We start from the raw sequence: 50,475 nt of genomic DNA, 5'->3' as shown, positions 1-50,475 counted from the left end.
GACTACATCCACTATTACAATCACCAACGCATCAAACTGAAGCTAAACGGACTGAGCCCTGTTGAATACAGGGCTCGATCTGTTCAGGTATAGATTTACGATCGTCCAACATTTCGGGGTCAGTCCAAAAGTCTGTGGACACTGTTGAACCTGTGGGAGCGGGCTTGCCCGCGATGGGGCCATCAGAGTCAGTACAAAACTGGCGGATCAGCGAAAGAAAGGCACATCCCCCAGCACCGTCGCCCGCTGCATCACCCGGCGCGCTGGGCGGTAATCATCCACCGCGTAATGCTGAGTCACGCGGTTGTCCCAGAACGCGATGTCGTCTTTCTGCCAGCGCCAGCGAATGGTGAATTCCGGGCGGGTGGTATGAGCGAACAGGAACTTCAAAATCGCCTCGCTTTCGGTTTCCGACAACTCGTTGATCTTCGAGGTGAAGCCCTCGTTGACGAACAATGAACGGCGCCCGCTCACCGGATGCGTGCGGATCACCGGGTGAGACAGTGGCGGATTCTTGCGCCGAGTCTCTTCCCACTGGGCCAGCGCTTCAGGCGTGTTGCCATAGCGCTCCAGCGGAAACGAACGGGTGAAGTCGTGGGTGGCGGTCAGCCCTTCGAGCAGGTTTTTCATGGGCGCCGACAAGGCTTCATACGCCGCGATGCCGCTGGCCCACAGGGTATCGCCGCCAAACTCCGGCAGCAGTTTGGCGCTGAGGACGGCGCCCATGGCCGGGGTCGGAAGGAAGGTCACGTCGGTGTGCCAGATCGCGTTGTCACGCACGTCGGTGACGGCGGTGTCGAGGATCAGCACCTCCGGTTGTTCCGGCACATTCGGGTAGATCGGATGGATGTGCAGGTCACCGAAATTGGCGGCGAATCGTGCCTGCTGCTGCGGGGTGATCGGTTGGTCACGGAAGAACAGCACCTGGTGCTTGAGCAGCGCGTGCTCAATGGCGTCGCGTTGTTCCAGGTTCAGCGGCTGGCTGACGTCGACGCCGCTGATCTGTGCGCCGAGGGCCGAGCTTAGAGGGACGATGGTCAAGTTGCTCATGGTGGTTCTCTTCAATCCGGGGTATCGAACAAAAACTGGAGGCATTAGTGAGCCTGGCCGTGCCATGGCACCAGCTTGCGTTGCAGGGCACGCAGGCCCATCTCCATCGCGAAGGCAATCAGCGCGATCACCAGGATCCCCAGCACCACCACATCGGTGACCAGGAACTGCGCAGCGGACTGCACCATGAAACCCAGGCCGCTGGTGGCGGCAATCAGTTCGGCGGCCACCAGCGTCGACCAACCCACGCCCAAGCCAATGCGCACCCCAGTCAAAATGTCCGGCAAGGCGCTCGGCAGGATCACATGGCGGATCAATTGTGCGCGGGTCGCGCCCAGTGACTGCGCGGCGCGCAATTTGGCCGGGTCGACGGTGCGTACGCCAGTGGCGGTAGCGATGGCAATCGGGGCGAAAATGGCCAGGTAGATCAGCAGCACTTTCGACAATTCGCCGATACCGCACCAGATCACGATCAGCGGCAGGTAAGCCAGCGGTGGAATAGGGCGGTAAAACTCGATCACCGGATCGAGAATCCCGCGTGCAATGCGGTTATGTCCGATAGCGATACCGACTGGCACGGCCGTCAGCACCGCAAAGCCAAGGCCCAGGCCGATGCGGCTCAGGCTCGCGCCCAAATGCTGCCACAACGTCGAATCCATGTAGCCGCTGGTGACCAGCAGCCAGCCTTTTTGCAGCACGGCGGACGGTGGCGGCAGGAACAGCGGCTCGATCATTCCTGTGGCGGTGACAGCCCACCAAATGAATATCAGCGCGATCAATGTCAACACACTGATCCAGCGAGTACTCAAGCTACGGCGCAGCGCAATGGCCGTAGTACCCGGTTTAACCGACGCGGCGGGAATTTCGTAACTGCTCATGCGCGCTCCTGCCGCTGGGCGGCGCTGCGTTGGGAGAACACTTTGGCAAGCACGTGTTCGCGGGTCTCGATAAAGCGCGGATCGGACTTGATCGACCGTGCCGATTCTCCCGCGGCGTAACGTTGACCGAAATCCAGATGCAGACGCTCGACGATCTGCCCAGGATTGGGTGCCAGCAGAATCAGATCCGTGGCGAGAAACACGGCTTCTTCGATGTCGTGGGTAATCAGGAAGACCGGTTTGGCGGTGCGCCGCCAGACTTGCAGCAGCAGCTCTTGCATCTGTTCGCGGGTGAAGGCGTCCAAGGCCCCGAAGGGTTCGTCCATCAGCAATACTCGCGGATCGGCAGCGAGCGCGCGGGCCAGGCCGACACGCTGTTTCTGGCCGCCGGAGAGTTGCCAGATCCGGCGGTTTTCAAAACCGGCAAGGTCCACCAGCGCCAGCATTTCCCTTGCGCGGATTTCGCGTTTACCCCGAGCAATGCCAGCCAGTTCCAGGCCGAAGCCTACATTGGCCAGCACGTCCTGCCAGGGCAGCAGGGCGTCATCCTGGAATACCACACCGCGCTCGGCACTCGGGCCTTTGACCGGTACGCCGTCGAGGGTAATGCGCCCGGCACTGGGCTCGACGAAACCGGCAATCAGGTTCAACAGCGAGGTCTTGCCACTGCCGGAGGGGCCGAGGGCAACCAGCAACTGCTGGGGCCCCAGCGTCAGGGAAATATCCGCCAGCACAGGTGTGGGGCTGCCGGGGTACTGTGCGCTGATGCGCTCCAGCTGTAGCAAAGCCATCGCCATTAACTCCCTATCAATCCGTGATGAACTTGGCGCTGACGTACGGCGCGTAGTCCGGCAATACAGCATCAACCTTGCCTTGTTCCTTGAGGAACACAGCGGTGTCGGTGATCGCCTTGGTGGTCGGTGCGCCGAGGGTGACCACTTGATCAGCCGCCAGCGGGTAGACGTTGCCTTGCAGCAGCAGTGGAATGTCGCTGGCCTTCGCCCCAGACAGTTTTACCAGCTTGTCGACGTTGCCTTGATTGGCGAGCCAGGCTTGTGGGTCTTTGCGGTAATCGGCGTAGGCATCCAGGGTCACTTTGGCAAACGCGGTGACGATTTGCGGGTGCTTCTCGGCGAAGTCCTTGCGCACGATCCAGGCGTCAAAGGTGGGCGCCCCGAACTTGGCCAGTTCGCCGGAGGTGATCAGGACTTTGCCGTTTTCCTTGGCCACACCCAGGGCCGGGTCCCACACATAGGTGGCGTCGATATCACCGCGTTTCCAGGCGGCAATGATCGCTGGTGGGGCCAGGTTCAGGACAGTGACTTTCGATGGATCGATGTTCCAGTGCTTCAGCGCAGCCAGCAGGCTGTAGTGGCCTGTGGAGACGAAGGGTACGGCGATCTTCTTGCCGATGAGGTCTTGGGGGGTCTTGATCCCTGAACCGTCGCGGGCCACCAGCGCTTCGGCGGCGCCGATCTGGGTAGCGATCAGGAAGGTTTCAACCGGTACTTTGCGGGTGATCGCTGCTGTCAGCGGGCTGGAACCGAGGTAGCCGATCTGCACGTCGCCGGAAGCAATGGCGGCGATGATGTCGGCACCATTATCAAATTTGCGCCAGTTGATGTCGGCCTTGGTGGCTTTTTCGTACGCGCCGTCGGCCTGTGCGACTTTTGCCGGGTCTACGGTGGTTTGGTAGGCGACAGTCACGTCGGCTGCCTGGGCCAGAAAGCTCGCCGCCGCCAGAGAGGCGGCCGCCAGGAGGCGAAGGGGAAAATTCAGTTTCATCGGGAAGCTCCATTCAGGCGACCGAGAGTCGGCGTGAAAGGAGACTAAATGATATAAGAATTCGAAAATAAATAACTTTTTCGAATTAGCTTATGAGCGGAAAATTCTAAGCCGGAGCGTAGCTGGTCGTTCCCACGCGCAGCGAAAGATCGCCTCCACGGACGCTCCGCGTTCGGCTTTGGGACGCAGAGCGTCCCGGGCTGCATTCCCACGCAGAGCGTGGGAACGATCAGTGCGCTAGTTGCTGATTGCCAGAATGCTCGCCTGGTACGCACCAACGAACACATCGAAATCACCCACTTCGTTCTGCTCAAGCTCGGCTTGCTGGGCCAGCGATGAACGCGCCAGCTCTTCAAACCTGGCCTGTTGCTCTGCCGGCAACGGCTCGCTGCGGAAAAACTCGGCGTGTGCCCGGCTCTGACGGAGGGAGAATTGAGCAAAGCTTTCCTTGTGCTCGGCCATTGCCGCCAGCACCTGGGCCGATGGCGTCAGGGAAGGGTTCTGGACCTTGGCCATTTGCGCGTCCAGCGCTTTGCTATGGGCGTCGCCGCCATGGCTCTGGTCAAGCAGTGCGGCCAGTGGGGCAATCTGCTCCAGCAATTGGCCAGCCCACTCTTTCAGATCGACCGGTTGCCCGTCGCGCTGCAATTGCAGGCCTGGGCGACGACCTTCCTTGACCACACTGAGGAAGTTGGAGGTCGCATTCGAGCAACTGGTGTTGGTCAACAACGGGCTGTCGTTCAGCGCGCAGTACAGCAGGAAGGCGTCGAGGAAGCGCGATTCGATGAGATCGATGCCCATTGGCAGGAACGGGTTGATGTCCAGGCAGCGCACTTCGACGTACTGGATGCCGCGGGCCACCAGCGCCTGGATCGGCCGCTCGCCGGTATAGGTCACGCGTTTCGGGCGGATGTTGGAGTAGTACTCGTTTTCGATCTGCAGGATGTTGGTATTGAGCTGGACCCACTCACCGTCCTGGTGGGTACCGACTTCGACATACGGCGCATAGGGTGTCGCCACCGCTTTGCGCAGGCTATCGGTATAGCTGTTCAGATCGTTGTAGCACGGTGTCAGGCCCGCTTGGGCGTTGCTCTGGTAACCCAGGTCGCTCATGCGCAGGCTGGTCGCGTACGGCAAATAGAGGGTGTCCGGGTCCAGCTGTTCCAGCTGGTGCGAACGACCACGCAAGAAGCCAGCGTCCAGTGCTGGCGAAGCACCGAACAGGTACATCAGCAGCCAGCTGTAGCGCCGGAAGTTGCGGATCAGTGCGATATAGGACGACGACTGGAAATCGCGGTCGGTGCCGACAAAGCCTTCGGCCTGCTTGAGCAGCGGCCAGAGTTTTTCCGGCAGGGAAAAGTTGTAGTGAATGCCGGCAATGCACTGCATGGTCTTGCCGTAGCGCAGGGCGAGGCCTTTGCGGTAGACGTACTTGAGCTGCCCGATATTGGACGTGCCGTAGTAGGCAATCGGGATGTCTTCCTCGGCCGGCAACGGACACGGCATCGAGGGGCTCCACAGGTACTCGTTGCCGAGCTTGCTGTAGGCAAAACGGTGAATGCTGTCCAGGCTCGCCAGCGTATCCGCCGGGTCGGGCAGGGCTGGGGTGATGAACTCCAGCAGCGACTCGGAATAGTCGGTGGTGATCTGTTCGTTGGTCAGCGCGGAACCCAATTCTTCCGGGTGCGGCGTTTGCGCCAGGCGACCTTCATCGGTCACGCGCAGGCATTCACGTTCGATGCCGTGAAGGCACTGTTCGAGCAGAGAGAGGTTAGCGCGCTCGCCGAGCAGGGCCAGGCGGCGGTTGAGAAGTTCGCTCAAGTTGGATTCCTTCACGCGTCAGTCGCCCCAATATGGGGGTGGGCAAGACGGTCTACAAGGGTGAAGTTGAAACTGGCGTTTTCGCCTGGTTTTTGTCGCCGTGCACGTTCTGATCGTCGCAATCCCCTGTGGGAGCGAGCCTGCTCGCGAAGAGGGAGTGGCAATCGACATTGAAGTCGCCTGATACACCACCTTCGCGAGCAGGCTCGCTCCCACAGGAAACTCCGGCGCTGCGGTCACAGCGCTGAAATTAACTCAAATCGATGACATCTAGCTACAGGACAGCGAACGTGCCTTGTGCTTTTGCGACCAGTTTGTCGCCTTGCATCACGTCGGCTTCGACCACCAGCGTGCGGCGGCCCGGGTGGATAACCCGCGCCGTGCACATCACCTCGCCGTCGGCGACGGCGCGGATGTAGTTGATCTTGCACTCGATGGTTGCGCTCTGCTGGTCAAAGCCGTGGGTGCTGGAACAGGCCAGCCCCATGGCAATGTCCACCAGGCTGAACAGGGCCCCACCGTGCAGCTTGTTGGCGCGATTGCGCAGTTGTGGCTCAAGCGCCAGGGCGACTTGCGCCACCCCGGTTTCCAAGCTGTGCAAACGGCAACCCAACAGCTTGAAAAATGCGCTTTCGGTGTACCCGGCAGGGATATCCATCAGCGCTTCTTCAGCTGTTTGGCGTTGGCGAACAGTGACGCCATGGCGTTGTTGCTCGGCGCTGCAGTGGTGGTTTCCTTGCGCGGTGCCGCGTTCTGGGATTGGCGTGGCGCCGAGCCAGGACGTGCGCCTCGGGCACCGTCGACTTTCTCGCCCGGGGTGTCGCTCATGCGCATCGACAGGCCCACGCGCTTACGCGGGATGTCGACTTCCATGACCTTCACTTTCACCACGTCACCGGCCTTGACCGCTTCCCGTGGATCCTTGATGAACTTCTCCGAAAGCGCGGAGATGTGCACCAAACCATCCTGATGCACGCCGATATCGACGAATGCACCGAAGTTGGTGACGTTGGTTACGACGCCTTCGAGGATCATGCCCAATTCCAGATCCTTGAGGTCTTCGACGCCTTCCTGGAACTCGGCGGTCTTGAACTCGGGGCGCGGGTCGCGGCCGGGCTTTTCAAGTTCTTGCAGGATGTCGGTGACCGTTGGCAGACCGAAAGTTTCGTCGGTGAACTTCTTCGGGTCGAGGCGCTTGAGGAACGCGGCATCGCCGATCAGCGAACGGATGTCGCGGTCGGTCTCGGCGGCAATTCGCTGTACCAGCGGATAGGCTTCCGGGTGCACTGCCGACGAATCCAGTGGGTTTTCGCCGTTCATGACGCGCAGGAAACCTGCGGCCTGCTCGAAGGTTTTTTCGCCCAGGCGCGCGACTTTCTTCAGTGCAGCGCGAGTCTTGAACGCACCGTGTTCGTCGCGATGGCTGACGATATTCTGCGCCAGGGTCGCGTTGAGGCCGGAGATCCGCGCCAGCAGCGCTACGGAGGCAGTGTTGACGTCGACGCCCACGGCGTTCACGCAGTCTTCGACCACGGCGTCCAGGCCCCGCGCCAGTTTCAACTGCGACACGTCATGCTGGTATTGGCCGACTCCGATGGATTTCGGGTCGATCTTCACCAGCTCGGCCAGCGGATCCTGCAGGCGACGGGCAATCGACACTGCGCCACGGATCGACACATCCAGGTCCGGGAATTCCTTGGACGCCAGTTCCGATGCTGAGTAAACCGATGCGCCGGCTTCGGAGACCATGACCTTGGTCATCTTCATGGCTGGGTATTTTTTGATCAGTTCGGCGGCCAGCTTGTCGGTTTCACGACTGGCGGTGCCGTTGCCGATGGCGATCAGGTCCACCGAATGCTTGGCGCACAGGGCGGCGAGCACGGCGAGGGTCTGGTCCCACTTGTTGTGCGGCACGTGCGGGTAAACCGTGGCGTGATCGAGCAGCTTGCCGGTGGAATCGACCACCGCAACCTTGCACCCGGTGCGCAAGCCCGGGTCGAGGCCCAAGGTCGCGCGCGGCCCGGCCGGAGCCGACAGCAGCAAGTCGTGCAGGTTATGGGCGAACACGTTGATCGCCTCGGTTTCCGCGCCGTCGCGCAGTTCGCCCAGCAGGTCGGTTTCCAGGTGGGTATAGAGCTTGACCTTCCAGGTCCAGCGCACCACTTCACCCAGCCATTTATCGGCGGCGCGGTTCTGGTTCTGGATGCCGACGTGCTGGCCGATCATGCCCTCGCACGGGTGCATGGTGCCCGGCAGTTCATCGCCAACTTTCAGGGCGGAGCTGAGAATACCTTCGTTGCGGCCACGGAAAATCGCCAGCGCGCGGTGCGACGGCATGCTCTTGAGCGGTTCGTCGTGTTCGAAGTAATCGCGGAACTTGGCGCCTTCCTCTTCCTTGCCGGCAATGACGCGGGCACTGAGGGTGGCTTCCTGCTTCAGGTAACTGCGCAGCTTGTCCAGGAGGCCGGCGTCTTCGGCGAAGCGCTCCATGAGAATGTACTTGGCGCCTTCGAGGGCGGCCTTCACATCGGCCACGCCTTTTTCGGCGTCGATGAAGCGGGCGGCTTCGGTTTCCGGGCTCAGGGTCGGGTCGTTGAACAGGCCGTCGGCCAGTTCGCCGAGGCCGGCTTCCAGGGCGATCTGGCCCTTGGTGCGGCGCTTCTGCTTGTACGGCAGGTACAAGTCTTCGAGGCGGGTCTTGGTGTCTGCGAGCTTGATGTCGCGTTCAAGCGCAGGGGTCAGCTTGCCTTGCTCTGTAATGCTGGCAAGGATGCTGATGCGCCGTTCGTCGAGTTCTCGCAGGTAGCGCAGACGCTCTTCCAGATGACGCAATTGGGTGTCATCGAGGCTGCCGGTCACTTCTTTCCGGTAACGGGCGATGAAGGGAACGGTAGAACCTTCATCGAGTAGCGCGACGGCCGCTTCGACCTGTTGTGGGCGTACACCGAGTTCCTCGGCGATGCGGCTGTTGATGCTGTCCATAAAACCACCTGACAAATTGTGAAAGCAGGCCCGCAGGCGCAACGATGAGGCCTTGGCGAGTCTGGTTGAGCGGCCTGGCCTGCGCCGCTACCTGGATCAAAGGTATCCCGTTGACCCGTGAAATCGAACAATTACTGCCGGCGCCATGAAAATAAAAAGCGGCCAACCGGGGTAACGATCAGACGTTGCCTGACACAAAAGGCCGCGCATTATAACCAGCGTTCTGTCATTCGGGGGCATCGCAGGTTGTAGGCATAATCACCGGATTTCTGGCGATAAAGGAAAAATCTGCTAACAATGCACACGGTGCGTATAACGGCAGCTACGCCATAATGCGCGCCGAGATCAAAGGAGCATCCAATGAGCAGCACTGCAAACATTGCTGAAGGCGAAAAAATTCTTATTGTTGACGACGATCCAGGCCTCAGCAGCCTGCTTGAGCGTTTTTTTGTCAGCAAGGGCTATCGTGCCCGCGCCGTGCCGAACACCGAACAAATGGACCGCCTGCTGGCGCGTGAAGTGTTCAATCTGGTCGTCCTCGACTTGATGCTGCCTGGGGAGGACGGCCTGACCGCTTGCCGCCGCTTGCGTGGAGCGAACAATCAAATCCCGATCATCATGCTGACCGCCAAGGGCGATGAGCTGAGCCGGATCAAGGGCCTGGAACTGGGCGCCGACGATTACCTGGCCAAGCCGTTCAATCCGGACGAGCTGATGGCCCGCGTAAAAGCCGTCCTGCGTCGTCAGTCGGCTCCGGTGCCTGGCGCGCCAGGCAGTGAAGACGAAAGCGTGACCTTCGGTGACTACGAGCTGTCCCTGGCCACCCGCGAACTCAAGCGTGGTGAAGAAGTGCACATGCTCACTACCGGTGAGTTCGCAGTGCTCAAGGCGTTGGTGATGAACGCCCGCCAGCCATTGACCCGGGACAAGCTGATGAACCTGGCCCGTGGTCGTGAGTGGGATGCTCTGGAGCGCTCCATTGACGTGCAAATTTCCCGTCTGCGCCGGATGATCGAACCCGATCCGTCCAAGCCGCGTTATATCCAGACCGTCTGGGGTGTGGGTTACGTATTCGTTCCGGATGGCGCCGCCACGAAGTAATTGGCGAAGTGATCGTCGATTTGTAGGCGCGAGTTTGTGCGGGCAGAGGGCCTGATGGCCTTGCCCGCAGACTCTCGACCGGCAATGTGCGAGCATCGCTCACTCCTGCACGTGTTTAACGGTTGCCCATGAAAACCCCGGTTTGGTTTCCCCAGAGTTTCTTCTCCCGCACCCTTTGGCTGGTGCTGATCGTCGTCCTGTTTTCCAAGGCGCTGACCTTGGTTTATCTGCTGATGAACGAAGACGTGCTGGTTGACCGCCAATACAGCCATGGCGTCGCCTTGACGCTGCGCGCCTACTGGGCGGCCGATGAAAACAATCGCGAAAAGATTGCCGAGGCTGCAACCCTGATCCGGGTGGTCGGCGCCGGCGTGCCTGAGGGAGAACAACACTGGCCCTACAGCGAGATCTATCAGCGGCAGATGCAAGACGAACTGGGGGCCGATACCGAGGTGCGATTGCGCATGCACTCGCCTCCGGCGCTGTGGGTCCGGGCGCCCAGCCTGGGCGATGGCTGGCTGAAAGTGCCACTGTATCCGCACCCGTTGCGTGGCCAGAAAATCTGGAACGTGCTCGGCTGGTTCCTCGCCATCGGCCTGCTGTCCACGGCTTCGGCGTGGATCTTCGTCAGTCAGCTCAACCAACCCCTCAAGCGCCTGGTGTATGCCGCGCGGCAACTCGGCCAGGGGCGCAGCGTGCGCCTGCCGATCAGTGATACACCCAGTGAAATGACCGAGGTTTACCGCGCCTTCAACCAGATGGCCGAAGACGTCGAGCAGGCCGGTCGCGAGCGCGAACTGATGCTGGCCGGGGTCTCCCACGACCTGCGCACTCCGCTGACCCGGTTGCGCCTGTCGCTGGAACTGATGGGTGACCATAACGATCTTACAGACGCCATGGTGCGTGATATCGAGGACATGGACGCCATTCTCGATCAGTTCCTGGCGTTCATTCGCGATGGGCGTGATGAATCGGTGGAGGAGGTGGACCTGAGCGATCTCGTCCGTGAAGTCGCCGCGCCGTACAACCAGAACGAAGAAAAGGTGCGTTTGCGTCTTGAGCCGATTCAACCGTTCCCGTTGCGTCGGGTGTCGATGAAGCGGCTATTGAACAATCTGATTGGCAATGCGTTGAATCACGCGGGCAGTGGGGTTGAGGTGGCGGCGTATGTCTCGGGGGATACCAGTGCGCCTTATGTCGTCCTGAGCGTCATGGACCGTGGCGCCGGGATAGATCCATCGGAGCTGGAAGCGATTTTCAACCCGTTCACCCGGGGCGACCGCGCCCGGGGCGGCAAGGGCACGGGACTGGGCTTGGCAATTGTGAAGCGAATTGCTTCGATGCATGGCGGCAATGTTGAATTGCGCAACCGTTCCGGCGGCGGCCTGGAAGCGCGGGTGCGCTTGCCGTTGGGGCTGATGCTACCGCGGGATGCCGTCTAACCCGATCATTCCCACGCTCTGCGTGGGAATGCAGCCCTGGACGCTCTGCGTCCCTTTCAAAGCCGAACGCGTCCGTTGAGGCGTTCCCACGTAGCGCGTGGGAACTGTCGGTGTGTTAACCCTTGCCTTTGGTCCGGGTCATGTTCGGCCCGCCATTCTTCTCCAGATGCTCGATGATGATCCCCGCCACGTTCTTGCTGGTGGTGGTTTCGATCCCCTCCAGACCTGGCGACGAGTTCACCTCCATCACCAGTGGCCCGTGATTGGAGCGCAGGATATCCACCCCGGCCACGGCCAGGCCCATCACTTTCGCCGCGCGCAATGCCGTCATGCGTTCTTCCGGGGTGATCTTGATCAGGCTGGCGCTGCCACCGCGATGCAGGTTGGAACGAAATTCCCCGGGTTTGGCCTGGCGTTTCATGGCTGCAATGACTTTGTCACCCACCACGAAGCAGCGAATGTCGGCGCCCCCCGCCTCCTTGATGTACTCCTGAACCATGATGTTCTGCTTGAGGCCCATGAATGCCTCGATCACCGACTCCGCCGCCGTAGCGGTTTCGCACAGCACCACACCGATACCCTGGGTGCCTTCCAGCACCTTGATCACCAAGGGTGCACCGTTGACCATTTCGATCAGGTCGGGAATATCGTCCGGCGAGTGGGCAAAACCGGTGACCGGCAATCCGATGCCCCGACGTGACAGCAACTGCAGCGAGCGCAGCTTGTCCCGCGAGCGAGCAATGGCCACCGATTCGTTGAGTGGAAAAACCCCCATCATTTCGAACTGGCGCAACACCGCGCAGCCGTAAAACGTGACCGAAGCACCGATGCGCGGAATCACCGCGTCGAAGCCTTCCAGTGGCTTGCCGCGGTAGTGGATCTGCGGCTTGTGACTGGCAATGTTCATGTAGGCGCGCAGGGTATCGACCACCACCATTTCATGGCCACGTTCGGTACCGGCTTCGACCAGGCGGCGGGTGGAATACAGACGCGGGTTCCGCGACAGCACAGCGATCTTCATGCAACACCTGTGGAGGAGGTAGATACCGGGAACACCGGCTTGTCTTGTACATATTTGATGCCGGGATTGACTACCAACTGGCCATCAATCAGGGCTTTGGAACCGAGCAGCAGGCGATAGCGCATGGATTTGCGGCAGGCGAGCGTGAACTCGACCCGCCAAACCCGATCGCCGAGGGCCAGGGTGGTGCTGATCACGTATCGCACCTGCGCATGACCGTTGGAGCTTTTAATGGTTTTTCTCGTCACCAGTGGTGCTTCGCAGCGGCGGTGACGCAACTGCACCACCGTGCCCAGGTGCGCGGTGAAACGCACCCACTGCTCGCCGTCACGGTCGAAAGTCTCGATGTCGGTGGCATGCAGGCTGGAGGTGCTGGCACCGGTGTCGATTTTTGCCCGAAGGCCCGCGACTCCCAAATCCGGGAGCGCCACCCACTCGCGCAGACCGACAACGGTCAAATGGTCAAATGTCTTCAAAGTTGCTCAACCGGTAGAAACCGCTCTGGCCGCACGCGGCCGAATTCGCGGTATTCACGCAGAATAATGGTTAAAAGGCGACAGATATCTACGGCCCGGATTTCCAGCCTCACGGGGAGGTTCTGGAATGTCTGCATTGTAATCCGAGACGGCGTAATTCTTGGTACGAGAGAAACGGTAGTACAGTTCATCAATATTTCAGAACGAGGAAATCCCATGGCACAAAAAAACGACGAGGATGACAAAGTCCGGCTGGATAAATGGTTATGGGCGGCGCGTTTTTACAAAACCCGTGCCTTGGCCAAGGCGGCGATTGAAAGCGGCAAAGTGCACTGCCGGGGTGAACGCTGTAAACCGGGCAAGGAGCCGCGCATTGGCGATGAATTTGTGATTCGCACCGGTTTCGAGGAGCGCACGGTGGTGGTCCAGGCGCTGTCGATCGTGCGCCGTGGTGCACCTGAAGCACAGACGTTGTACGCCGAAACCGAAGCCAGCATTGCCAAGCGCGAGAATGCCGCGGCCGAGCGCAAGGCAGGCGCCCTGGGCGTGAGCACTGATGGCAAACCGAGCAAGAAACAGCGGCGGGATCTGTTCAAGTTTCGTGGCAGCAGCAACGAATGATTGACCCGGCCGCCGATCGCGCGAGTCGGGCCAAGGACTTGTAATTGCGCCGGTGCGTAGCCATATGAGGTAATTGGTCTGCCGAGCATGTGCCATTCGTCGTAAAGCGCGCACAGCCACCGGTCTTCAGGCCACAACCCGGCAGCCATACGCTATAGCCAAGGCGTAACCTCGTTCTGTAACCATTTTTGTCACCCATTCAGATACCAGACTTATGACCGACTTACCGGATAACGACTTCACCCAACGCTTCATCTTCGATGACAGCGACACCCGTGGCGAGATGGTTTCGCTGGAACTCAGCTACGCTGAAGTCCTGGCCAAACACGCCTATCCGGAGCCGGTTGCGCAACTGCTCGGCGAACTGATGGCGGCTGCGGCGTTGCTGGTCGGCACCTTGAAGTTCGATGGCCTGCTGATCCTTCAGGCCCGCTCCGAAGGCCCGATTCCATTGCTGATGATCGAGTGCTCCAGCGAGCGCGACATCCGTGGCCTGGCCCGCTACGAGGCTGACCGGATTGCCCCCGATGCCACCCTGGCCGACCTGATGCCGGATGGCTCGCTGACATTGACCATCGACCCGCGGCAGGGCCAGCGCTATCAGGGCGTCGTCGATCTGGATGGCGAAACCTTGTCCGACTGCTTCACCAACTACTTCGTCATGTCCCAGCAGATTGGCACCCGCATCAAGCTCTGTGCCGATGGTCGCCGCGCCCGTGGCCTGTTGCTGCAGCAGTTGCCCGCCGATCGCCTGAAAGACGAGGAAGAACGTGCTGCCAGCTGGCAACACCTCACCGCGCTGGCCACCACGCTGACAGCCGATGAATTGCTGGGCCTGGACAACGAAACCGTGCTCCATCGTCTCTATCACGAAGAGCAGGTTCGTCTGTTCGATGTGCAGAAACTGCGCTTCCGTTGCAGCTGCTCGCGCGAACGTTCAGCCAATGCGCTTGTCAGTCTGGGTATGGAAGACGCGCAAAACCTGGTGCTCGAACATGGCGGTAATATCGAGATCGATTGCCAGTTCTGCAACCAGCAGTACCTGTTCGATGCCGCCGATGTCGTTCAATTGTTCGCGGGTGCGGGTGTTGAGACGCCGTCAGATACCCGGCACTAAAACGGTTCAGCGCAGGTAAATTCACTGGAAAGTACCGCAATAGCGCCGTTACGACGGGAGGGCCCTACTTTTTTTGGGCTTTTCTGGCATAATCCGGCCCACTTTTTTCGCGGTAGTAGTGCACGACTTTCTACTACAAAACGTTTGGAGCACTCGGCCACTGGCCGACGGGGAACCTCATGACGCAAGCCAATAACGCCGTGTACACCGATCTGAGTGTTGATGATCTGGTCAAAGAAGCCCTCAACCGCGGTGAAGGCGAGCTTGCCGATACCGGCGCACTGGTTGTACGTACCGGTCACCGTACCGGCCGTTCGCCAGTCGATCGTTTCATCGTTGATGAGCCAACCACCACGGGCGCCATCGCCTGGGGCCCGATCAACCGCAAGTTCCCGGCTGACAAGTTCGATGCCTTGTGGAACCGCGTCGAGGCGTTCAACAACGCGCAAGAGCACTTTGTTTCCCACGTGCATGTAGGTGCCGCTTCCGAGCACTACCTGGCCGTGAAGATGACCACCCAGACTGCTTGGCAGAACCTGTTCGGCCGTTGCCTGTTCATCAACCCGGCACAGTACAACCCGGCTGGCCGTGAAGAATGGCAAGTGCTCAACGTTGCCAACTTCGAATGCGTTCCAGAGCGTGACGGCACCAACTCCGACGGTTGCGTGATCATCAACTTCGCGCAGAAGAAAGTGCTGATCGCTGGCATGCGTTATGCCGGTGAAATGAAGAAAGCCATGTTCTCGGTGCAGAACTTCCTGCTGCCGGCTGCCGACGTACTGCCAATGCACTGCGCCGCCAACATCGGCGAAGAAGGCGACGTGACCCTGTTCTTCGGTCTGTCGGGTACCGGCAAGACCACCCTGTCCGCCGACGAAAGCCGTTACCTGATCGGTGACGACGAGCACGGCTGGGGCGAGGGCGTGGTGTTCAACATCGAAGGCGGTTGCTATGCCAAGTGCATCGACCTGTCCGAGAAGAACGAACCGGTTATCTGGAAAGCCATCAAGCACGGCGCGGTCCTGGAAAACGTCGTTATCGACGACGCCAAGCACGCCGACTACGCCGATGTCAGCCTGACCCAGAACAGCCGTGCCGCCTACCCGCTGGAGCACGTAGCCAAGCGTTCCGAGAAGAACCTCGGTGGCGAGCCGAACGCTGTGATCTTCCTGACCTGCGACCTGACCGGCGTGCTGCCGCCCGTGTCGATCCTCAACGAAGAACAAGCGGCCTATCACTTCCTGTCTGGCTACACCGCGCTGGTGGGTTCGACTGAAATGGGTTCGGGCAGCGGCATCAAGTCGACCTTCTCCACCTGCTTCGGCGCACCGTTCTTCCCGCGTCCGGCTGGCGAATACGCAGAGCTGCTGATCAAGCGCATCCGTGGCTTCGGCTCCAAGGTCTACCTGGTCAACACCGGTTGGACCGGCGGTGGCTATGGCGTCGGCAAACGCTTCAACATCCCGACCACCCGCGCAGTGATCGCAGCGATCCAGAGCGGCGCGTTGATCGGTACCGAGACCGAGCACCTGGACACCATCAACCTCGACGTGCCAGTGGCCGTACCGGGCGTTGAGACTGGCCTGCTGAACCCACGTAACACCTGGGCCGATAAAGCCGCCTACGACGAAGCCGCCAAAGCACTGGCCGGCCTGTTCATCGAGAACTTCAAGAAGTTTGAAGTGAGCGACGCGATCAAGGCTGCCGGTCCTAAGCTGTAAGCGCTGGATTGAAGCCATGAAAAAGCCGCCCTTCGGGGCGGCTTTTTTGTGCGCGGCGTTTCAGGTTTTCAGATGCAGGACAAACGCCCCCACCAACACCAGCACAACCCCTGACACCTGCACCTTACCGAGACGCTCCTTGAAAAAAACATACCCCAGGATCGCCGCAATCCCGCCAGACAATGTACTGATCACCGTCACCACCGAAACCGAGCCTGCCACAGCGCCCCAGGCAAATGACGAAAAACCGCCGAGGTTCATCAGGCTGGCACCGGTCAATGTCAGGCAATTTTTAAGCGGCGGGAGTTTCAGGCCGTCATCGATTCTGAGCACGATGCTTACCAGCACGATCAGCCCGACAAGATACGCGAGCCAGAGCATCGTCACCGGTCCAAGTACTGGCAGGACAAAACGACCCTGCAGCCAGAAGCTGGTGCCGTAGAACACCGCCGCCAGCAGCGCATAGGCAATGGAACTGCTCGCCTGCGTGCTGTGTGGCACCTTCGGGTCGGAATGCATGCTGGAGAGGACCACGCCAATGACGCAGAGGGCGATGCACAGCAACTGCAGCAGGCTGATCTGCTCACCGCCAGCCCAGGACAACAACGTGGTCACTACGCCGTAGGAGGTCACCAGCGGGGCGACGATGGAAGCTTTTCCCAAGGCGAAGGCCTTGGACAAGGCCAACGCACCAGACACGGTCAGCACAGCGGCAGCGACGCCGATCAACCAGACATCAAGCGGTGCGGCCATGGACCGGAGAATGAATACGGGGAAGAGGATCAGCAGCAGGCTCATGATGGTAAAACCCAGCGCCTGACCGAAATACACGGCACGTTTGACGCCAACCGCTCGGGCGTTCAAGCCCACCAGAAAATCCGTACCGCCCCACAGCAAGGCGGCTAGCAAGCCCATCAATACGTCCACGCAATTTCCTTATTGTTATGCGCCGCGGACGCTACAGGCCTTCCAGCTCCCGGGTGTCCCAGCATTGAGCCTTGATCGCTCGGTAGAGCATGCCGATGGTCAATGGTTCCTTCTTGCCGCGACCCTTGGCTTTACGCTTGAGAAAGACATCGTAGCCTTCTGGGTGAAAGTAGCGATAGCTGTCGTAGTCGACGAAATCGATGGCGAAGTGCTCTTCAAGGGTTTCGATCAAGTGTTGTGCATCGGCACCGTTGCAGCCGAGGTCGAAGTTGATCGAGGTGGTGAGGCTGATCGTTTTTCGTTCGGGGAGGCCGAGTTCTTCGTGCAGTAGCTGGATGAGTAGGTGAAGGGCGGGGTCGTCGGGGAGGTTGGGGGCGAGGTTCATTGCGGGGTGTCCGGGTGGGCTTGAACAGATCTTATGGGTCGTTGGACTGGAGTGGAAGGATTGAAACCGACGCTCATCCCGCAGAACCCCGTTCACTTCAGGAAACGGTGGTTTTGAGCAGGCGTTGCCGGGCGATGTCGAGCAGGTCGTTGCCATCCTGGGTCAACAGATACAACGCATTGACGATGTTGGGAATGTCGCTGGCGTCGGCTTGTTTGAAGCACAGGCAATACAAAGTTTCCAGCAGGTCGCTGGCGGCACGGATGCGTTGGCGGGCGGCGTCGAGGATTTCCAGGGGGTCGGCCTCGGTGTCGATCACCAGCACTGGGGTTTCACTGTTACTGGACTTGAGCAGGTGATAGCGGTCAGCCAGTGGATCTGTGGTGTTCATCAAAGTGGGTCCTGTGCGAAATCGGCAAGCGTGCCCGGCAGGCCGAGACACGTTTTCAGCCGCGCCGAAAACTATAGGAGGGTGCGTGGCCATGCGACAAGACGGCGTTGATGGACGGATTTTGTAGGGTATTTACCGTTTTTTGAGGATGGGACTACGTTGGCGCTGGTTTTTGTACGCGAAACGATTAGAGGTAAAAATGCCTACGGGAGTGTCGGGCGTTGTTTGGTGAGTCTTGGTAGGGAGGGCAACAGACGCTGTAGGATTTTTCGACATCAACACGCTGTATCATCCCGTATCGTTTTTGCCCCCGACCTTTTCTCGACTCGCTGCGATCGCCGGCTAGGCTTTGCTCATCGCAGCAGTCAACGGAGTGACAGCTTATGCACAACACCCTGGAACAGGTTTTCGGTTATCCACAGTTTCGGCCCGGCCAGGAGGCAGCGGTCAGCGCGGTATTGGCGGGGCGCTCGGCGGCGGCGATTTTCCCCACCGGTTCCGGCAAGTCCCTTTGCTATCAGTTGTCGGCGGTGCTGTTGCCGCACCTGACGCTGGTGGTCTCGCCATTGCTGGCGTTGATGCAGGATCAGTTGGCGTTCCTGCAACGCCACGGCATTGCCGCGGGCAGTATCGATTCGGCCCAGAGTCGCGACGACGCCAGCGATGTCATGGCCCGTGCCAAGTCCGGCGAACTGAAAATCCTGATGGTCTCCGTGGAGCGCTTGAAGAACGAGCGTTTTCGTAATTTCCTGCAGCAGGTGCCGATCTCGCTGCTGGTGGTGGACGAGGCGCATTGCATCTCGGAATGGGGGCATAACTTTCGCCCGGACTACCTCAAGCTTCCGGACTATCAGCGCCAGTTCAACATCCCCCAGGTGTTGTTGCTGACCGCCACGGCGACCCCGAAAGTGATTGCCGACATGCAGGCGAAATTCGCCATCAAACCTGCGGACGTAGTCACCACTGGCTTTTATCGGCCGAACCTCAATCTGTGGGTGGAGCCTGTTCGCAGCCAGGATAAGCGCAGGCGCCTTGTGGAATGGATGAGCCAGCGACCCGGCCAACCGAGCATTGTCTACGTCACCCAACAGAAAACCGCCGAGCACATTGCTGAACACCTGCTGCGCAATGGCATTCAAGCTGAGGCCTATCACGCCGGTTTGCCCCATGAGCAGCGCGAAGGCATCCAGAAGCGCTTCATGGGCGGGCAGTCCAATTGCATCGTCGCCACCATCGCCTTCGGCATGGGCATCGACAAGAGCGACATCCGTAACGTGGTGCATTTCGACCTGCCCAAGTCCATCGAAAACTACAGCCAGGAAATCGGCCGTGCCGGGCGTGACGGGCAGCCATCTGACTGCCTGGTGCTGGCCAATCGCGACAGCCTCAACGTGCTGGAAAACTTCGTCTATGGCGACACGCCCGAACGGGACGGTATCCGCCATGTGCTCGACGAGATGCAGGTCGCCGCGCCCGAGGGGCAGTGGGAGTTTCTCCTGGGGCCTCTGGGGGACCAAAGCAACATTCGCCAGCTACCGCTCAAGACCTTGCTGGTTCAACTGGAGCTTCGTGGCTTGATCGCCCCGCGTTATGCCTACTACGCCGAATACCGCTTCAAATATCTGCAGGAGCCTGAGGCATTGCTGGCTCGCTTCGAGGGCGAGCGCAGGGATTTCGTCGCGGCGATCATCCAGACGTCCACCCGTGCACGTACCTGGGCCACGGTAAATTTCGATGCGTTGTATGAACAGCACCGGGCCGAGCGCAGTCGGGTGGTGAAGGCCCTGGATTATTTCCAGGAAAAGGGCTGGGTCGAGCTTGAAAGCAAGCAGATGACCGAGGTCTACAGCCTGTTGCAAACCGGTTTCGACAGTGCCGTGTTGAGTGAAGAGCTGCACGCCGGTTTCACTCGGCATGAACAGACCGAGATTGCGCGGATTCACGCCATGCTGGACCTGTTCGCCACCGATCGCTGTCTGGGCTATCGACTGGCCGAGTATTTCGGCGACGAAAATGCGCCCCGTCAGTGTGGGCACTGTTCGGTTTGCCACGGGCAGGTGGCGCGGCTGCCTGCACCGCCGGCGTTACCGGCACTTGTGGATAAAAACTTCGAGGCCCTGTGTGCTGATTTTATCCACAGGCATGAACAACACACAGGGGAGGCGCCGTCGGCCGAGCGCGTGACACGGTTCCTGTGTGGGATCAGCGTGCCGCTGTTTACCAAGCTCAAGGTGCGGACGATTTCGGGTTTTGCGGCGTTGGAGGATTATCCGTATGCCGAGGTTCGTGAGTGGGCGCAGGCACACCTCTAACTCGGTGTCTGGCGGAGCGCATCCATCCGCTGAATGTCGCTCATCACAGGAATAAATTTCAAAAAGGCGCGGCGGCTGACTATGGTGAGGGCTGTCTTCGGATCGCCAACAAGAGAATAATCATGAGCCAGACACCGTTCAATATTCAGCGCGCAGCCGTCATCGGCGCGGGCACCATGGGCCGCGGCATTGTCATGTGCCTGGCCAACGCCGGGGTAGCGGTACAATGGGTCGATAACAATCCGCAGATGCTTGAACAGGCACTGGTTACTGTGGCGGACACCTATGCCCATAGTGTTCGACAGGAACGCATCGATCAGGTCGAGGCCGATGCCCGCATCGCGCGGGTCACGGCGGTCGCTGATTATGCGGCTATCCGTGACGTCGACCTGGTGATCGAAGCCGTCTACGAAAATCTCGAACTCAAGCAATCCATCTTCCGTGAGCTTGATGGCTTGCTCAAACCTCAAGCCATTCTGGCGAGTAACACGTCGGCACTGGACATCGACGCCATCGCCGCGGTGACAGGCCGACCACAACAGGTCCTGGGCCTGCACTTCTTCAGCCCGGCCCACATCATGAAGCTGCTGGAAATCGTCCGTGGTGCCCAGACTGCACCGGCGGTCATCGATGCTGCGCTGGCGCTGGGCAAGCGCATGGGCAAGGTCAGCGTGGTGTCGTGCAATTGCGACGGCTTTATTGGCAATCGCATGCTCAACACCTACGTGCTGGAAGCCCGCAAAATGCTGCTGGAGGGCGCTTATCCCTATCAGGTCGATGCGGCGCTGCAAGGCTTTGGTTTCGCCATGGGGCCATTCCGTATGTTCGATGTGGTTGGCGTCGATCTGCAATGGCGCGCCCGGCAACTGTCCGGTGTAGGGCAGGATGCACCCGAGGTGCAGGTGGATAACCGTCTGTGTGAGCAGGGCCGTTTCGGTCAGAAGAGCGGCGACGGCTACTACCACTACGAGCCGGGCAGTCGCCAGGCTGAGCACGATCCGATGGTCGATGCATTGGTGTTGGAAGTCAGCGAAGGGCTGGGTTTCCATCGCCGTGAAATCAGCCCGGAGGAAATTCTGGAACGCTGCTTGCTGGCATTGGTCAACGAGGGTGCGAAGATCCTTCAGGAGGGCATTGCCGGATCGGCCCACGACATCGATCTGGTGTACCTCAACGGATACGGATTCCCGGCGGACAAGGGTGGGCCAATGGCCTGGGCAGATCAGCAAGGGTTGGCGGATATTCATCAACGCCTGCTGGCGCTTGAGACCCGCCAGGGTGATCACTGGCGCCCGGCGCGGTTGATTGGTGAGTTGGCGGCGGCAGGTAGAGGGTTTGCGGACAAGTGATTGAAGTGGCGCCTGCGAGGGCGCCATCGCGAGCAGGCTCGCTCCCACAGTTGATCTTCAGTGAACCCAAATTTTATGTACGACTAAGATCCCTGTGGGAGCGAGCCTGCTCGCGAAGAAAGATACTGCGATTTCGCTTTAGACTGGCGAACACACTCAGGAATCCACACCAATGCCCCAACGCTGCGACTATCCACACTTCCAACCCATCACCACACGCTGGCACGACAACGATGCCTACGGTCACGTCAACAACGTTACCTACTACAGTTTTTTCGACACAGCGGTGAACACCTACCTGATCGAAGTCGGTGGCCTGGATATACACGATGGCGAGGTGGTGGGGTTCGTGGTGAGTTCAGCCTGCGACTACTTTGCTTCCATCGCCTTCCCGGACCGGATCGAGGTCGGCTTGCGGGTCGGCAAGTTGGGCAACAGCTCGGTGCAGTACGAGTTGGCAGTGTTCAAGCAAGGGGACGACGAGGCCTGCGCAGCCGGGCGCTTCGTGCATGTGTTTGTCGAACGGGCATCGAATCAGCCGGTGGCGATTCCGGCCGGGTTGCGCAATGCATTGGAGTGTCTGGTGGTTTAAACCAGGCAAAAAAAATCGCAGCCCTCGGGCTGCGATTTTTATCTGTCAGTGAACCCTTTCGGGATCAGTGACGATGGCGGTAGTACTTGTGATGCTTGCGATGGCCATAGGCGTGACCGCGACCTGGGTGGCCGTCACGGTAGTAACGACGATCATCATGGCCACGGTAGCGACGATCATCATCGTCGTCCTCATCGGCCTTGTTACCCATGTAGTTACCCAGCGCGCCACCGGCACCGCCGCCTGCTGCGGAGCCGATCAGGCTGCCGGTGGTGCCGCCCATGCTGCGACCGACCACGTTACCGCCTGCTGCGCCCAACGCACCGCCAATGGCGGCTTCGCCACGGCTGTGTTTGTCTGCGCCGACTGCGCTACCACCCGCGCCGCCCAGGGCCGCGCCAATGGTGGAACCTGTACTGCCGCCAAGCGATTGGCCGACGACTGAGCCCAAAACCCCGCCCAATGCGCCGCCCACACCTGCTTCGGTGGTGCCGCCAGCGGAGGCCATGCCACTGACCAGGCCAAGGGACAACAAGAGAATCGAGGAGAACTTCATGGAGGAACCTCAAGGGGATGACGACGCGATCCTGAGGCTGTGTAAGGGGTGTGACAATCGAAATCCGACGAGTAACACGACTTCAGCACATTTCTATAAGTTACTGTTTTTTGGGCGGAACTTAATGGTTTTTCGCCGGTCTTTTACTACTTCGGATAGGCCGTTTTCATGAGGAAACGGCCTTTTTTGTGGGCGTTTGGAAATTGTTTTGCCAGCGACACGGCTAAAAGATCGCAGCCTGCGGCAGCTCCTGCAGAGATCAGCGTAGGAGCTGCCGAAGGCTGCGATCTTTGATTTTGCTTTAAGCAGACTTTGCCATGATCAATCCGGTCTCACTCGCCGCTTCCAGCCGGATCGCCACGAACTTGGATGTTGGTGTATGGCTGCCATCCCCGGTGCTTTCCAGCGGCACCAGCGGGTTCACTTCCGGATAGTACGCCGCTGCTTGCCCCGCTGGAATATCAAATGCCAGCAGCGTGAAGCCTTTCACCCGGCGCTCAAGTCCGTCATCCCAGATTGAAACGATATCGGCCTTCTGCCCCGGCTTGAAGCCCAGGCGAATGATGTCGGCTTCGTTGACGAACAGCACGTCACGCTGCCCCTTCACTCCGCGATAACGGTCATTGAGGCCATAGATCGTGGTGTTGTACTGATCGTGGGAGCGCATCGATTGCATGATCAGGTCCGGCAACACACCGGTAGCACGGGTGCGCTCATGCACCAGGTCCTTGGGCAACGCATTTGGGCGGAAATTGGCCCGGCCTGATGCAGTGTTCCACTTGCGCGCACCGGCGCTGTTGCCCAGGTAGAACCCGCCCGGGTTCTTGACTCTCTCGTTGAAGTCCTTGAAGCCGGGAATGGTATCGGCAATCAAGTCGCGGATGCGGCTGTAGTCTGCCACCAGCCAGTTCCAGTCCACCGGCTGGTTGCCCAGCGTGGCTGCCGCGATGCCTGCCAGGATCGCTGGCTCAGAACGCATCTGCTGCGAGAGCGGCTCCAGCTGGCCATTGGAGGCGTGGACCATGCTGAACGAGTCTTCGACGGTCACCGCTTGAGGACCTTGGGTTTGCCGGTCGATATCGGTCCGGCCCAGGCACGGCAGAATCAGGGCCTCTTTACCGTGCGTCAGGTGGCTGCGGTTGAGCTTGGTGCTGATCTGCACGGTCAGGTCGCAGTTGCGCAGGGCCTGGAAGGTACGCGGGCTGTCTGGAGTCGCTTGAGCGAAGTTGCCGCCCAGACCGATGAAAACCTTGGCCCGACCTTCGGCCATGGCATGAATCGCCTCGACCACGTTGTGGCCGTTTTCGCGCGGCACCTTGAACTGGAAGCGTCGTTCCAGGGCATCGAGGAATGCCACGGGTGGACGTTCGTTGATGCCCATGGTCCGGTCACCCTGCACGTTGCTATGGCCACGCACCGGGCACAGGCCGGCGCCTGGCCGACCGATGTTGCCGCGCAGCAACATCAGGTTGGCGATTTCCTGGATGGTCGCTACCGAATGGCGATGCTGGGTGATCCCCATGGCCCAGCACATGATGACGTTCTTGCCCTTGGCATACATGCGCGCCGCTTGTTCGATTTCCACCAGAGGCAGTCCCGACTGCTCGACGATCTGTTGCCATGGGGTGTCGTCGATGGCGGCCAGGTAGTCCAGGACATTGACGCTGTGTTCATTGAGGAAGGCGTGATCGAACACCGCAGGCTCACCCGCTTTCTGTGCGTCGCGTTCCCATTGCAGCAGGAATTTGGCCATGCCGCGCATGATCGCCATGTCGCCGCCCAATGCCGGTCGGAAGAACGCGGTATTGGTCGGTTTGTCGCCGTTGGTAAGCATTTCAATCGCGTGTTGCGGGTGCTGGAAGCGTTCCAGGCCGCGCTCTTTAAGCGGGTTGATGCACACCACCTGGGCGCCGCGTTTGACTGCCTCTCGCAACGGTTCGAGCATCCGTGGATGGTTGGTGCCGGGGTTCTGGCCCCAGACGAAAATGGCATCGGCGTGTTCGAAATCGTCGAAGGTGACGGTGCCTTTGCCGACGCCGACACTTTGCGCCAATGCCACGCCGCTAGCCTCGTGGCACATATTCGAACAGTCAGGGAAGTTGTTGGTGCCGTAGGCGCGCACGAACAGCTGGTACAAAAAGGCTGCTTCGTTACTGGCCCGGCCCGAGGTGTAGAACTCGGCCTGATTCGGGCTCGACAAGCCGTTCAGATGTTTGGCGATCAGCGCAAAGGCGGCGTCCCAACTGATCGGCTTGTAGCGATCGGTCTCTGCGTCATAGCTCATCGGCTCGGTCAGCCGACCCTGATACTCAAGCCAGTAGTCGCTTTGTTCGAGCAACGACGTGACGCTGTGCCTGGCGAAAAACTTGGCATCGACGCGGCGCTTGGTCGCTTCCCAGTTCACCGCTTTGGCGCCGTTCTCGCAGAACATCACCATGCCGCCTTCATTGGAATCGCCCCAGGCGCAACCGGGGCAGTCGAAGCCGCCGGTCTTGTTGGTCTTGAGCATCATGCGCAGGTTTTTCAGCGCGTTGTCGCTGGTCAACCAGGCCTGGGCGACGCTGATCAGTGCGCCCCAGCCTCCGGCCGGGCCTTTGTAGGGTTTGTAGCGAGGGACGGGTGTCTGGTCGGCTTGACGGTGTTGACTCACGCTTGGTTCTCCAACGCTGGGCTGTAGACCCGCGGCGCATTCTTTTGTGGCAGATGAATGAGATTGAGGTTGTGGCGACGGGCCCATTGCACAGCGAGCCCGGTGGGCGAAGACAGGCTGACCAGAGTCTGGATGCCGGCGCGCAAGACTTTCTGGATCAATTCGAGGCTGCATCGACTGGTGACAATCGCCAGTCCGCCAGCCGTCGAAATGTTTTGGCGGACCAAGCCGCCAATCAATTTATCCAGCGCGTTGTGCCGGCCGATATCTTCGCGACCCAGCAACAGTTGGCCTTGGTCGTTCATGAACACGGCCGCATGCACCGCCCCGCAGTGCTGGCCAAGTGGCTGGAACGCGCTGATGCGCTGGCGCAGGCCGTCCAGCCATTCAGCCGGTGGCAGGGGCGCGCCGGGCAATACTTCGAGCTCGGGCAATGCCTGCTCCACCGCTTCCACACCACAGAGCCCGCAACCGCTGGTACCGGCCAGCTGCCGACGCTGTTGCTTGAGGTTCCAGAACGCGCGATTGGCGATGGTCACCTGCGCGTACTGCGCTGAGCCCGAGCCGCTGAGTTGCAGGTCATAGATATCCGAGGCGTCCTGGATAATGCCGCTGCCCAGGCTGAAGCCGACGATGAAATCTTCAAGGTCGGTGGGCGTCACCAGCATCACCGCCTGGCTGATACCGTTAAAGGCAATCGCCAACGCGACTTCCTCGGCCAGCGCGGTGCTGGCTGACTCCGAGTGCTCGAGGTTGCTGTAGCTATAGGTGTGGCTGGCGGCGGGCGCAGGCGTTTCGAGGGCAGGCGCCGCGCAGGCTGGGCGCTTGGCGTTCATGGCATCACCGAGGGATTGATCAGCTTTAAGACTAGGCGCGGCAACTTGCCACGTCTAATTGCTATTACTGATCTACCGATAGATGCCCTCGATCAAGCGCCGATCAGTGATTGTTGATAAACCGCGAAACAGGCTTCAGCCAGGGCCGAACGTGGCGCGCTGCGGCGCATGATCAGGCCCAGCCGGCCAAGGGTTTGGGCGTTTTCGATCGGTTGCAGGCGCAAGTGCTCGGTCAGCCCTTCCAGTCCACCGTCCAACGGCATCACCGCGCAGCACAAGCCGCCATGCACAGCTTGTAACAGTTGATGCACGGCATCGGTTTGCAACAAAGGTTGTGGGTTGAGGCCGCGGCTGTGGAAGTTGTGGTCGATGGATTGGCGAAAGTGCATGCCGCTGGTGAGCATGCCCAGCGGCAACTCGATCAACGATTCCCAGCTCAGCGGTGCTTCGCCAAAGGTAAAGAAGCGCTGATCGTAGAGCAGGCCCATGCGGGTTTCACTGAAGGCGAAGGAGTCGAAACGCTCGGCATCCAGGCGTTCGAGGTAGGACACGCCGAGGTCCAGGCGATTGTTCGCCAGCTGTTCGAGGATCTGCTCGGAGCTCAGCGCCGAGAGTTCAAAGCGCAGGTTCGGGTGTTCTGCGTGCAGGCGCTGCATCAGCGGCAACGGATCGAAACTCGACAGCGGCACCACGCCCAGGCGCAAGGTGCCGACCAGATTGCCGCGACAGGCCGCCGCCTCGGCGTACAGGCCGTCATAGGCTGCCAAGACGGTGCGCGCCCAGGCCAGCACCCTCTCGCCAGGTGCAGTAAAGCCTTCAAAGCGCTGGCCGCGATTGACCAGTGGCAGATCGAGTTCTTCCTCGAGGCTGCGCAGGCGCATGGACAGGGTCGGCTGGGTAATATGGCAGCGTGCGGCGGCTTGGCCGAAATGGCGGGTTTCATCCAGAGCGATGAGGAATTTCAGCTGCTTGATGTCCATCTTCGCTCCAGGCTGCGGGAAGGGGTCGATTCTAGCGCAAGCGGCGTCATTGGTCGGTTTGGATTGGCAAACGGCTGCCGTGGTCTAGGCTTTTGCGTCTGGAACCCGAAACCCAAGGAGAGCGAAACAATGAGCCTGTTCAGTTTTCTCAAAGAAGCCGGTGAAAAAATTCTCGACGCGTTGACGCCGGACAAGGCTGAAGCCAACAGCGAGGCATTGACCAAGCATGTACAGAGTGCGTTGACGGGGATCGATACTTCCAAGATTCAGGTGAAGGTCGAGGGCGATAAGGTCATCGCCAGCGGCGAAGCGAAGACGCAGGAAGAGAAGGAAAAAATTCTCCTGACGCTGGGCAACGTGGCGGGTGTCAGCGGTGTTGAAGACCAGATCACCGTGACCGGTCCAGTGGTCGTGGCCGCGAAGTTTGTCGTGGTCGAGAAGGGCGACACCTTGAGCGCCATTTCCCTGCGCGTGTACGGCAATGCCAACCTGTACAACAAAATCTTCGAAGCCAACAAACCGATGCTCAAGGATGTGAACAAGATCTATCCGGGGCAATCGCTGCGGATTCCTGAATAATGTGAGGCCCTGTAGGAGCTGCCGCAGGCTGCGATCTTTTGATCTGGTTTTTTACGATCAAAGTCAAAAGATCGCAGCCTGCGGCAGCTCCTACAGGAATCAAAGGCCAGTTATCAAATCCCGATAATCCCCGACCGCCGCAAATTCTCCCGTGTCCTTGGGCCCTTTACGGCTATCCGGCTCTTTCACCGCCAGTAAATGCGCCACGCCGAACTCCCGGGCACTGCGCAGGATCGGCAGTGTGTCGTCGATAAACAGGCTGCGCGCCGGGTCGAAGTCGATGTCGGCCTGCAAGGCATCCCAGAACTGCGGGTTTTCCTTGGGGAAACCGTAATCGTGGGAGCTGATCAAACGTTCGAAATACGGCGCCAGCTCGATTCTTTCCAGCTTCAATGACAGCGAATCGCGATGCGCATTGGTGATCAGCACCACACGCTTGCCTGCACGCTTGATCGCCGCCAGGAAGGTGTCCGCATCCGGGCGCAAGGCGATCAGATGAGCCGTTTCCAGTTTCAGCTCGCGCACGGGTAGTTTCAGTTCGGTACTCCAGAAATCCAGGCAGTACCACTGCAGCTGACCGGCATTGCGTTCAAATAACGGCTGCAATTCCAGTTCGGCCATTGCCCGGCTCACCCCGTGCAGTTCGGCATAACGCTGGGGCAAGTGCTCCAGCCAGAAATGGTTGTCGAAGTGCAGGTCCAGCAGCGTGCCGTCCATGTCCAGCAGAACGGTATCGATGTCGTGCCAGGGCAGCAGGGACATAAAAACTTCTCCAACGGTAAAAAAAGGTATCCGGGGACAACAATCAGGATAGGCCGGGTATAGTAACCCGCTATCGCCCAGGAGCCGCTCATGCGCCAGAAACCCACCATCCTCGCCCGCGAGATTGTCGCCACCAGCCGTTTGTTCTGCGTCGAGGAGCTGAAGCTGCGTTTTTCCAACGGCGTAGAGCGCACCTATGAGCGATTGGTCGGCAAGGGCGCAGGCTATGGTGCCGTGATGATCGTGGCGATGCTCGATGCCGACCATGCCGTATTGGTCGAAGAGTACTGCGGCGGTACCGATGCATACGAATTATCCCTGCCTAAAGGCTTGATCGAGCCAGGCGAGGACGTTTTGGCGGCAGCCGAACGCGAGCTCAAGGAAGAGGCAGGTTATGGCGCGCGACAGTTGGAACATCTGACCGAGCTGTCGTTGTCACCTGGTTACATGAGCCAGAAAATCCAGGTGGTGTTGGCCACTGATCTGTACGAAGAGCGCCTGGAAGGTGACGAGCCGGAGCCGATGGGCGTGGACAAGATCAACCTGCGCGAATTGTCGGCGCTGGCGCAGAACCCGAAGTTCACTGAAGGCCGTGCCTTGGCGGCGTTGTACCTGGCCCGTGACCTGCTGATCCAGCGCGGGGTGTTCCAGCCATGAATTTTCCCCATCCGTTGATGGCGCCGGTGGTCGAGCTGGCATTGAAGGCCGGCGAGGCGATCTTGCCGTTTTGGCGCGTCGGCACGGCGGTGACTGCCAAGACTGACGATTCACCCGTGACTGCCGCAGACATGGCTGCTCACCATCTGATTCTGGCCGGGCTGACGGCGCTTGATCCGAGTATTCCGGTGTTGTCCGAAGAAGACGCCAACATCCCGCAGAGTGTTCGCGCCAGTTGGCAGCGCTGGTGGTTGGTCGATCCGTTGGACGGGACCAAGGAATTCATCAGCGGCAGCGAAGAGTTCACCGTCAACATCGCGTTGATCGAACAGGGGCGCGTGGTATTTGGCGTGGTGTCGATGCCGACTAGCGGGCGTTACTATGTCGGAGGCTCCGAGCTCGGCGCGTGGCGTTGCGATCAGGGGGGTACGCCCGTGGCGATTCAGGTGCGTGAGGTGCTGGAGCCTGGCCAACCGTTCACCGTGGTGGCCAGCCGTCGCCATTCCAGTCCACAACAGGAACGCTTGCTGGCCGGATTGAGTGCCAGCCTGGGTGAACTGGTACTGGCCAGTATCGGCAGCTCCCTGAAATTCTGCCTGTTGGCCGAGGGGGCGGCGGATTGTTATCCACGGCTGGCGCCGACTTCGCAGTGGGACACGGCGGCGGCGCAAGGCGTGCTGGAAGGGGCGGGTGGCGAGGTGCTGGATCTCAATGGCGCTCCGTTCTGCTATCCAGCGCGGGAATCGCTGCTGAACGAATTTTTCCTCGCACTGCCGGCCAAGGCTACATGGCGGGAGAAACTGTTGGCGCTGGCTCGAGATTAAAATCAAAAGATCGCAGCCTGCGGCAGCTCCTACAGGTATACACATAACCCTGTAGGAGCTGCCGCAGGCTGCGAACTTTGATTTACCGGTGCAACACGTATTGCCCTTCGAACTTCACCGCATCCTCATCGCTACCCGCGTTCACCACCCGCGTGTGCAGGACCAGCCGCGCCCGTCCGTATCGCTGATACATCGCCAGGAATTTCTTCCACACCTGTGCACCCGGCGCCTGGCAAATGGCATGTGCATCCCCTGTCACCGGCAGCGGGTAGTTGATCTGCCCTTCCTGAATAACGATGTGTCCGTCGGTTATCCCTTCTTCTTTGAGGCGCAGATGCAGCCAGCCCCAACCGGCCAGCACTGCGCCACAATACAGGCTGCCGCCGAACATGGTGCTCTTGTGATTGACGTTGGCGTCCAGCGGCAAGTACAGGCGCAGTTGTTGATCGTGCCAGTCGAGCACCTTCAGGCCCATGTCCCGGGTGAGGGGAATGTCGTGATGGAGGACGGATTCCAGTTGACGACTGTCGCGGCTCATTCAGGGGCCTCTTGTTTGCAGTGGATAAGTGGGCGGTGGCTCAATCGAGGTCGTCGCTGTGGGTGGGGGCGCCACTATCGGCGAAGCTCAAGCCGTGCTTGCGCAATTTGTCATGCAAGGTCTTGCGTGGAATGCCAAGCGCTTCGGCGACGCTGCGCACCGAGCTGTGCGAGCGCGCCAGTTCGGCGGCAATCAAGGTTTTTTCGAAGTTTTCCACTTGCTCGCTCAACCCGCCGCTGACCATTTCTACCGTCGTGCCGACCGTGCCTTGCACCTCGTTGTTATCCAGCGCCAGTTCCAGGCCAAGGGCGAAGCGTTCGGCAGCATTCTGCAACTCGCGCACGTTGCCGGGCCAGGCGTGGCGCAACAGCAGGGCGCGTTGTCCGGGTTGCAGTTCATGGGGCGGCAAGCCGTGGCGGGCGCTGGCTTCATCGGCGAAATGCTGGAACAGCACCAGCGCGTCCTCACCGCGTTCGCGCAGGGGGGGAATGCGCAATGGCGCGACGTTCAGGCGATAGTACAAGTCGGCACGGAATCGGCCCTGATCGGCGGCCTGGCGCAGGTCTTCCTTGGTGGCGGCGATGATGCGGATGTCCAGCGGGATCAGTTGGTTGCCGCCCAGGCGTTCGACCACCCGCTCCTGCAGCAAGCGCAGCAATTTCACCTGGACATCCAGGCTCATGCTTTCGATCTCATCGAGAAACAACGTGCCACCGTTGGCAAATTCGAACTTGCCGATGCGGCGTTTCTGCGCGCCCGTGAAAGCACCGGGCTCATGCCCGAACAACTCGCTTTCGACCACCGACTCGGCCAACGCTCCGGCGTTGATCGCCACGAACGGACCACTGCGCCGACTCGACAGGTCATGCAAGGCTCGTGCGACCACTTCCTTGCCGGCCCCGGTCTCGCCGAGGATCAGCACGTCTGCCCGAGTTGCCGCCAAGGCGCCGATTTGCTCGCGCAGACGCAGCATCGAGGGCGACTGCCCGACCAGGCGCGTGCTCAATTCATTGCGATCGCTCAGGGCCAGGCGCAGGCTGCGGTTGTCCAGCACCAGTCGGCGCAAGGCCAGGGCACGGCGCACGCTGTCGAGCAGCGCATCGCTGGCGAAGGGTTTTTCCAGAAAATCATAGGCACCGGCGCGCATGGCTTGCACCGCCAGCGGCACATCGCCGTGGCCGGTGATCAACAGCACCGGCAGTTCCGGATCCTGGGCGTGGAGTTCGGTCAGCAGTTCGATGCCGTCCATGCCTGGCATGCGAATATCGCTGACGACCACGCCTGGCCAGTCGCGCTCCAGTTGTGCGGCCAGGCCCTTGGCTTCGGCCAGCGGCAGAATCTTCAGGCCGGCGAGGTCCAGGGTCTGGCTCAAGGCCTGGCGCAGGTGGGGATCGTCGTCGATCAACACGACCTGGATGCGATTGTCGATGCTCATGCACTTCGGTCCTCGGACGGTTGCAGGCTCACACCCGGTGCGCCTGCGCGTAGCTTCAGGGTAATCAGGGCGCCGCCCTCCTTGTGGTTGGCGAACGACAGTTCGCCGCCGAAGGCGCGCATCAGGGTCTCGCAGATCGCCAGCCCCAACCCAAGCCCCTGGGTACGGGTCTTGGTGGTGTAGAAGGGCTCGCTGGCGCGGCCCAGGGCCTCCAGGCAGAAACCGGGGCCGTTATCGCGAATGTACAGGTTGACGCCTTCGCCCGTGGATTGGGCACTCAGCCAGAGTTTACGCGGCGGACCTTTTTCCGTCAGGGCATCGAGGGCGTTGGCCAGCAGGTTGCCCAGCACCTGGCGCAGGCGGGTTTCTCCGGCCTCGACCCACAACGTGGCGGCGGGCAAGTCGCGGATCAGCTCGACTTCCATGCTGCGCCGGCGCTTGGCCAACAAGGCCAGGGCATCGTCCAGCGCCGGTTGCAGGGCGACGCTTTCCGGGGCGTGGCGGTCGCGCCGGGCAAAGGCGCGCAGGTGAGCGATGATCGACGCCATGCGCCCGGTCAGTTCGCTGATCAGCTTGAGGTTGCCACGGGCATCGTCGGTGCGCTGGTGGTCGAGCAACACTTCGGCGTTTTCCGCGTAGCTGCGGATGGCTGCCAGCGGTTGGTTGAGCTCGTGGCTGATGCTCGCCGACATCGTTCCCAGCGCCGAGAGCTTGCCAGCCTGCACCAGGTCATCCTGGGCGCGAACCAGTTCTTGCTGGGCCTGTTCGCGCTCCAGCACTTCCTGTTTGAGTCGGCGGTTGAGGCCCTCAAGGTCGCTGGTACGTTCAGCCACCCGGCCTTCCAGTTCGCGTCGGGCCTTGGCTTCGAAGGCGATGCGTTCCAGGTAATGACGGCGGCGTTGCATCATCAGGCCGAGCAACAGCATCAACACCAGCAGCGTCGCGCCACCGATGGCGACCACCGTGCGCACCGGACGATCGATCAGGGTGCGCGGAGCGAGGATGCTGACGTTCCAGCCGGTTTCCGCGATCGGCTGAGTCTGGGTCAACCAGGCATTGGGATTGAGCTTGAGCGGCTTGGGTTCGCGGGTGGGGTAGGGCTGGATCGCGGTAATGGCCTTGCGCTCTTCTTCGCTCAACTCACGGGTCGAACGAAAACGCCATTCCGGCCGCGAGGTGAGGATGACCACGCCGTTGTGATCGGTCAGCAGCAGTTGCTCCGGGGTTTTGCCCCATAGGCTCTCGGTGTGGTCGAGGTCGACCTTGACTACCAGCACGCCGATGATTTTTTCGCCCTCTCGCACGGCGGCGGCAAAGAAGTAGCCCCGTTTGGCGGACGTGGTGCCCAGCCCGAAAAATCGCCCGAGCCGCCCAGCCATGGCTTCGCTGAAGTACGGCCGGAAGGCAAAGTTGCGGCCGACGAAGCTGTCGTGCTTGTCCCAGTTGGAGGCGGCCAGGGTCTTGCCCGTCGTGTCCATCAGGTACATGACTTCGGCGCCGGTCTGGTTACTGATGTTCTTCAGCAGGCGATTGGCGTTGCCTTGGGTGACACCATCGTCTGGCGCGCCAAGCACGGCGCGCAGGGCCGGCAGGTCGCCGAGGATCTGCGGCAGTACTTCATAACGGTGCAGGGTGCCCAGCAGGTTGGCGACGTAGAGATCGAGGGTCTGGCGATTCTGCCCAGCCAATTCGCTGCGGTAATAGCGCTCGGCCAGATGCTCCAGCGGCCACAGCAAGGGCGCCAGGCACAGTGCGAGCAGGGCCAGGCTGCGCCAGCGGGGTCTGCGGGGAAGGGTTGGAGTCATGAGCATCGAGCGCCTGTGGATACAGGTGCATTATGCCTAGGCTTGCCGACGCAGTCTGCGCACCTTGCGGCCGGTGCGAGCGGTGTGTCAGTCGAAGACGTCGGCGTCCTTGAAAAATGCCGCGGCCTGGTCCCTGGCCGACAGTTGCGGCGCAGTATCGAGCGGCCAGTCGATGGCCAGGTCGGGGTCGTCCCAGCGAATGCTGCGTTCGGCCGATGGGTTGTAGTACTCAGTGGTTTTGTACAAAACCTCGGCGAACTCACTCAACACCAGGAAACCGTGGGCGAAACCCTTGGGAATCCACAGTTGGCGATTGTTCTGCGCAGAAAGACGCACGGCAACCCACTGGCCGAAATGTGGCGAACTGCGCCGCACATCAACAGCCACATCAAGGATTTCCCCGGCACAGACCCGAACCAGTTTGTCCTGGGTATTCTCAAGTTGGTAATGCAGCCCGCGCAGCACGCCTTTTTGCGAGCGCGAATGGTTGTCCTGAATGAATTGAGTGCTAAGGCCAGTGGCTTCCTTGAAAACCTTCGCGTTGAAACTTTCGTAGAAAAAACCACGATCGTCACCGAAAACCTTGGGCTCGATGATCAAAACACCGGGCAGGTCGGTGGTCACAACATTCATGGGTTTCTCCAACGATGGGCATTGATGGTCGCCATTCTTGCCCAGAGTGCCTGTAAGGGCGAGTGTCGTGTGCTTTTTTCTTCGAAGTTGACCGATCCAGCCGCTTGCCAGCCGGCTGAAGGGGGGTTGCGTATCGCCCCGAGCAGTGGCGATATAGGCGCCTAATAAAATTTCAGGGGTCGTTGTATGCCGCTCGCCACGTTGATTCATCGCGCCAGTTTGCCCAGCCCGCAAGTCTCTGCCGAGCAAGCGCTTGAGCTTCTGCAGGCGCATTACGGGTTCGACGGTACGTTGCAGGCCCTTGGCAGCCAGCAGGATCTGAACTTTCGCGTCGACAGTGCTCAAGGGCGTTATGTCCTGAAAATCTGCCGGGGCGACTATTCGGCGCTGGAGTTGCAAGCCCAGCATGCCGGGCTCAAGCATCTGGCTGAACATCCTGATGTGCACGTGCCGCGTGTGATTGCGGCGAAAAACGGGGCGGACCTGTTGTCCCTGGAGGTCGCTGGCCAAGCGGTGCATGTGCGTTTGCTGGACTACATCGAGGGCCAGTCCCTGACGCACCTCGAGCATTTCAATCGAACGGTGGTCGCCGGTTTCGGGCGGCTGTGCGGTGAAATGGACCTGGCACTGGCGGATTTTGACCATCCTGGGCTGGTGCGAACCCTGCAGTGGGACGCGCGTCACGCCCACGCACTGATCGCGCATCTGTTGCCGGTGATCAAGGATGAAGCCCAACGCCGACTGATCGTTGAAGCGTCCGAGCAGGCCGAGCGCCATTTGTTGCCGCTGCAAGACAAGTTGCCGGTGCAGGCCATTCACATGGACATCACCGACGACAACGTGGTGTGGCAGCGCGATGCGCAACGCCATTGGCAACTGCAAGGTGTGATCGATTTCGGCGACTTGATCCGAACCTGGCGCATTACCGATCTGTCGGTGACCTGTGCAGCGCTCTTGCATCATGGCGAAGGCGATCCGTTCTGTATTTTGCCAGCGGTACAGGCGTATCACGCGGTCAACCCGTTGCAGCATGAAGAACTGCTGGCGCTGTGGCCGCTGATCGTCGCCCGCGCGGCGGTGCTGGTGCTCAGTGGTGAACAACAGGTGAGCATCGATCCGGGCAATACCTATAGCCGCGACAACCTGGTCCACGAATGGGAGATCTTCCGTGTGGCCACGTCGGTGCCGTTGGCGCTGATGGAAGCGGCCATCCTGTCGGCCGTCGGGCAGAGCCTTCCGGGCATTGGCAGCGAAGGCTTCGCCCCGCTGCTGCCGAGCCTGGTGGGGCGAGAGTTTGCGTTGATCGACCTGGGCGTGCTCAGCCCGCATTTCGAGGCCGGTAACTGGGAGCAGGAAGGCATCGATCAGCGCCTGTTGGATGAGGCCGCCGCTGTCCACGGCCTGGCGGCCAGTCGTTATGGGCAATACCGGTTGTCACGCACGCGCCCGGACACGGCCGGCGAGCCGGACACCTGCCCTCTGCACGTCGAATTGCGCGTACCCCACGGCACGGCCGTCGAAGCGCCGTTCGCCGGGGTGGTGCACCAGCCGATGCCCGGGGTGTTGCAACTGGACGGTCCGCAATTGAGCGTGCGGCTGTGGGGTGTCACGCCATCGCTGCATAGCGGCGCGGCGCTGGTCAAGGGCCAGGTGCTGGGCTCGGTCAGCGGACCGTTGATCGTGCAGCTGTGCCGAGGGGCTTCGTTCAGCGCGCCGTTGTTTTGCACACCTTCACGTGCCGCCGCATGGCAAGCGCTGTGCCCATCGCCCGCGACGCTGCTGGGGCTGGCTTGCGATGCGCAGGAGGAACTCGATTCACAGACCTTGCTGGCCCGCCGTGGCGCCAGTTTCGCCCGCACGCAAAAACACTATTACGTCGACCCGCCGCGCATCGAACGCGGCTGGCGCAACCACCTGATCGACATGCAGGGCCGCTCGTACCTCGACATGCTCAACAACGTCGCGGTACTCGGCCACGGACATCCGCGCATGGCGGCAGTCGCCAGCCGCCAGTGGTCGTTGCTCAACACCAACTCGCGGTTCAACTATGCGGCCGTTGCCGAGTTCTCCGAGCGCCTGCTGAAATTGGCGCCCGAGGGCATGGACCGGGTATTCCTGGTCAACAGCGGCAGCGAAGCCAACGACCTGGCGATTCGCCTGGCGTGGGCCTACAGCGGCGGGCGCGACATGCTCAGCGTGCTGGAGGCCTATCACGGCTGGACCGTAGGCGCGGATGCGGTATCGACTTCGATCGCCGACAACCCCAAGGCCTTGAGCAGCCGCCCGGACTGGGTGCACCCGGTGACCGCGCCGAACACCTATCGCGGTGAATTCCGCGGCCCTGACAGCGCGCCGGACTACGTGCGCAGCGTCGAACACAACCTGGCGAAAATCGCCAGGCAAGATCGTCAACTGGCCGGGTTCATTTGCGAGCCGGTATACGGCAATGCCGGCGGCATCTCCCTGCCACCGGGTTATTTGCAGCAGGTCTACGCAATGGTTCGTGCCCAGGGCGGCGTGTGCATCGCCGACGAAGTGCAGGTTGGCTACGGCCGCATGGGACATTTCTTCTGGGGTTTTGAAGAGCAGGGCGTGGTACCGGACATCATCACCATGGCCAAGGGCATGGGTAACGGACAGCCGCTGGGCGCGGTGATCACCCGCCGGGAAATCGCCGAAGCGCTGGAGGCCGAGGGCTACTTCTTCTCGTCCGCCGGTGGCAGCCCGGTCAGTTGTCAGATCGGCATGGCGGTGCTGGATGTGATGGAGAAGGAAAAACTCTGGGAAAACGCCCAGGTCGTTGGCGGGTACTTCAAGGAGCGACTTGAAGCGCTGATCGATATTCATCCGTTGGTCGGTGCCGTGCACGGCTCCGGGTTCTATCTGGGGGTGGAATTGATCCGCAACCGTGAAACCCTGGAACCGGCCACCGAAGAAACCACCGCGCTGTGCGATCGCTTGCGAGAGCTGGGGATTTTCATGCAACCGACGGGCGATTACCTGAACGTGTTGAAGATCAAGCCGCCGATGGTCACTTCGCGCCAGAGCGTGGATTTCTTCGTGGACATGCTTTCGAAGGTGCTAAGCGAAGGACTGTAAGTATCACCGCTGATCCCCTGTAGGAGCTGCCGCAGGCTGCGATCTTTTGACTTTTTGGCGCCAGTAACGGCTTTGAAGATCAAAAGATCGCAGCCTGCGGCAGCTCCTACATGGGGTATGTGAAAGTCGATTGTTATCGGGTTTAAGTGGGTGATTTAAGACGAAAGGCGAACTAAACGCTTCAAAAGCCGATTTTTATCGGATATAAAGTCGCCAATGCCAGGGTGTGGATGAACCATGCCCGACCGTCACGCACTTGCCCGGAGATGCTTCATGAGCCGTAACGTTACTGTCGCTGCCACGCAAATGGCCTGTTCCTGGGACCTCGAAGGCAACATTGAGGTCGCTGAAAGACTGGTCCGTGAAGCCGCCGCCAAAGGCGCGCAAATCATCCTCATCCAGGAATTGTTCGAAGCGCCGTACTTCTGCCAGAAGCCGAACCCGGATTACCTGCAACTGGCGACAACGGTGGAAGACAACGTCGCCATCAAGCACTTCCAGAAAGTCGCCAAGGAGCTGCAAGTCGTGTTGCCGATCAGCTTCTACGAACTGGCGGGCCGTGCGCGGTTCAACAGCATCGCGATCATCGATGCCGACGGCAGCAACCTCGGGATTTATCGTAAAAGCCACATTCCGGATGGCCCTGGCTATCACGAGAAGTACTACTTCAACCCGGGCGACACCGGGTTCAAGGTGTGGAACACCCGTTACGCGAAAATCGGCGTGGGCATCTGCTGGGACCAGTGGTTCCCCGAGGCTGCGCGCAGCATGGCGCTGCAAGGCGCGGAAATCCTGTTCTACCCGACTGCCATCGGCAGCGAACCCCACGACAAGTCCATTTCGTCCCGTGATCACTGGCAACGCGTGCAACAGGGCCACGCCGGCGCTAACCTGATGCCGCTGATCGCCAGTAATCGCATCGGCAACGAAGAACAAGACGGCTACGACATTACCTTCTATGGTTCTTCGTTCATCGCCAACCAGTTCGGCGAGAAGGTGCAGGAACTCAACGAAACCGAAGAAGGCATCCTGGTTCACACCTTTGACCTCGACCAACTGGAACACATCCGTAGCGCGTGGGGCTCGTTTCGTGACCGTCGTCCGAACTTGTACGGCGCGCTGAAAACCCTCGACGGTACCCTGGAGTCCTGATCGACATGACCACTTTGAAAAGCACCCCTCGCGCAGACGGCTTCTACATGCCGGCCGAGTGGGCACCCCAGACCCAGACCTGGATGATCTGGCCTGAGCGCCCGGACAACTGGCGCCTGGGCGGCAAGCCTGCACAAGCCGCGCACGTCGCGGTGGCCAAGGCTATCGCCCGTTTTGAACCTGTCACCGTGGCGGTGTCCGCCGGCCAATACGAAAACGCCCGTGCACGCCTCGACGTTCCGAACATCCGGGTGGTCGAGATGTCCAGCGACGACGCCTGGGTTCGGGACACCGGCCCGACCTTCGTCATCAACAACAGCGGCGAAGTCCGGGGCGTGAACTGGGATTTCAACGCGTGGGGTGGTTTCGACGGCGGCCTGTATTCGCCGTGGAACCGCGACTCACAAGTGGGCGGCAAGATCCTCGAAATCGAGCGCAGCCCACGTTATCGCACCGAGGGCTTCGTGCTCGAAGGCGGTTCGATCCATGTCGATGGCGAAGGCACGCTGATCACCACTGAAGAATGCCTGCTCAACCGCAATCGCAATCCGCACCTGAACCGTGCAGAAATCGAAGCGGTGCTCAAAGACAATCTGGCTGTGGATAAGATCATCTGGCTGCCGGACGGTCTGTTCAACGACGAAACCGATGGCCATGTGGATAACTTCTGCTGCTATGTGCGGCCGGGTGAAGTGCTGTTGGCCTGGACAGACGATCCACAGGACCCGAACTACCCACGTTGCCAGGCGGCCATGAAGGTGCTGCAAAACAGCACCGACGCTAAGGGCCGCCCGTTCACGGTGCACAAGATGCCGATTCCAGGGCCGCTGTATGCGACCGAGGAGGAATGTGCCGGTGTCGATCCGGTCGACGGGACTCAGGAGCGTAACCCGAGCGTGCGTCTGGCCGGCTCTTACGTCAACTTCCTGATCGTCAACGGCGGCATCATTGCCCCGAGTTTCGACGACCCACTGGATGTTCCGGCAAAAGAGATTTTGCAGACACTGTTCCCGCAGCACGAAGTGGTCATGGTTCCAGGTCGTGAACTGTTACTGGGGGGCGGTAACATTCACTGCCTTACCCAACAGCAGCCAGCGCCACACAAGGAATGAGTGCCCTCGTAACAGCTTGAGATAGTTGCAAAAAAAATCAGGCAAACGTTTTCGCGCACCACCTGGTATAGAGCCCGCAGTCCTTCTGGACGGCGGGCTTTTTTGTATCCGCTCGTCGACATTCAAGGCACCTTGGCATAGCTCTTGTATCGCTCATGGCGCAAAACAGGGAGGGGGAGAACTTAGTTGTTCTGTCATAAACCTTGGATAAGTTAGGCCGCTCGCAAACCAGGAGAGAGCGCTGAAATGAACGCCGATGTGAATGTGGTGAGCGACCGGGCGTTGCATCCCCTGGCGGTAAATGCTGAATCGCTCCAGACTCTGGCGAATTGGTTCAAGTCCAAAGGAACGCGTCAGACCACACATAGTGATCCGCGCCGGACGATGATCGAACGCTACCCCGCTGGTTTATTCAGCGAGGCAGAACTGGATGCGTTATGGGATGTGATGGAAGGATAAGAAGAAAAACAATGGATTGATAAAAGAAAAGCGCTGCCGGGATGGCAGCGCTTTTTTTGTGGGCGCAGGTTGCTTCGCGCCTGACACGGTTTGAGTTTTTCTGCCAAGGAACCTCACTTCTTAGACAATTTACGCCTATTTACAGACGATTCATGAAATTGACATATCGTTAACACCGCAGCTACGATCCGGCCCAACGCCTGTGGCAGACCGCCATGACCGAAAAATAATAAAAGGCCCGCCGCGACTGATCGTGGGCGGGCCTTTTTCTTTGCGGAATGAAAAAAGAGTGCGATAGCGCCGTTTCAGCCGATCGACACAGCGCGTTTCAACCCGTAATAAGGAAAACAACATGTTGAACAAGCGAATCAGCCTGATCGCTCTGGGGATTTTGAGCGCTACGCAGGCCATGGCTAACGACCAGGCCGAATCCAAGGGTTTTGTTGAAGAAAGCAGCCTCAAAGTGCTGCTGCGCAACGCCTACATGAACCGTGACTACAAAGACGGCAACCCGGACAAGTCCGAGTGGGGCCAAGCGGCCATCGGTACATTCTCGTCCGGCTTCACCCAAGGCACCATCGGTGTGGGTGTAGATGCCTTTGGTCTGTACGCGCTCAACCTGGAGCGCAATGAAGACCGTAGCGGCGCCCAAGGCATCGATTTTTTCAAAAAGGGTGCCAGCGGCGAACCGGCTGACGACCTGGCCAAAGCAGGCGCTGCGGTCAAATTCCGCCTGTCCAGCACAACGCTGACTTACGGCGACCAAATGCCGGTCCTGCCGGTACTGAGCTACGACAACGGTCGCCTGCTGCCGGAAAGCTACACCGGCACCCTGATCACCTCCAAGGAGATCAAGGGCCTGGAATTGAACGCCGGTCGCTTCACCGCCGAATCGCGTAAAAGCGCCGAAGGCCATGACAGCGGCGGCCTGAAGTCTATTAATGTGTTGGGCGGCAGCTACCAGTTCACCGAACAATTCAAGGCTGCGTTGTATGCGTCCGACGTCGAAGACGTATTGAAGAAGCAATACGTGAACGCCAACTACGTGTTCCCGATCGACAAGGATCAGTCCCTGACCCTGGACTTCAACGGCTATCGCACCAAGCTGGAAGATTCCTACGTTAGCGACAACAACCTCACCGGCGACGACAACAAGATCTGGAGCCTGGCAGCCACCTTCGCCACCGGCCCACACTCGTTCACCCTGGCGCACCAGCGCAGCACCGGCGACAGCAACCTGGGCTACGCCTACGGCGGCTACCAGAAGGATCAAGGTCGCGTTGGTGACGGTGGCAACACCATCTACCTGGCCAACTCCTACTGGTCGGACTTCAACGCTGAAGACGAACGCAGCTGGCAACTGGGCTACGGCCTGGACTTCAGCACCTTCGGTGTACCGGGCCTGAGCTACAACTTCGCCTATGTACGCGGTGACAACATCACCACCTCCACCAGCGAAGGCGGCACCGAGCGCGAAATCTTCAACCAGTTCAAGTACGTCGTGCAAAGCGGCCCGGCCAAAGACCTGAGCATCAAGCTGCGCAGCTCCATCCTGCGCGTGTCGCAGAAGTCGAGCGAATACAACGTCAGCGGTAACGAAGTGCGTGTGTTCGTGGATTACCCGATCAACGTTTTCTGATGATCGGTAGCAGTGGCGAGGCCTGATTCAAGGCTGAGTAAAAAGAAGCCCCGACTGGTTCGGGGCTTTTTTTCGTGTGCTAAATGGGTCATGTCGTCAAAAGTCGATTTCGGGTACATGTGTTGTGAACGTGTCGTCCGCGGCGACATGTTCCGAGGACGTGTCGCAAAAAGTGGAAAATTGCGACACGTTATGCACTCATGTCTACACTGGCGACATGAGAGAGGTCTATCTCTGCTCAAAAAACATACAAAATGATCAGGAATGCATCCATGACCGAACCGTTGCTGCCATGGCAGGCAGACAGGCCATACAACCAGCTTCCACTGCTGCCGCCGGGAGTCGAGCTGGAAACACGTGCAGTCCTCAAAAAATGTATTGAGGCACGCACGGCCTTGGCCGAGTTGAAACAGGCAGCAGAGTTGATTCCTAACCAGACGGTTCTGATCAATACCATTCCGTTGCTCGAAGCTAAGGCTAGCTCGGAAATAGAAAGCATCGTCACCACCACGGATTTGCTGTTCCAGCATGCCCAAGACACGGAAAACCACGCAGACCCGGCCACCAAAGAAGCGCTGCGCTATCGAACGGCGCTGAGCCAAGGTTTCCAGTCCTTGGCTGAACGTCCGCTATCCACCAACACCGCCGTGGAAATCTGCCGTACGTTGAAGGGCGCGAATCTGGATATTCGCCGCACACCCGGCACGCAGCTCGCCAATGACCGGACCGGTGAGGTCATCTATACCCCGCCCGAAGGAGAAGACCATCTGCGCAACCTTCTCGCCAACTGGGAGCGCTTTCTGCACAACGAAACCGATCTCGATCCACTGGTTCGCATGGCAGTTGGGCATTATCAATTCGAAGCCATCCATCCTTTTGTCGACGGCAATGGTCGTACCGGGCGCGTCATCAATACTCTGTTTCTGATTCAGGAAGGCTTGCTGAACCTGCCAATTCTGTACCTCAGCCGCTACATCATTGCCCAGCGTGCCGATTACTATCGACTCTTGCTGGAGGTGACAACCCAGCAGGCGTGGGAGCCATGGCTGTTGTTCATGCTCAGTGCAGTAGAGGAAACCGCGCGTTGGACGACCGCCAAAATTGCCGCAATCCGCGCATTGTCCGAACACACCACTCAATTTGTGCGTGACCAACTACCCAAAACCTACTCACGGGAGTTGGTGGATGTCATCTTCGAACAGCCCTACTGCCGCATCAGCAACGTGGTCGACAAGAAAGTTGCTCAACGACAGGCTGCTTCACGTCACCTTAAGGATCTCGTGTCCATTGGTGTGTTGGAGGAAATTCAGGTGGGCAAGGAGAAGCTGTTTATCCATCCGAAACTGATGCAGTTGCTAAGCCGCGACAGTAATGAATTTAAACGTTACGCCGACGAACGCGCGAAAATGAAAAGCCCCGAATGACTCGGGGCTTTTTCTTCAGAACGAACGGAGAATATTCCCGGCGGAGCCATCATTGACGCAGGAATCTATTACGCCACGTAACTAATGATGTTCCCGTCCCCACCTTTATCCCCTCCAGCGAACTCCCTACATTGAGCTCCAACGCCTCTCCCATCATCCCGACGGGAAGGTCACTGGAGTTTCCCTCATGCCTTTCGTAAGCGTACGCATCACCCGCGATGGCGTTACCACTGAGCAGAAAGCTCAGGTGATCGCCGAGATCACTGAAACACTGGAACGCGTCCTCAACAAACGCCCTGACCTGACCCACATCGTGATCGAGGAAGTCGACACCGATAACTGGGGCTACGCCGGGATCACTACCACCCAGTACCGCAAGCAACTGGCGGACGAGGGGCAGTTATGACGCCTTCAGTCACCATCGATTTCGTCTCCGATGTGGTGTGCCCATGGTGCGCACTGGGGGCGACGGCGCTGGAGCAGGCGATCGAGAACGTGGCGGGAGAGGTTGCGGTCGAGCTGACCTACAAGCCTTTCGAGCTGAACCCGAACATGCCGCCCGAAGGCGAGAAAGCGGTCGAGCATTTGATGCGCAAATACGGCCGTACCGCCCAGGACGTCGCCAATGGCAAAGCGATGCAGATCGAACGCGGCAATGCCATCGGGTTCAAGTTCGACCTGGAGAAGCGCACCCACTTCTACAACACCTTCGACGCCCACCGGTTGTTGCTCTGGGCACTGGAAGAAGGACGCCAGGTGGCACTGAAGAAGATCCTGCTTCGCGCTTACTTCAGCGAAGGCCAGAACCCGAGCGATCAGCAGACGCTGGTACGGCTGGCGGGTGAAGCCGGACTGGACGAGGGTCGTGCACGCGAGGTGTTGGCGTCTGGCGCTTTTGCTGACGAGGTACGTGAGCTTGAAGCGTTCTATCACCAGCACGGCATCAATTCGGTCCCGGCCCTGGTGCTCAACGGTCGTCACCTGGTGTCCGGTTCGCAGTCGGTCGAGTACTACGAACAGATGTTGAGACAAATGGCGAAAGCCTGATTACCAAGTTTTTTTCAAACCATCATTTATGAGTAGAGGTTCATCATGAGCAATTCGAAAAAAGTCGTTGTCATCACTGGCGCATCCCAAGGTCTGGGCGACGGCATGGTCAAGGCCTTCCGCGAGCTCGGCTACCAGATCGTCGCGACCTCGCGCTCGATCAAGCCATCCACCGATCCAGACATCCTCACCGTGGCCGGCGACATTGGCGAACCAGAGACTGCACAGCGCGTAATCCGTGAAGCGATCGCACGCTTCGGCCGTGTCGACACCCTGATCAACAACGCCGGGATCTTCATCGCCAAGCCGTTCACCCAGTACACCGCTGAAGACTACGCCAACGTGTTGTCGGTGAATGTCAACGGCTTCTTCTACATCACCCAACTGGCCATCGCCGAGATGGAAAAACAAGGCAGCGGCCACGTGGTCAACATCACCACCAGCCTGGTGGACCACGCCATCGACGGCGTCCCATCGGTACTGGCCTCGCTGACCAAAGGTGGCTTGAACGCGGCAACCAAATCCCTGGCCATCGAATACGCCAAGCGCGGCATTCGGGTGAATGCTGTATCGCCTGGCATCATCAAGACCCCAATGCACGGCGAAGAAACCCACGCCGCACTGGGCGCTCTGCATCCGGTCGGGCACATGGGCGAGATCGATGACATCGCCAACGCGGTCGTGTACCTGGACGGCGCCAAGTTCGTCACTGGCGAAATCCTCCACGTGGATGGCGGGCAGAGCGCGGGTCACTAAGATCTGGGTTATCCAGACAGCAGAAACAACAAAGCCCTCGTATTGCTACGAGGGCTTTGTTTTGTATGGTGCCGGCACCAGGAATCGAACCCGGGACCTACTGATTACAAGTCAGTTGCTCTACCATCTGAGCTATACCGGCATGTCAGGGCGACGATTATAGCGATTGGGAAGGTTCTGTAAACCCCTGAATTCAGACTATTTTTGCGCGGGCTTCTGTTGAGGTCTTCCGAGCCACATTGGTTGTCATCGCGCGGTGCAAAACGAGGTCTTGGCGCTGCATTTTCTTGCGTGCTGCCGGGCCGATCCGTCGTTGATTATGTCTTTTGATCGAATGCTTATGCACAACGCGAATTTCGATTCACCCGGTTTACAGTGTTTTTGTGGATCCGTTCTCATTAGTTCGCAAATGCCTGTTTTGCGGGTTTTTTATTCGGTGTACGAAATTTGACCGGCGTTGTTTCAGGGCTGAAGCAGCTGTAAAGATTGGATCCATTAATATTTCATCAACAGAGTTATCCACAGGCTGTGAGGCGTTAAGGGTGTTCCGCCAGCAGCAGGATGTTACGCGGTGTGATCGAGGGGTCGCAGAAGGTGCCGAGACGAACGGTGTAACCCTGTTCTTGCAGGAAAAGAGCACGATCCAACACCAGCCAAAGCTCCAATGGGCGTCGGAAAAGTCCGCGCAGGAGCTCTAGGTTGCGTACTTGGGCAAGGCGCTGCCATCCGGCGGCCTCGAGCTCGGGCCAATTTTGGGCGCCGACTGTGGATAACTCTTTGAGTTCGGCCAAGTGCTGGCAGTATTCGGCAAAGGGTTTTTCCAGCCAGGCGCTGGGCAGGGATGGGGTTGGCAGGTACTCGTCGACGCCGCGCAGTTGCCTTTGCAACAAGTCAAAGCCCAGGCGTCGGGCCATCGACGTATCGCGTTGACGCCGTACACGAGCGCCGGCGGTGACGGTTTCACTCATTGGCAGCCCCAGGTCGTCGAGGGACAGCTGCAGGTTAGAGTGTTGCGCGGCCGAGGACATCGGCGAATACCGTGTCAGGTGGGTCCGGTTGTAGCAGCAAGGGGCGATGGCCAGTTGCTTGCAGCCGGCTGCGCTGGCGAGCCGGATCAGTCGCACGTGCAAATCACCGCAGGCATGCAGTGCGACGGGTGTATGTCGAGCTTCCAATAGCGCTGCCGCATTGGCCGCCAGTACGTCCTGTTCGACATGCAGCGCGTGCAGTCGATGGTGCTGGCTGAGTGCCTGGCCGCTGGCAACCAGCGCTGGATCGTATTCCAGGCAGGTGAGTTGCTGTCCGGGTTGTAGCAGGCGGCGGCCCAGGTGTCCCTTGCCCGAGCACCAGTCCAGCCAATGCCTGACGGAATCAGCAAACTGCAGTCGACCGGCAAAGGCTTCAATTTGCTGCCACTTGCGCCCTGGTACATCCACATTCAATCGATGAGCTGGCGCTTCGAGCGTATGAGCAGGCAATTCATCCAGCGCACTCAGCGCCAGGGAAATATCCGCCAACGAAGCAAAAGGCTGCGGCGCATCCACAAGGGCAGGGTGGTTGTGAGCGCTTTCCGCCTCTTGCAGCGATCGCCCGCGAAGCCAGGTGGCGAGTTCGGGGTAGGTGGTTTCCCAGGGCAGTTGCAGATGCGTGAAGGGGCGAGGTTTCCACAGGGCTTGATGCGCTGTCAGAAAAGTGTCCAGCACGGTGAAACGGGCGAGCAGTTCCTCGCCCGTCAGCACCTGAGGATCAACGCCCTTGGCAGGCATCGACGCGCAACCAGCGCTCCAGCAGCTTGAAGCCGCGTACCAGCACGTAGGCCATCAGCAGATAGAACATGCCAGCGGCGAAGAAGATCTCCACCGGCAGGTAGGTTCGGGCAATGATGGTGCGGGCCATGCCGGTCAGTTCCAGCAACGTCACGGTGCTGGCCAGGGCGCTGGCCTTGAGCATCAGGATCACTTCGTTGCTGTAGGCTGGCAGGCCGATGCGCGCGGCGCGGGGCAGCATGATGTAGATCAGCGCCTTGGCCTTGGACATGCCCAGCGCCCGTGCCGCTTCGATCTCACCCGGTGGTATCGCCTGGATCGCGCCGCGCAGGATTTCAGCGATGTAGGCGGCGGTGTGCAGGGTCATGGTGGCTGTCGCACACCAGAACGGGTCGCGAAGGTAGGGCCACATTGAGCTGTTACGGATCACGTCGAACTGCGCCAGCCCGTAATAGACCAGGAACAGTTGGACCAGCAATGGCGTACCACGGAAAAAGAAGATGTAGGCGTAGGGAAACGCTCGCACCCACCACAGGCGCGACGAACGCGCGATGCCCAGTGGAATCGCCAGCAGCAGGCCGGCGATGACGGCGATGGCGACCAGTTCCAGGGTCAGGGTTGCGCCCTGGGCCAGTTTCGGCAGCCACTTGATGATGACTTCCCAGTTCATTGGGCGCTCCTCGCGAAGCCGCGAGCGGCGCGTTTTTCCAGGAAGTGCATGCCGGTCATGGCCAGAATCGTCAGACTCAGATACATGAACGCCGCGACCATATAAAAGGTGAACGGTTGCTTGGAGACGGTCACGCCGATTTGCGCGTGACGCATGATTTCTTCCAGGCCGATCACCGACACCAGCGCGGTGTCCTTCATCAGGATCATGAACAGGTTGCCCAGGCCCGGCAAGGCGATGCGCCACATCTGCGGCATGATCAACTTGGTGAAGATGCGAAATTTCGACAGGCCCAGGGCCACGCCGGCTTCACGATGGCCTTTGGGTATGGCGAGGATCGCACCGCGAAATACTTCCGTGGCGTAGGCGCCAAAGCACAGGCCCAGGGCAATGACGCCCGCTGCGAAGGCATTGAGCTCAAGGTCGGGGTTACCGAAAAACTCGCCCAGGGCGCGCATCAGGTTAACGGTGCCGAAGTAGATCAACAGCACCCAGAGCAGCTCCGGGATGCCGCGAACCAGTGTCGAGTATGTGCCGCCAAGCCATTGCAACGGCTTGTACGGGGAAGTCTTGGCCAAGGCGCCGAGCAGACCGAGCACCAGCCCCAGGCACAGGGCCGAGAGTGCCAGTTTCACAGTCATCAGCGCGCCGGCGGCGAGCGCCGGGCCGAATCCGTAGAGGTCGATAATCATGGATTTCTTTTCAAATCGCGGCAGGCAATACCGTGAACGGCGCCATCAGGCGCCGGTCAGGCAGGTCAGGATCAATAGATGCTGAACGGGAAGTACTTGTCGTTGATCTTCTTGTAGGTGCCGTCGGCAACGATTTCTTTGAGCGCAGTGTTCAACTTCTCGCGGATAGGGTCGTTCTTGCGAACGGCGATACCGATCTTGTCGCTTTCTTCCACTGGGTCGCCTTTGAACTCGTAGGATTTGCCTGCGTCGCTCTTGAGCCACTCGTAGTTGACGTACTTGTCGGCCAGGATGCCGTCCAGGCGACCGGAAGTCAGGTCCAGGTAAGCGTTTTCCTGGGTGTCGTAGAGTTTGACTTCAACGCCTTCCATGTTGTCTTCCAGCCAGGTACCCGCCAGCGTCGCGCGCTGCGCGCCGATCACTTTGCCCTGCAGGGAAGCCTTGTCGGTCTTGAAATCGACGTCCTTCTTGGCGATGAACTGCAGCTTGTTGGAGTAGTACGGGTCGGTGAAGTCCACCGCTTGCTTGCGCTCGTCGGTGATCGACATCGAGGAGATCAGGAAGTCGAACTTCTTGGCGTTGAGGGCCGGGATGATGCCGTCCCAGTCGGAGGTCACGACGGTGCACTCGACTTTCATCTTGGCGCACAGGGCGTCGCCGATTTCCTTGTCGAAGCCGACGACATTGCCGCTGGCATCTTTATTGTTGAACGGCGGGTAGGCCGCTTCGATGCCCATCTTCAGGGTTTCGGCCATGGCACCGGCGCTGAACGCCAGGGTAACGGCGGCGGCCAGGAAGACCTTCTTGTAATTGCGCATGCGGTTAGCTCCGTTAGCGGTTGCTGGACATGAATTGTTTGCAGCGCGCCGAAAGCGGGTTTTCAAACACCTGCTGTGGCGATCCTTGCTCTTCTACCAGGCCCTGGTGGAGGAACACCACTTCGCTGGAGACCTGACGGGCAAAGCCCATCTCATGGGTGACCAGCAGCATGGTGCGGCCTTCTTCGGCCAGTGCGCGGATGACATTAAGTACTTCCTGGACCATTTCCGGGTCAAGCGCGGAAGTGGGCTCGTCGAACAGGATGACCTTGGGCTGCATGGCCAGGGTGCGGGCGATGGCCGCGCGTTGTTGCTGGCCGCCGGACAATTGCGCCGGGTAGGCGTGGCGCTTGTCGGCGATGCCGACCTTGGCCAGCAGGGCTTCGGCGACTTCGATGGCTTCGGCCTTGCTTTGGCCGAGCACGCGGCGCGGGGCCTCGATGATGTTGTCGAGCACGCTCATGTGCGGCCACAGGTTAAAGTTTTGAAACACAAAGCCTATTTCGCTGCGCAGTCGGTTGATCTGCTTGCCGTCGGCAGCGACCAGTTCGCCGTTCTTCGCGGCCTTGAGCTTGAGTTCCTCGCCGGCCACCAGGATCTGACCCTGGTGTGGGTTTTCCAGCAGGTTGATGCAACGCAGGAACGTGGACTTGCCGGAACCGGATGAGCCGAGGATCGAGATCACGTCGCCGTCGCGGGCGGTCAGCGAGATACCCTTGAGTACCTCCAGCGAGCCGTAGCGTTTGTGCAAGTTGCGGATTTCAAGCGCGGGCGTGGCCTCAGCCATGTGCGTTCCTCATTGTGTATTCGCTCCTGCTGTTGGTGGCCTTCCTGGCGAGGCGGCCAAGCTAGCATAGCGTTTCAAGGGCAGCCAACAGCGCTACGGGCAGTAAACGGGTGGTATGTGGCAGGTTGTCGCATCGGCACAGCAGACTGTCGCCCCATCAACAACCGAACAGCCGTTTGAACCCTGCTTTCAGACAAAAGCGCGGCGGCTGTGGCGTAAAAAAGGGCGCGATGTTGCCAGCTTTGGCGGGGGGTTGGAAGCGCTAACGGGCCAAAGGTGCCGGATCTGCCCTTTTATCGTGCGTCGAGGAATTTTTACGTGTGTTTCCGGTGCGCTGGATCGCTCCTAAAGTGAGTCGCAGGGTAACGATCTGGCAAAGTGCCATTAATATCAATGGCTTGCGATGACTGTCCGGTCAGGATGAAATTCCCGAGTTAGACGGCTTTGAAACATTTTGGCGCAATTATTGCGTGCAGATTCCGGAACGCCCCGTTTGTTTCTTTTTACAAGAAGGAACACAAGCGGGATGCATGCATTCGCTTTTCCTTACAAAGGTAGTTTCAATGAGCAGTATCCAAAGCTCTAACGGCCTCGAACAGGGGCTCAAACCGCGGCATGTCACCATGCTGTCGATTGCCGGGGTTATCGGCGCCGGCCTGTTCGTTGGCTCGGGCCACGCCATCGCTGCAGCAGGCCCGGCCGTGCTCTTGGCTTACGCCGCCGCCGGCATGCTGGTAGTGCTGGTGATGCGCATGCTCGGTGAAATGGCTGTTGCCTCGCCGGACACGGGCTCCTTCTCGACATACGCCGATCGCGCGATTGGTCACT

General features: G+C 59.7%; 48 protein-coding genes and 1 tRNA gene (1 of these 49 only partly in view). 22 read left to right on the top strand and 27 right to left on the bottom strand.

What is annotated here, in order from left to right:
- Positions 1-93, top strand: a 93-nt coding sequence (locus tag CGA21_RS22960; protein WP_188263828.1) for an IS3 family transposase, incomplete at its 5' end; no start/stop codon positions are given.
- Positions 94-207: 114 nt separating this feature from the next.
- On the opposite strand, the gene tauD is transcribed toward CGA21_RS22960, so the two are convergent.
- The 7 genes from tauD to CGA21_RS22925 form a co-directional block, all read right to left on the bottom strand.
- Positions 208-1,050, bottom strand: a complete 843-nt coding sequence (gene tauD, locus CGA21_RS22955; protein WP_188265104.1) for a taurine dioxygenase — start codon at positions 1,048-1,050, stop codon at positions 208-210.
- A gap of 44 nt (positions 1,051-1,094) precedes the next feature.
- A complete protein-coding gene (tauC, locus tag CGA21_RS22950; RefSeq protein WP_110751867.1) occupies positions 1,095-1,928 on the bottom strand; it encodes a taurine ABC transporter permease TauC in 834 nt (277 codons plus the stop codon).
- Entirely contained in the window at positions 1,925-2,719 is a 795-nt protein-coding gene (tauB, locus tag CGA21_RS22945; RefSeq protein ID WP_110751869.1) for a taurine ABC transporter ATP-binding subunit, read from the bottom strand. Before tauB ends, tauC begins: the two co-directional genes overlap by 4 nt.
- Positions 2,720-2,735: 16 nt before the next feature.
- On the bottom strand, positions 2,736-3,713 hold the full coding sequence (gene tauA / locus CGA21_RS22940) for a taurine ABC transporter substrate-binding protein (RefSeq protein WP_110751871.1): 978 nt from the start codon (positions 3,711-3,713) through the stop codon (positions 2,736-2,738).
- A 237-nt stretch (positions 3,714-3,950) separates the two neighbouring features.
- The gene (gshA, locus tag CGA21_RS22935; RefSeq protein WP_188265103.1) at positions 3,951-5,534 is read right to left on the bottom strand and encodes a glutamate--cysteine ligase; all 1,584 of its coding nucleotides are present in this window, start codon (positions 5,532-5,534) and stop codon (positions 3,951-3,953) included.
- Positions 5,535-5,808: 274 nt separating this feature from the next.
- On the bottom strand, positions 5,809-6,192 hold the full coding sequence (locus CGA21_RS22930; protein WP_020795796.1) for a PaaI family thioesterase: 384 nt from the start codon (positions 6,190-6,192) through the stop codon (positions 5,809-5,811).
- Entirely contained in the window at positions 6,192-8,516 is a 2,325-nt protein-coding gene (locus CGA21_RS22925; RefSeq protein WP_188265102.1) for a Tex family protein, read from the bottom strand. The genes CGA21_RS22930 and CGA21_RS22925 overlap by 1 nt, the downstream gene beginning before the upstream one ends.
- Before the next feature lie 360 nt (positions 8,517-8,876).
- Between CGA21_RS22925 and ompR the strand changes: the two genes are divergently transcribed.
- Both ompR and CGA21_RS22915 read left to right on the top strand, forming a co-directional pair.
- On the top strand, positions 8,877-9,617 hold the full coding sequence (gene ompR, locus CGA21_RS22920) for a two-component system response regulator OmpR (RefSeq protein ID WP_020795794.1): 741 nt from the start codon (positions 8,877-8,879) through the stop codon (positions 9,615-9,617).
- A gap of 128 nt (positions 9,618-9,745) precedes the next feature.
- Positions 9,746-11,059 carry an ATP-binding protein gene (locus CGA21_RS22915; RefSeq protein ID WP_110751877.1) on the top strand — a complete coding sequence of 438 codons (1,314 nt, stop codon included), beginning with the start codon at positions 9,746-9,748 and terminating at the stop codon, positions 11,057-11,059.
- Between the two features lie 115 nt (positions 11,060-11,174).
- On the opposite strand, the gene rimK is transcribed toward CGA21_RS22915, so the two are convergent.
- Both rimK and CGA21_RS22905 read right to left on the bottom strand, forming a co-directional pair.
- Positions 11,175-12,080, bottom strand: coding sequence for a 30S ribosomal protein S6--L-glutamate ligase (gene rimK, locus CGA21_RS22910; RefSeq protein ID WP_020795792.1), 906 nt, complete (start codon positions 12,078-12,080; stop codon positions 11,175-11,177).
- A complete protein-coding gene (locus CGA21_RS22905; RefSeq protein WP_173667190.1) occupies positions 12,077-12,538 on the bottom strand; it encodes an ATP-dependent zinc protease in 462 nt (153 codons plus the stop codon). The genes rimK and CGA21_RS22905 overlap by 4 nt, the downstream gene beginning before the upstream one ends.
- A gap of 234 nt (positions 12,539-12,772) precedes the next feature.
- On the opposite strand from CGA21_RS22905, the gene CGA21_RS22900 reads away from it, so the two are divergent.
- From CGA21_RS22900 to CGA21_RS22890, 3 genes are all read left to right on the top strand, one after another.
- A complete protein-coding gene (locus tag CGA21_RS22900; RefSeq protein WP_046815335.1) occupies positions 12,773-13,177 on the top strand; it encodes an RNA-binding S4 domain-containing protein in 405 nt (134 codons plus the stop codon).
- 214 nt (positions 13,178-13,391) lie between these two features.
- The gene (gene hslO / locus CGA21_RS22895) at positions 13,392-14,294 is read left to right on the top strand and encodes an Hsp33 family molecular chaperone HslO (protein WP_110751879.1); all 903 of its coding nucleotides are present in this window, start codon (positions 13,392-13,394) and stop codon (positions 14,292-14,294) included.
- A 179-nt stretch (positions 14,295-14,473) separates the two neighbouring features.
- Entirely contained in the window at positions 14,474-16,015 is a 1,542-nt protein-coding gene (locus tag CGA21_RS22890; protein WP_110751881.1) for a phosphoenolpyruvate carboxykinase, read from the top strand.
- A gap of 60 nt (positions 16,016-16,075) precedes the next feature.
- Here the strand turns inward: CGA21_RS22890 and CGA21_RS22885 are convergent, their stop codons facing one another.
- The 3 genes from CGA21_RS22885 to CGA21_RS22875 form a co-directional block, all read right to left on the bottom strand.
- Entirely contained in the window at positions 16,076-16,930 is an 855-nt protein-coding gene (locus CGA21_RS22885; RefSeq protein WP_188265105.1) for a DMT family transporter, read from the bottom strand.
- Between the two features lie 43 nt (positions 16,931-16,973).
- A complete protein-coding gene (locus CGA21_RS22880; protein ID WP_188265101.1) occupies positions 16,974-17,327 on the bottom strand; it encodes a DUF1493 family protein in 354 nt (117 codons plus the stop codon).
- Positions 17,328-17,424: 97 nt separating this feature from the next.
- Positions 17,425-17,718, bottom strand: a complete 294-nt coding sequence (locus CGA21_RS22875; RefSeq protein WP_110751885.1) for a hypothetical protein — start codon at positions 17,716-17,718, stop codon at positions 17,425-17,427.
- Between the two features lie 383 nt (positions 17,719-18,101).
- Here CGA21_RS22875 and CGA21_RS22870 point away from each other — a divergent pair, with 383 nt between their 5' ends.
- The 3 genes from CGA21_RS22870 (at position 18,102) to CGA21_RS22860 (ending at position 21,971) form a co-directional block, all read left to right on the top strand.
- Entirely contained in the window at positions 18,102-20,030 is a 1,929-nt protein-coding gene (locus CGA21_RS22870) for an ATP-dependent DNA helicase RecQ (RefSeq protein ID WP_188265100.1), read from the top strand.
- Between the two features lie 122 nt (positions 20,031-20,152).
- Complete coding sequence (locus CGA21_RS22865) at positions 20,153-21,379, top strand: 3-hydroxyacyl-CoA dehydrogenase (protein ID WP_188265099.1); 1,227 nt, start codon at positions 20,153-20,155, stop codon at positions 21,377-21,379.
- Between the two features lie 172 nt (positions 21,380-21,551).
- Entirely contained in the window at positions 21,552-21,971 is a 420-nt protein-coding gene (locus tag CGA21_RS22860) for an acyl-CoA thioesterase (RefSeq protein WP_188265098.1), read from the top strand.
- 64 nt (positions 21,972-22,035) lie between these two features.
- Here the strand turns inward: CGA21_RS22860 and CGA21_RS22855 are convergent, their stop codons facing one another.
- The 4 genes from CGA21_RS22855 to CGA21_RS22840 form a co-directional block, all read right to left on the bottom strand.
- Positions 22,036-22,527, bottom strand: a complete 492-nt coding sequence (locus tag CGA21_RS22855) for a glycine zipper domain-containing protein (protein ID WP_110751893.1) — start codon at positions 22,525-22,527, stop codon at positions 22,036-22,038.
- 301 nt (positions 22,528-22,828) lie between these two features.
- The gene (locus CGA21_RS22850) at positions 22,829-25,177 is read right to left on the bottom strand and encodes an FdhF/YdeP family oxidoreductase (RefSeq protein WP_188265097.1); all 2,349 of its coding nucleotides are present in this window, start codon (positions 25,175-25,177) and stop codon (positions 22,829-22,831) included.
- Complete coding sequence (fdhD, locus tag CGA21_RS22845; RefSeq protein ID WP_188265096.1) at positions 25,174-26,013, bottom strand: formate dehydrogenase accessory sulfurtransferase FdhD; 840 nt, start codon at positions 26,011-26,013, stop codon at positions 25,174-25,176. Before fdhD ends, CGA21_RS22850 begins: the two co-directional genes overlap by 4 nt.
- Positions 26,014-26,105: 92 nt before the next feature.
- Complete coding sequence (locus CGA21_RS22840; RefSeq protein ID WP_110751899.1) at positions 26,106-26,993, bottom strand: LysR family transcriptional regulator; 888 nt, start codon at positions 26,991-26,993, stop codon at positions 26,106-26,108.
- 129 nt (positions 26,994-27,122) lie between these two features.
- Here CGA21_RS22840 and lysM point away from each other — a divergent pair, with 129 nt between their 5' ends.
- Positions 27,123-27,572, top strand: coding sequence for a peptidoglycan-binding protein LysM (gene lysM / locus CGA21_RS22835; protein WP_020795775.1), 450 nt, complete (start codon positions 27,123-27,125; stop codon positions 27,570-27,572).
- Between the two features lie 99 nt (positions 27,573-27,671).
- On the opposite strand, the gene yrfG is transcribed toward lysM, so the two are convergent.
- Positions 27,672-28,334 (bottom strand): GMP/IMP nucleotidase, encoded by a 663-nt coding sequence (yrfG, locus tag CGA21_RS22830; protein WP_110751901.1) that lies wholly within the window; start codon positions 28,332-28,334, stop codon positions 27,672-27,674.
- A 90-nt stretch (positions 28,335-28,424) separates the two neighbouring features.
- On the opposite strand from yrfG, the gene nudE reads away from it, so the two are divergent.
- Both nudE and cysQ read left to right on the top strand, forming a co-directional pair.
- Entirely contained in the window at positions 28,425-28,991 is a 567-nt protein-coding gene (gene nudE / locus CGA21_RS22825) for an ADP compounds hydrolase NudE (protein WP_110751903.1), read from the top strand.
- Complete coding sequence (gene cysQ, locus CGA21_RS22820) at positions 28,988-29,815, top strand: 3'(2'),5'-bisphosphate nucleotidase CysQ (protein WP_188265095.1); 828 nt, start codon at positions 28,988-28,990, stop codon at positions 29,813-29,815. Before nudE ends, cysQ begins: the two co-directional genes overlap by 4 nt.
- An 82-nt stretch (positions 29,816-29,897) precedes the next feature.
- Here the strand turns inward: cysQ and CGA21_RS22815 are convergent, their stop codons facing one another.
- The 4 genes from CGA21_RS22815 to rfbC form a co-directional block, all read right to left on the bottom strand.
- Positions 29,898-30,353, bottom strand: coding sequence for a YiiD C-terminal domain-containing protein (locus CGA21_RS22815; protein WP_110751907.1), 456 nt, complete (start codon positions 30,351-30,353; stop codon positions 29,898-29,900).
- A 40-nt stretch (positions 30,354-30,393) separates the two neighbouring features.
- A complete protein-coding gene (locus tag CGA21_RS22810; RefSeq protein ID WP_110751909.1) occupies positions 30,394-31,788 on the bottom strand; it encodes a sigma-54-dependent transcriptional regulator in 1,395 nt (464 codons plus the stop codon).
- On the bottom strand, positions 31,785-33,593 hold the full coding sequence (locus tag CGA21_RS22805; protein WP_188265094.1) for an ATP-binding protein: 1,809 nt from the start codon (positions 33,591-33,593) through the stop codon (positions 31,785-31,787). Before CGA21_RS22805 ends, CGA21_RS22810 begins: the two co-directional genes overlap by 4 nt.
- Positions 33,594-33,680: 87 nt before the next feature.
- Positions 33,681-34,226, bottom strand: coding sequence for a dTDP-4-dehydrorhamnose 3,5-epimerase (gene rfbC, locus CGA21_RS22800; protein WP_020795768.1), 546 nt, complete (start codon positions 34,224-34,226; stop codon positions 33,681-33,683).
- Between the two features lie 186 nt (positions 34,227-34,412).
- Here rfbC and CGA21_RS22795 point away from each other — a divergent pair, with 186 nt between their 5' ends.
- The 9 genes from CGA21_RS22795 (at position 34,413) to CGA21_RS22755 (ending at position 44,914) form a co-directional block, all read left to right on the top strand.
- Positions 34,413-37,325 (top strand): aminotransferase, encoded by a 2,913-nt coding sequence (locus tag CGA21_RS22795; RefSeq protein WP_188265093.1) that lies wholly within the window; start codon positions 34,413-34,415, stop codon positions 37,323-37,325.
- Between the two features lie 273 nt (positions 37,326-37,598).
- Positions 37,599-38,477 carry an N-carbamoylputrescine amidase gene (gene aguB / locus CGA21_RS22790; protein ID WP_188265092.1) on the top strand — a complete coding sequence of 293 codons (879 nt, stop codon included), beginning with the start codon at positions 37,599-37,601 and terminating at the stop codon, positions 38,475-38,477.
- A 5-nt stretch (positions 38,478-38,482) separates the two neighbouring features.
- The gene (gene aguA, locus CGA21_RS22785) at positions 38,483-39,589 is read left to right on the top strand and encodes an agmatine deiminase (RefSeq protein ID WP_188265091.1); all 1,107 of its coding nucleotides are present in this window, start codon (positions 38,483-38,485) and stop codon (positions 39,587-39,589) included.
- Positions 39,590-39,835: 246 nt separating this feature from the next.
- Positions 39,836-40,048: a hypothetical protein gene (locus tag CGA21_RS22780; RefSeq protein ID WP_110751915.1), complete on the top strand. Its 213-nt coding sequence runs from the start codon at positions 39,836-39,838 to the stop codon at positions 40,046-40,048.
- A 352-nt stretch (positions 40,049-40,400) separates the two neighbouring features.
- Entirely contained in the window at positions 40,401-41,687 is a 1,287-nt protein-coding gene (locus tag CGA21_RS22775; RefSeq protein WP_110751917.1) for an OprD family porin, read from the top strand.
- Positions 41,688-41,959: 272 nt separating this feature from the next.
- Positions 41,960-43,111, top strand: a complete 1,152-nt coding sequence (gene fic, locus CGA21_RS22770) for a protein adenylyltransferase Fic (protein ID WP_188265090.1) — start codon at positions 41,960-41,962, stop codon at positions 43,109-43,111.
- 187 nt (positions 43,112-43,298) lie between these two features.
- The gene (locus CGA21_RS22765) at positions 43,299-43,517 is read left to right on the top strand and encodes a tautomerase family protein (protein WP_188265089.1); all 219 of its coding nucleotides are present in this window, start codon (positions 43,299-43,301) and stop codon (positions 43,515-43,517) included.
- Entirely contained in the window at positions 43,514-44,158 is a 645-nt protein-coding gene (locus CGA21_RS22760; protein ID WP_110751921.1) for a DsbA family oxidoreductase, read from the top strand. Before CGA21_RS22765 ends, CGA21_RS22760 begins: the two co-directional genes overlap by 4 nt.
- A gap of 45 nt (positions 44,159-44,203) precedes the next feature.
- Complete coding sequence (locus tag CGA21_RS22755) at positions 44,204-44,914, top strand: SDR family NAD(P)-dependent oxidoreductase (protein ID WP_020795757.1); 711 nt, start codon at positions 44,204-44,206, stop codon at positions 44,912-44,914.
- Between the two features lie 66 nt (positions 44,915-44,980).
- Here the strand turns inward: CGA21_RS22755 and CGA21_RS22750 are convergent.
- From CGA21_RS22750 to CGA21_RS22725, 6 genes are all read right to left on the bottom strand, one after another.
- Positions 44,981-45,056 (bottom strand) — tRNA-Thr (locus CGA21_RS22750).
- A 394-nt stretch (positions 45,057-45,450) separates the two neighbouring features.
- Positions 45,451-46,680: a methyltransferase gene (locus CGA21_RS22745; protein ID WP_188265088.1), complete on the bottom strand. Its 1,230-nt coding sequence runs from the start codon at positions 46,678-46,680 to the stop codon at positions 45,451-45,453.
- A complete protein-coding gene (locus CGA21_RS22740; protein WP_110751925.1) occupies positions 46,661-47,350 on the bottom strand; it encodes an ABC transporter permease in 690 nt (229 codons plus the stop codon). Before CGA21_RS22740 ends, CGA21_RS22745 begins: the two co-directional genes overlap by 20 nt.
- Positions 47,347-48,042 carry an ABC transporter permease gene (locus CGA21_RS22735; RefSeq protein WP_020795754.1) on the bottom strand — a complete coding sequence of 232 codons (696 nt, stop codon included), beginning with the start codon at positions 48,040-48,042 and terminating at the stop codon, positions 47,347-47,349. The genes CGA21_RS22740 and CGA21_RS22735 overlap by 4 nt, the downstream gene beginning before the upstream one ends.
- A gap of 71 nt (positions 48,043-48,113) precedes the next feature.
- Positions 48,114-48,860 (bottom strand): ABC transporter substrate-binding protein, encoded by a 747-nt coding sequence (locus CGA21_RS22730; protein ID WP_020795753.1) that lies wholly within the window; start codon positions 48,858-48,860, stop codon positions 48,114-48,116.
- Positions 48,861-48,873: 13 nt separating this feature from the next.
- Positions 48,874-49,647, bottom strand: a complete 774-nt coding sequence (locus tag CGA21_RS22725; RefSeq protein WP_007972784.1) for an ABC transporter ATP-binding protein — start codon at positions 49,645-49,647, stop codon at positions 48,874-48,876.
- 563 nt (positions 49,648-50,210) lie between these two features.
- On the opposite strand from CGA21_RS22725, the gene gabP reads away from it, so the two are divergent.
- Positions 50,211-50,475: the beginning of a GABA permease gene (gene gabP / locus CGA21_RS22720; RefSeq protein ID WP_020795752.1), read on the top strand. Its footprint extends 1,127 nt past the window's final position; only the first 265 of its 1,392 coding nucleotides appear in the window; its start codon is at positions 50,211-50,213; its stop codon lies off the right edge, out of view.

The organism is Pseudomonas sp. PSB11 (assembly GCF_014596605.1).
Lineage (GTDB): Bacteria > Pseudomonadota > Gammaproteobacteria > Pseudomonadales > Pseudomonadaceae > Aquipseudomonas > Aquipseudomonas umsongensis.
The sequence above is the reverse complement of the archived record's forward strand: the minus strand, read 5'-3'. Positions and strand labels throughout refer to the sequence as shown.

Bases quoted from the DNA above. Each gene is read 5' to 3' on its own strand.
- nudE (WP_110751903.1), top strand. From the start codon at position 28,425: ATGCGCCAGAAACCCACCATCCTCGCCCGCGAGATTGTCGCCACCAGC.
- fdhD (WP_188265096.1), bottom strand. From the start codon at position 26,013: ATGAACGCCAAGCGCCCAGCCTGCGCGGCGCCTGCCCTCGAAACGCCT.
- CGA21_RS22810 (WP_110751909.1), bottom strand. From the start codon at position 31,788: ATGAGCATCGACAATCGCATCCAGGTCGTGTTGATCGACGACGATCCC.
- tauC (WP_110751867.1), bottom strand. From the start codon at position 1,928: ATGAGCAGTTACGAAATTCCCGCCGCGTCGGTTAAACCGGGTACTACG.
- CGA21_RS22735 (WP_020795754.1), bottom strand. From the start codon at position 48,042: ATGATTATCGACCTCTACGGATTCGGCCCGGCGCTCGCCGCCGGCGCG.
- CGA21_RS22870 (WP_188265100.1), top strand. From the start codon at position 18,102: ATGCACAACACCCTGGAACAGGTTTTCGGTTATCCACAGTTTCGGCCC.
- CGA21_RS22855 (WP_110751893.1), bottom strand. From the start codon at position 22,527: ATGAAGTTCTCCTCGATTCTCTTGTTGTCCCTTGGCCTGGTCAGTGGC.
- CGA21_RS22930 (WP_020795796.1), bottom strand. From the start codon at position 6,192: ATGGATATCCCTGCCGGGTACACCGAAAGCGCATTTTTCAAGCTGTTG.
- CGA21_RS22805 (WP_188265094.1), bottom strand. From the start codon at position 33,593: ATGACTCCAACCCTTCCCCGCAGACCCCGCTGGCGCAGCCTGGCCCTG.
- yrfG (WP_110751901.1), bottom strand. From the start codon at position 28,334: ATGTCCCTGCTGCCCTGGCACGACATCGATACCGTTCTGCTGGACATG.
- CGA21_RS22815 (WP_110751907.1), bottom strand. From the start codon at position 30,353: ATGAGCCGCGACAGTCGTCAACTGGAATCCGTCCTCCATCACGACATT.
- aguA (WP_188265091.1), top strand. From the start codon at position 38,483: ATGACCACTTTGAAAAGCACCCCTCGCGCAGACGGCTTCTACATGCCG.
- CGA21_RS22900 (WP_046815335.1), top strand. From the start codon at position 12,773: ATGGCACAAAAAAACGACGAGGATGACAAAGTCCGGCTGGATAAATGG.
- CGA21_RS22745 (WP_188265088.1), bottom strand. From the start codon at position 46,680: ATGCCTGCCAAGGGCGTTGATCCTCAGGTGCTGACGGGCGAGGAACTG.
- CGA21_RS22740 (WP_110751925.1), bottom strand. From the start codon at position 47,350: ATGAACTGGGAAGTCATCATCAAGTGGCTGCCGAAACTGGCCCAGGGC.
- CGA21_RS22890 (WP_110751881.1), top strand. From the start codon at position 14,474: ATGACGCAAGCCAATAACGCCGTGTACACCGATCTGAGTGTTGATGAT.
- CGA21_RS22865 (WP_188265099.1), top strand. From the start codon at position 20,153: ATGAGCCAGACACCGTTCAATATTCAGCGCGCAGCCGTCATCGGCGCG.
- CGA21_RS22915 (WP_110751877.1), top strand. From the start codon at position 9,746: ATGAAAACCCCGGTTTGGTTTCCCCAGAGTTTCTTCTCCCGCACCCTT.
- CGA21_RS22725 (WP_007972784.1), bottom strand. From the start codon at position 49,647: ATGGCTGAGGCCACGCCCGCGCTTGAAATCCGCAACTTGCACAAACGC.
- lysM (WP_020795775.1), top strand. From the start codon at position 27,123: ATGAGCCTGTTCAGTTTTCTCAAAGAAGCCGGTGAAAAAATTCTCGAC.
- CGA21_RS22925 (WP_188265102.1), bottom strand. From the start codon at position 8,516: ATGGACAGCATCAACAGCCGCATCGCCGAGGAACTCGGTGTACGCCCA.
- CGA21_RS22760 (WP_110751921.1), top strand. From the start codon at position 43,514: ATGACGCCTTCAGTCACCATCGATTTCGTCTCCGATGTGGTGTGCCCA.
- CGA21_RS22840 (WP_110751899.1), bottom strand. From the start codon at position 26,993: ATGGACATCAAGCAGCTGAAATTCCTCATCGCTCTGGATGAAACCCGC.
- tauD (WP_188265104.1), bottom strand. From the start codon at position 1,050: ATGAGCAACTTGACCATCGTCCCTCTAAGCTCGGCCCTCGGCGCACAG.
- CGA21_RS22885 (WP_188265105.1), bottom strand. From the start codon at position 16,930: ATGGGCTTGCTAGCCGCCTTGCTGTGGGGCGGTACGGATTTTCTGGTG.
- tauB (WP_110751869.1), bottom strand. From the start codon at position 2,719: ATGGCTTTGCTACAGCTGGAGCGCATCAGCGCACAGTACCCCGGCAGC.
- cysQ (WP_188265095.1), top strand. From the start codon at position 28,988: ATGAATTTTCCCCATCCGTTGATGGCGCCGGTGGTCGAGCTGGCATTG.
- rimK (WP_020795792.1), bottom strand. From the start codon at position 12,080: ATGAAGATCGCTGTGCTGTCGCGGAACCCGCGTCTGTATTCCACCCGC.
- CGA21_RS22860 (WP_188265098.1), top strand. From the start codon at position 21,552: ATGCCCCAACGCTGCGACTATCCACACTTCCAACCCATCACCACACGC.
- ompR (WP_020795794.1), top strand. From the start codon at position 8,877: ATGAGCAGCACTGCAAACATTGCTGAAGGCGAAAAAATTCTTATTGTT.
- CGA21_RS22730 (WP_020795753.1), bottom strand. From the start codon at position 48,860: ATGCGCAATTACAAGAAGGTCTTCCTGGCCGCCGCCGTTACCCTGGCG.
- tauA (WP_110751871.1), bottom strand. From the start codon at position 3,713: ATGAAACTGAATTTTCCCCTTCGCCTCCTGGCGGCCGCCTCTCTGGCG.
- CGA21_RS22775 (WP_110751917.1), top strand. From the start codon at position 40,401: ATGTTGAACAAGCGAATCAGCCTGATCGCTCTGGGGATTTTGAGCGCT.
- CGA21_RS22780 (WP_110751915.1), top strand. From the start codon at position 39,836: ATGAACGCCGATGTGAATGTGGTGAGCGACCGGGCGTTGCATCCCCTG.
- aguB (WP_188265092.1), top strand. From the start codon at position 37,599: ATGAGCCGTAACGTTACTGTCGCTGCCACGCAAATGGCCTGTTCCTGG.
- fic (WP_188265090.1), top strand. From the start codon at position 41,960: ATGACCGAACCGTTGCTGCCATGGCAGGCAGACAGGCCATACAACCAG.
- CGA21_RS22795 (WP_188265093.1), top strand. From the start codon at position 34,413: ATGCCGCTCGCCACGTTGATTCATCGCGCCAGTTTGCCCAGCCCGCAA.
- CGA21_RS22875 (WP_110751885.1), bottom strand. From the start codon at position 17,718: ATGAACACCACAGATCCACTGGCTGACCGCTATCACCTGCTCAAGTCC.
- CGA21_RS22880 (WP_188265101.1), bottom strand. From the start codon at position 17,327: ATGAACCTCGCCCCCAACCTCCCCGACGACCCCGCCCTTCACCTACTC.
- rfbC (WP_020795768.1), bottom strand. From the start codon at position 34,226: ATGAATGTTGTGACCACCGACCTGCCCGGTGTTTTGATCATCGAGCCC.
- CGA21_RS22755 (WP_020795757.1), top strand. From the start codon at position 44,204: ATGAGCAATTCGAAAAAAGTCGTTGTCATCACTGGCGCATCCCAAGGT.
- CGA21_RS22765 (WP_188265089.1), top strand. From the start codon at position 43,299: ATGCCTTTCGTAAGCGTACGCATCACCCGCGATGGCGTTACCACTGAG.
- hslO (WP_110751879.1), top strand. From the start codon at position 13,392: ATGACCGACTTACCGGATAACGACTTCACCCAACGCTTCATCTTCGAT.